60 protein-coding genes (1 of these 60 running past the window's edge) are annotated in these 57,671 nt (G+C 40.1%); 24 read left to right on the forward strand and 36 right to left on the reverse strand.

Going from position 1 to position 57,671, the window contains the following annotated elements; all coding sequences use genetic code 11:
* Positions 1 to 19: 19 nt before the first annotated feature.
* From IHV12_RS18505 to IHV12_RS18515, 3 genes are all read right to left on the reverse strand, one after another.
* Positions 20 to 667 (reverse strand): hypothetical protein, encoded by a 648-nt coding sequence (locus IHV12_RS18505; protein ID WP_197191834.1) that lies wholly within the window; start codon positions 665 to 667, stop codon positions 20 to 22.
* A 63-nt stretch (positions 668 to 730) separates the two neighbouring features.
* Positions 731 to 883: a hypothetical protein gene (locus tag IHV12_RS18510; RefSeq protein ID WP_191754565.1), complete on the reverse strand. Its 153-nt coding sequence runs from the start codon at positions 881 to 883 to the stop codon at positions 731 to 733.
* Between the two features lie 102 nt (positions 884 to 985).
* On the reverse strand, positions 986 to 1,429 hold the full coding sequence (locus IHV12_RS18515; protein WP_197191835.1) for a DUF6376 family protein: 444 nt from the start codon (positions 1,427 to 1,429) through the stop codon (positions 986 to 988).
* 143 nt (positions 1,430 to 1,572) lie between these two features.
* Between IHV12_RS18515 and IHV12_RS18520 the strand changes: the two genes are divergently transcribed.
* A complete protein-coding gene (locus tag IHV12_RS18520; RefSeq protein ID WP_197132670.1) occupies positions 1,573 to 1,755 on the forward strand; it encodes a hypothetical protein in 183 nt (60 codons plus the stop codon).
* Between the two features lie 27 nt (positions 1,756 to 1,782).
* Here the strand turns inward: IHV12_RS18520 and abc-f are convergent, their stop codons facing one another.
* The 7 genes from abc-f to IHV12_RS18555 all read right to left on the reverse strand — a co-directional run bounded on the left by abc-f (position 1,783) and on the right by IHV12_RS18555 (position 5,799).
* Entirely contained in the window at positions 1,783 to 3,420 is a 1,638-nt protein-coding gene (gene abc-f, locus IHV12_RS18525; RefSeq protein WP_197191836.1) for a ribosomal protection-like ABC-F family protein, read from the reverse strand.
* A gap of 268 nt (positions 3,421 to 3,688) precedes the next feature.
* The gene (locus IHV12_RS18530; RefSeq protein ID WP_197132664.1) at positions 3,689 to 4,135 is read right to left on the reverse strand and encodes an Hsp20/alpha crystallin family protein; all 447 of its coding nucleotides are present in this window, start codon (positions 4,133 to 4,135) and stop codon (positions 3,689 to 3,691) included.
* A gap of 12 nt (positions 4,136 to 4,147) precedes the next feature.
* Complete coding sequence (locus tag IHV12_RS18535) at positions 4,148 to 4,348, reverse strand: spore germination protein GerPB (protein ID WP_197132661.1); 201 nt, start codon at positions 4,346 to 4,348, stop codon at positions 4,148 to 4,150.
* Complete coding sequence (locus IHV12_RS18540) at positions 4,345 to 4,740, reverse strand: spore germination protein GerPE (RefSeq protein WP_197132658.1); 396 nt, start codon at positions 4,738 to 4,740, stop codon at positions 4,345 to 4,347. Before IHV12_RS18540 ends, IHV12_RS18535 begins: the two co-directional genes overlap by 4 nt.
* Before the next feature lie 10 nt (positions 4,741 to 4,750).
* Positions 4,751 to 4,921: a spore gernimation protein GerPD gene (locus tag IHV12_RS18545; protein ID WP_370568727.1), complete on the reverse strand. Its 171-nt coding sequence runs from the start codon at positions 4,919 to 4,921 to the stop codon at positions 4,751 to 4,753.
* Positions 4,896 to 5,522 carry a spore germination protein GerPC gene (gene gerPC, locus IHV12_RS18550; RefSeq protein ID WP_197132655.1) on the reverse strand — a complete coding sequence of 209 codons (627 nt, stop codon included), beginning with the start codon at positions 5,520 to 5,522 and terminating at the stop codon, positions 4,896 to 4,898. Before gerPC ends, IHV12_RS18545 begins: the two co-directional genes overlap by 26 nt.
* A 55-nt stretch (positions 5,523 to 5,577) precedes the next feature.
* Entirely contained in the window at positions 5,578 to 5,799 is a 222-nt protein-coding gene (locus IHV12_RS18555) for a spore germination protein (RefSeq protein WP_197191837.1), read from the reverse strand.
* Between the two features lie 161 nt (positions 5,800 to 5,960).
* Between IHV12_RS18555 and IHV12_RS18560 the strand changes: the two genes are divergently transcribed.
* Complete coding sequence (locus tag IHV12_RS18560) at positions 5,961 to 6,179, forward strand: spore germination protein (protein WP_066391061.1); 219 nt, start codon at positions 5,961 to 5,963, stop codon at positions 6,177 to 6,179.
* Positions 6,180 to 6,190: 11 nt separating this feature from the next.
* Positions 6,191 to 6,736: an Hsp20/alpha crystallin family protein gene (locus tag IHV12_RS18565; RefSeq protein ID WP_197191838.1), complete on the forward strand. Its 546-nt coding sequence runs from the start codon at positions 6,191 to 6,193 to the stop codon at positions 6,734 to 6,736.
* Positions 6,737 to 6,866: 130 nt separating this feature from the next.
* Here IHV12_RS18565 and IHV12_RS18570 read toward each other — a convergent pair whose 3' ends face one another.
* Positions 6,867 to 7,610, reverse strand: coding sequence for an AIM24 family protein (locus IHV12_RS18570; RefSeq protein ID WP_197191839.1), 744 nt, complete (start codon positions 7,608 to 7,610; stop codon positions 6,867 to 6,869).
* Positions 7,611 to 7,729: 119 nt separating this feature from the next.
* On the opposite strand from IHV12_RS18570, the gene IHV12_RS18575 reads away from it, so the two are divergent.
* Positions 7,730 to 8,071, forward strand: coding sequence for a DsrE family protein (locus tag IHV12_RS18575; protein WP_197132644.1), 342 nt, complete (start codon positions 7,730 to 7,732; stop codon positions 8,069 to 8,071).
* A 325-nt stretch (positions 8,072 to 8,396) separates the two neighbouring features.
* Here the strand turns inward: IHV12_RS18575 and IHV12_RS18580 are convergent, their stop codons facing one another.
* Together IHV12_RS18580 and IHV12_RS18585 are read right to left on the reverse strand one after the other, a co-directional pair.
* Positions 8,397 to 8,780 carry a YggT family protein gene (locus IHV12_RS18580; protein WP_197132642.1) on the reverse strand — a complete coding sequence of 128 codons (384 nt, stop codon included), beginning with the start codon at positions 8,778 to 8,780 and terminating at the stop codon, positions 8,397 to 8,399.
* A gap of 56 nt (positions 8,781 to 8,836) precedes the next feature.
* The gene (locus IHV12_RS18585; protein ID WP_197191840.1) at positions 8,837 to 9,700 is read right to left on the reverse strand and encodes an aminoglycoside N(3)-acetyltransferase; all 864 of its coding nucleotides are present in this window, start codon (positions 9,698 to 9,700) and stop codon (positions 8,837 to 8,839) included.
* 127 nt (positions 9,701 to 9,827) lie between these two features.
* On the opposite strand from IHV12_RS18585, the gene IHV12_RS18590 reads away from it, so the two are divergent.
* Genes IHV12_RS18590 through IHV12_RS18600 form a run of 3 tightly spaced genes read left to right on the forward strand, consistent with a single transcriptional unit; the run spans position 9,828 to position 13,411 of the window.
* Entirely contained in the window at positions 9,828 to 10,580 is a 753-nt protein-coding gene (locus tag IHV12_RS18590) for a DeoR/GlpR family DNA-binding transcription regulator (RefSeq protein WP_197191841.1), read from the forward strand.
* A complete protein-coding gene (pfkB, locus tag IHV12_RS18595; protein ID WP_197191842.1) occupies positions 10,577 to 11,494 on the forward strand; it encodes a 1-phosphofructokinase in 918 nt (305 codons plus the stop codon). Before IHV12_RS18590 ends, pfkB begins: the two co-directional genes overlap by 4 nt.
* Positions 11,495 to 11,509: 15 nt before the next feature.
* The gene (locus tag IHV12_RS18600) at positions 11,510 to 13,411 is read left to right on the forward strand and encodes a PTS fructose transporter subunit IIABC (RefSeq protein ID WP_197191843.1); all 1,902 of its coding nucleotides are present in this window, start codon (positions 11,510 to 11,512) and stop codon (positions 13,409 to 13,411) included.
* A 453-nt stretch (positions 13,412 to 13,864) separates the two neighbouring features.
* On the opposite strand, the gene IHV12_RS18605 is transcribed toward IHV12_RS18600, so the two are convergent.
* The 3 genes from IHV12_RS18605 to nhaC form a co-directional block, all read right to left on the reverse strand.
* Positions 13,865 to 14,650 (reverse strand): phosphatidylserine decarboxylase, encoded by a 786-nt coding sequence (locus IHV12_RS18605; protein ID WP_197191844.1) that lies wholly within the window; start codon positions 14,648 to 14,650, stop codon positions 13,865 to 13,867.
* 123 nt (positions 14,651 to 14,773) lie between these two features.
* Entirely contained in the window at positions 14,774 to 15,307 is a 534-nt protein-coding gene (locus IHV12_RS18610) for a helix-turn-helix domain-containing protein (protein WP_197191845.1), read from the reverse strand.
* A 108-nt stretch (positions 15,308 to 15,415) separates the two neighbouring features.
* Positions 15,416 to 16,816: a Na+/H+ antiporter NhaC gene (nhaC, locus tag IHV12_RS18615; protein ID WP_197191846.1), complete on the reverse strand. Its 1,401-nt coding sequence runs from the start codon at positions 16,814 to 16,816 to the stop codon at positions 15,416 to 15,418.
* 158 nt (positions 16,817 to 16,974) lie between these two features.
* On the opposite strand from nhaC, the gene IHV12_RS18620 reads away from it, so the two are divergent.
* Positions 16,975 to 17,445 carry an NUDIX domain-containing protein gene (locus IHV12_RS18620; RefSeq protein WP_197191847.1) on the forward strand — a complete coding sequence of 157 codons (471 nt, stop codon included), beginning with the start codon at positions 16,975 to 16,977 and terminating at the stop codon, positions 17,443 to 17,445.
* Positions 17,446 to 17,484: 39 nt separating this feature from the next.
* The gene (locus IHV12_RS18625) at positions 17,485 to 17,652 is read left to right on the forward strand and encodes a hypothetical protein (protein ID WP_197191848.1); all 168 of its coding nucleotides are present in this window, start codon (positions 17,485 to 17,487) and stop codon (positions 17,650 to 17,652) included.
* Between the two features lie 65 nt (positions 17,653 to 17,717).
* On the opposite strand, the gene treR is transcribed toward IHV12_RS18625, so the two are convergent.
* The 3 genes from treR to treP all read right to left on the reverse strand — a co-directional run bounded on the left by treR (position 17,718) and on the right by treP (position 21,635).
* A complete protein-coding gene (treR, locus tag IHV12_RS18630) occupies positions 17,718 to 18,434 on the reverse strand; it encodes a trehalose operon repressor (protein WP_197191849.1) in 717 nt (238 codons plus the stop codon).
* 26 nt (positions 18,435 to 18,460) lie between these two features.
* Positions 18,461 to 20,149, reverse strand: a complete 1,689-nt coding sequence (treC, locus tag IHV12_RS18635; protein ID WP_197191850.1) for an alpha,alpha-phosphotrehalase — start codon at positions 20,147 to 20,149, stop codon at positions 18,461 to 18,463.
* Between the two features lie 82 nt (positions 20,150 to 20,231).
* Complete coding sequence (gene treP, locus IHV12_RS18640) at positions 20,232 to 21,635, reverse strand: PTS system trehalose-specific EIIBC component (protein WP_197191851.1); 1,404 nt, start codon at positions 21,633 to 21,635, stop codon at positions 20,232 to 20,234.
* Between the two features lie 292 nt (positions 21,636 to 21,927).
* On the opposite strand from treP, the gene pdxK reads away from it, so the two are divergent.
* The 7 genes from pdxK (at position 21,928) to IHV12_RS18675 (ending at position 28,206) form a co-directional block, all read left to right on the forward strand.
* Positions 21,928 to 22,740 (forward strand): pyridoxine/pyridoxal/pyridoxamine kinase, encoded by an 813-nt coding sequence (gene pdxK, locus IHV12_RS18645; protein ID WP_197132718.1) that lies wholly within the window; start codon positions 21,928 to 21,930, stop codon positions 22,738 to 22,740.
* Between the two features lie 521 nt (positions 22,741 to 23,261).
* On the forward strand, positions 23,262 to 23,612 hold the full coding sequence (locus tag IHV12_RS18650) for a YojF family protein (protein ID WP_197132610.1): 351 nt from the start codon (positions 23,262 to 23,264) through the stop codon (positions 23,610 to 23,612).
* A 13-nt stretch (positions 23,613 to 23,625) separates the two neighbouring features.
* Positions 23,626 to 24,270, forward strand: a complete 645-nt coding sequence (bshB2, locus tag IHV12_RS18655; protein WP_197191852.1) for a bacillithiol biosynthesis deacetylase BshB2 — start codon at positions 23,626 to 23,628, stop codon at positions 24,268 to 24,270.
* Positions 24,271 to 24,473: 203 nt separating this feature from the next.
* Entirely contained in the window at positions 24,474 to 24,749 is a 276-nt protein-coding gene (locus IHV12_RS18660; protein ID WP_066243203.1) for a spore morphogenesis/germination protein YwcE, read from the forward strand.
* Positions 24,750 to 25,037: 288 nt separating this feature from the next.
* Positions 25,038 to 26,171 carry a glutamate 5-kinase gene (gene proB / locus IHV12_RS18665; RefSeq protein ID WP_197132604.1) on the forward strand — a complete coding sequence of 378 codons (1,134 nt, stop codon included), beginning with the start codon at positions 25,038 to 25,040 and terminating at the stop codon, positions 26,169 to 26,171.
* Between the two features lie 47 nt (positions 26,172 to 26,218).
* A complete protein-coding gene (locus IHV12_RS18670) occupies positions 26,219 to 27,490 on the forward strand; it encodes a glutamate-5-semialdehyde dehydrogenase (RefSeq protein WP_197191853.1) in 1,272 nt (423 codons plus the stop codon).
* Positions 27,491 to 27,600: 110 nt separating this feature from the next.
* On the forward strand, positions 27,601 to 28,206 hold the full coding sequence (locus IHV12_RS18675) for a nuclease-related domain-containing protein (protein WP_197191854.1): 606 nt from the start codon (positions 27,601 to 27,603) through the stop codon (positions 28,204 to 28,206).
* A gap of 690 nt (positions 28,207 to 28,896) precedes the next feature.
* Here IHV12_RS18675 and qoxD read toward each other — a convergent pair.
* From qoxD to IHV12_RS18700, 5 genes are all read right to left on the reverse strand, one after another.
* Entirely contained in the window at positions 28,897 to 29,334 is a 438-nt protein-coding gene (qoxD, locus tag IHV12_RS18680) for a cytochrome aa3 quinol oxidase subunit IV (protein ID WP_197191855.1), read from the reverse strand.
* Complete coding sequence (gene qoxC / locus IHV12_RS18685; RefSeq protein WP_144704062.1) at positions 29,327 to 29,947, reverse strand: cytochrome aa3 quinol oxidase subunit III; 621 nt, start codon at positions 29,945 to 29,947, stop codon at positions 29,327 to 29,329. The genes qoxD and qoxC overlap by 8 nt, the downstream gene beginning before the upstream one ends.
* A 14-nt stretch (positions 29,948 to 29,961) precedes the next feature.
* On the reverse strand, positions 29,962 to 31,902 hold the full coding sequence (gene qoxB, locus IHV12_RS18690) for a cytochrome aa3 quinol oxidase subunit I (RefSeq protein ID WP_197191856.1): 1,941 nt from the start codon (positions 31,900 to 31,902) through the stop codon (positions 29,962 to 29,964).
* An 18-nt stretch (positions 31,903 to 31,920) separates the two neighbouring features.
* Positions 31,921 to 32,901 carry a cytochrome aa3 quinol oxidase subunit II gene (gene qoxA / locus IHV12_RS18695; protein ID WP_370568846.1) on the reverse strand — a complete coding sequence of 327 codons (981 nt, stop codon included), beginning with the start codon at positions 32,899 to 32,901 and terminating at the stop codon, positions 31,921 to 31,923.
* Between the two features lie 408 nt (positions 32,902 to 33,309).
* Complete coding sequence (locus IHV12_RS18700; RefSeq protein ID WP_197191961.1) at positions 33,310 to 34,662, reverse strand: L-cystine transporter; 1,353 nt, start codon at positions 34,660 to 34,662, stop codon at positions 33,310 to 33,312.
* A 376-nt stretch (positions 34,663 to 35,038) separates the two neighbouring features.
* On the opposite strand from IHV12_RS18700, the gene IHV12_RS18705 reads away from it, so the two are divergent.
* Together IHV12_RS18705 and IHV12_RS18710 are read left to right on the forward strand one after the other, a co-directional pair.
* Positions 35,039 to 35,200 (forward strand): hypothetical protein, encoded by a 162-nt coding sequence (locus IHV12_RS18705; protein WP_186320646.1) that lies wholly within the window; start codon positions 35,039 to 35,041, stop codon positions 35,198 to 35,200.
* Between the two features lie 140 nt (positions 35,201 to 35,340).
* On the forward strand, positions 35,341 to 36,897 hold the full coding sequence (locus IHV12_RS18710) for an ABC-F family ATP-binding cassette domain-containing protein (protein WP_197191858.1): 1,557 nt from the start codon (positions 35,341 to 35,343) through the stop codon (positions 36,895 to 36,897).
* Between the two features lie 41 nt (positions 36,898 to 36,938).
* Here the strand turns inward: IHV12_RS18710 and IHV12_RS18715 are convergent, their stop codons facing one another.
* From IHV12_RS18715 to IHV12_RS18725, 3 genes are all read right to left on the reverse strand, one after another.
* Positions 36,939 to 37,916 (reverse strand): nuclease-related domain-containing protein, encoded by a 978-nt coding sequence (locus tag IHV12_RS18715; RefSeq protein ID WP_197191859.1) that lies wholly within the window; start codon positions 37,914 to 37,916, stop codon positions 36,939 to 36,941.
* 238 nt (positions 37,917 to 38,154) lie between these two features.
* Positions 38,155 to 40,065 carry an ABC-F family ATP-binding cassette domain-containing protein gene (locus tag IHV12_RS18720; protein ID WP_197191860.1) on the reverse strand — a complete coding sequence of 637 codons (1,911 nt, stop codon included), beginning with the start codon at positions 40,063 to 40,065 and terminating at the stop codon, positions 38,155 to 38,157.
* Positions 40,066 to 40,168: 103 nt separating this feature from the next.
* A complete protein-coding gene (locus IHV12_RS18725; RefSeq protein ID WP_197191861.1) occupies positions 40,169 to 40,414 on the reverse strand; it encodes a hypothetical protein in 246 nt (81 codons plus the stop codon).
* A gap of 70 nt (positions 40,415 to 40,484) precedes the next feature.
* Between IHV12_RS18725 and putP the strand changes: the two genes are divergently transcribed.
* Positions 40,485 to 41,960, forward strand: a complete 1,476-nt coding sequence (gene putP, locus IHV12_RS18730; protein WP_197191862.1) for a sodium/proline symporter PutP — start codon at positions 40,485 to 40,487, stop codon at positions 41,958 to 41,960.
* 40 nt (positions 41,961 to 42,000) lie between these two features.
* Here the strand turns inward: putP and fni are convergent, their stop codons facing one another.
* The 3 genes from fni to IHV12_RS18745 are packed head-to-tail and all read right to left on the reverse strand — an operon-like array spanning position 42,001 to position 44,653.
* On the reverse strand, positions 42,001 to 43,044 hold the full coding sequence (gene fni, locus IHV12_RS18735) for a type 2 isopentenyl-diphosphate Delta-isomerase (RefSeq protein WP_370568847.1): 1,044 nt from the start codon (positions 43,042 to 43,044) through the stop codon (positions 42,001 to 42,003).
* A complete protein-coding gene (locus IHV12_RS18740; RefSeq protein WP_197191864.1) occupies positions 43,004 to 43,549 on the reverse strand; it encodes a glycosyl-4,4'-diaponeurosporenoate acyltransferase in 546 nt (181 codons plus the stop codon). The genes fni and IHV12_RS18740 overlap by 41 nt, the downstream gene beginning before the upstream one ends.
* Complete coding sequence (locus tag IHV12_RS18745; protein WP_197191865.1) at positions 43,550 to 44,653, reverse strand: glycosyltransferase; 1,104 nt, start codon at positions 44,651 to 44,653, stop codon at positions 43,550 to 43,552.
* A gap of 259 nt (positions 44,654 to 44,912) precedes the next feature.
* On the opposite strand from IHV12_RS18745, the gene IHV12_RS18750 reads away from it, so the two are divergent.
* The 5 genes from IHV12_RS18750 (at position 44,913) to IHV12_RS18770 (ending at position 50,482) form a co-directional block, all read left to right on the forward strand.
* Entirely contained in the window at positions 44,913 to 46,418 is a 1,506-nt protein-coding gene (locus tag IHV12_RS18750) for a phytoene desaturase family protein (RefSeq protein WP_197132565.1), read from the forward strand.
* Between the two features lie 2 nt (positions 46,419 to 46,420).
* Positions 46,421 to 47,260 carry a carotenoid biosynthesis protein gene (locus tag IHV12_RS18755; RefSeq protein WP_197191866.1) on the forward strand — a complete coding sequence of 280 codons (840 nt, stop codon included), beginning with the start codon at positions 46,421 to 46,423 and terminating at the stop codon, positions 47,258 to 47,260.
* 2 nt (positions 47,261 to 47,262) lie between these two features.
* A complete protein-coding gene (locus IHV12_RS18760; RefSeq protein WP_370568849.1) occupies positions 47,263 to 48,372 on the forward strand; it encodes a glycosyltransferase in 1,110 nt (369 codons plus the stop codon).
* Positions 48,369 to 49,868 (forward strand): phytoene desaturase family protein, encoded by a 1,500-nt coding sequence (locus tag IHV12_RS18765; RefSeq protein WP_197191867.1) that lies wholly within the window; start codon positions 48,369 to 48,371, stop codon positions 49,866 to 49,868. The genes IHV12_RS18760 and IHV12_RS18765 overlap by 4 nt, the downstream gene beginning before the upstream one ends.
* Positions 49,869 to 49,978: 110 nt before the next feature.
* The gene (locus IHV12_RS18770) at positions 49,979 to 50,482 is read left to right on the forward strand and encodes a GNAT family N-acetyltransferase (RefSeq protein WP_197191868.1); all 504 of its coding nucleotides are present in this window, start codon (positions 49,979 to 49,981) and stop codon (positions 50,480 to 50,482) included.
* 153 nt (positions 50,483 to 50,635) lie between these two features.
* Here the strand turns inward: IHV12_RS18770 and IHV12_RS18775 are convergent, their stop codons facing one another.
* The 6 genes from IHV12_RS18775 to IHV12_RS18800 all read right to left on the reverse strand — a co-directional run.
* The gene (locus tag IHV12_RS18775) at positions 50,636 to 51,478 is read right to left on the reverse strand and encodes a phytoene/squalene synthase family protein (protein WP_197132553.1); all 843 of its coding nucleotides are present in this window, start codon (positions 51,476 to 51,478) and stop codon (positions 50,636 to 50,638) included.
* A gap of 5 nt (positions 51,479 to 51,483) precedes the next feature.
* A complete protein-coding gene (locus tag IHV12_RS18780) occupies positions 51,484 to 52,923 on the reverse strand; it encodes a phytoene desaturase family protein (RefSeq protein WP_197132550.1) in 1,440 nt (479 codons plus the stop codon).
* Entirely contained in the window at positions 52,920 to 54,416 is a 1,497-nt protein-coding gene (locus tag IHV12_RS18785) for a phytoene desaturase family protein (protein ID WP_197132547.1), read from the reverse strand. Before IHV12_RS18785 ends, IHV12_RS18780 begins: the two co-directional genes overlap by 4 nt.
* A 278-nt stretch (positions 54,417 to 54,694) precedes the next feature.
* A complete protein-coding gene (locus tag IHV12_RS18790; protein ID WP_186320649.1) occupies positions 54,695 to 54,865 on the reverse strand; it encodes a hypothetical protein in 171 nt (56 codons plus the stop codon).
* A gap of 43 nt (positions 54,866 to 54,908) precedes the next feature.
* Entirely contained in the window at positions 54,909 to 56,177 is a 1,269-nt protein-coding gene (locus tag IHV12_RS18795; RefSeq protein ID WP_197191869.1) for an ATP-binding protein, read from the reverse strand.
* 118 nt (positions 56,178 to 56,295) lie between these two features.
* Positions 56,296 to 57,671, reverse strand: partial view of an ABC transporter ATP-binding protein gene (locus IHV12_RS18800; protein WP_197191870.1) — the 3' portion only. Its footprint extends 424 nt past the window's final position; 1,376 of the gene's 1,800 nt are visible here — the last part of the coding sequence; the start codon falls outside the window, past its right edge; the stop codon is at positions 56,296 to 56,298.

Below are 57,671 nucleotides of genomic sequence, written 5' to 3' on the forward strand. Positions count from 1 at the left end.
CAAAAAGGCTTCTCTTTTCTTACGTCAGTATGTTTATCCATCTGTAGATCGTCCAGCATCCTATGCCTAGATTTACTGCATATAATGCCGCTAGCATGACTTTGTTACGATGAGTAACGAGCTGCACGAAATATAATGTCCCCCATAGGATGAGAATAAGCAATGCCCATATGAGGCTGCGATCATTTCCTTGCATGACTGCTCCATAGCTAAAGATCCATGTATACGGAAATAAGAGGCTTCCTGTAATAAAGTACATGCTATGAACACCGTGGGTTTGAAGTTTGTTAGCTAGAGGTGCTCCCTTAATCATTACACTATAAAGCAAACAAATCCCAATCACTACCCCGAGAAAAAAACCGATCTGAAAGATGTCAAAAAAGAAAACTGGCAGTACAGAAATGGCCTGCATCCAAAACAATCTGCTAAAAAACAGAATCGATAATCCGAACAACGTATAAGGAATGGAATAAAGCGTGCGAATCCCCTTCCAAACTGTATGACCTAATAAGAGTAAGCCATAAATAAAAAACAAAAAACCCAGCAGTTTGCTGGAAAAAAGCATCAGGAAACTGTATAAACAGAAAAGAACGGCAAACGCAATATGATAGAAGTAATCATATTTTGTATGCCTAGCTTTTTCGAACGTATTATTTATTAAAATCATGTTGCACCTGCCAAGACTAGTCGTGTTTATACATTTATCGTCAAAGACTGGTTATTTTTCAAGTTAGTCCTTTGGCACTTTAACCACGCCTCGAATGTGCCAAAGATGAATGAGCTCTAATCGTTTTCGATATTGTTTCGCCTGAAGCCTTCCTTTTTTGTATCTTTTCTTCAATAGCTGCATATAATCTTCAATCTTGATATGATAGTCATCCATTCTTTTACCCACCCTCACCAATTATCTCATTGTCATATTCCCGAATTTAGTCGAAATGTAACATGAAATTTTAAATAAATGAGAAAAAGTAAGAAAAAAGGATTACTCGCCTAATTGCTTAATATCGTTCAATAAGTCAGTGTACACTTTCACATCTTCTAGCAAACCACTCTTCTCCAAGAAATCAGGGGTTATTTCTCCGTTCTCTACCGCAGTTAAATATTTATCTATTCCATCTTGGAACGTTTGATTCTGTTCCATCACCTGATTATGAATATCTTCAAATACAGACGGTGGGGATAGTTCATTAAATTCTTCAATCGTCGTATTCATTTCTTGTAGTGCCTTCTCTAACTCAACACGTGCATTCTGATCTGAGACAGCTTTCTCAGCTAATGAAGGAATTTCTTTAGAAAATTGTTGAACGTCGTTAATGTATTCAGTTGCTTCTGGTACATAATTAATACCGTTCGTTACGTCTTCCACCGCTGAACAACCTGTAAGAACACTGAATGATAAAAGAACTGCCAATAGTGTTTTTTTCATATGATCTCCTCATTTCGATTGGGTTTACTATATTTGAATCTCTTGTATTCGATTTTTCACTTATTATTTTATACGAGTTTGCCGAAAATAAGTTTCGAAATAGGACAATCTAATACTAGTCCAAAAAAGAAAGGCTGATCAAAATGGCTAAAAAAGATAAAGAAAATGAAGGAAAAAAAGATTTATATTTAGACGTTGACCGGATGATGAATGAAGGAATGGCCGGTGGTACGGTGGCTGACAAAAAAGATTTGAATCAGATCGGCTATGATTCTGGAATAACTGAGCAAGAAGAACCACCAGTAAAAATAGATAAAAACAAGTAGAGCCGCTCATGTGAACGGCTCTTTTCTTTATGACCTTAACTTGTTAATCGTGCTTAAAACCTCTTTGTACCTCTGATCGAGATTTACTTTTTCCCTTACGTCTAAACATGTGGAAAGCTGACTGATCAGTTCCGTCATCTCAAACTGCAGCTTGAGCAACTTATCGGCATCCTCCTGGTTACCCTCGTTCTGATTTTCGTTTCGTTTATTATACTCTGCATAATTTCCTTCGAACCAAGATGCTTTCGGTTGCTCTAGCTCTAAAATGTGTGTAGCTGTCTTTTCCATTAGACGTCTATCGTGTGTGGCCAAGATGAACGTACCGGGATAGGCTACCAAGACTTCTTCTAACGCTTCTCTTGTAAACAAATCCAAATAATTGGAAGGTTCATCTAACAACAATACATTGTAGTCACTCAAGAAAAGTTTTGCTAAAGCTGTCTTCATCTTTTCGCCGCCACTTAACACTTCTACTCGTTTAAAAACATCCTCACGTTTAAACAACATTCTAGCTAAGACTGTTCTCACCCATGTTTCATCGTAAAGACTATGTTCCATCACGTTCTCCAGAATACTTTTTAGTGGATCTAAAATATTTAGATGCTGGTGGAAGTAGCCTACTTTGAGCTGATTGGACTTTACGATCGCTTCATTTCCGTTATAGATTTCTTGAAGCAAGGTGGATTTCCCGGTTCCGTTCTTGCCTGTCAAAACGATCTTCATCCCCGGTTTTACAGAGAACGTAAGATTTTTAATCAGCTGCTTCCCATTAAATCCTAAAGTGAGATCTTTAACGGCTAACACTTGCTTACCACGAACTCTAGAGAATCGCTGTATATCGAATTCAACATTTTGCTGTTTCTTTGGCTTTTCTTTTTTATCGAGCATTTCAATTCTTTTTTCGATTACTTTTGATTTTTTTTCAAGTTGGCGTTTTGCACCTTGAAGCTTTCCTTTCCCTAGCTTTGCTTCACTATAAGACATGCGTGATGGTTTATCTTTCATACTCTTGGCTTTCAATGCTTTATCTTTTGCCGTTTTCTCTAGCCTTGTTTTTTCTTTTACATATTGTTCATATTCAAAATGCTTTCTCTTTAGCTGCTGATCTTTTTGGATCAGATAATCTGAATAGTTGCCAGGGTACGTTGTGAATGCTTGTTGATCCAAATCAATTATCTTTGTACATACCATATCTAAAAATACCCGGTCATGAGAGACGAGTAATAGCGCTCCTTTAAAATGTTGAAGAACTTCTGCGAGCTGATCCATTCCTTCAACATCGAGATGAGAAGTAGGTTCATCTAAGATGAGGATATCTGGATTTTGTTCTAGGGCAGCAGCAATTTGAGTACGCGTTCTTTCACCACCACTCATCGTGTCATAACTTTTGCCCTGCAGATTCCATGCTGCCTCACTTTTTGAAGTAATACTTTGCTCTCCTTGTTCAAATTGACTCACGATCGCTAGGGTTCCGTAATGCTGGACGGTTCCAGCATCTCTTTCCTCCGTTTCTGCCAGTAATTTGAGAAACGTTGACTTTCCAGTACCGTTCAAACCAACTAAACCCACTCGGTCGTTAGCAAAAAGTTGTAGCGGTTCTGTTTGCTTTAAAATTAATTTTCCATCATACGATTTTTCTAGATGCTTTGCTTCTAATAAAAGCATAAAAAAACCTCCCCTATTAACTAGAGAGGTCTGCCCAAGCCAAAATAGATATCACAAAAAAACGTAGTAGTGTGTTTTTTTGCAAACAAAAAACAGGCCTGTAATGAAGTCCTAAAAATGGGCAGAGAAATCCTATCTAGCGTTCTACTTTTTATTTAAGTAAATGGCTAAAATCAGATTAATTGCGCATTGGACGTATACACCTGTTCCTTCCGTTGTTTTTCTAAATTGTAAGCGAGCTCATAGCTGTTCGTCAAGCTTACACTCACTACTCCTGCACCCAGTTCAGATTGACCTTTCGTTGATTAGCTCCAGGTCGTGTATCTTTTAATAACCGAATAAACAACAACCCTTTTCGATAAAAAGCTTGAACAGGCTCCTGAAGAACTTTTTCAGGTAAATGAATCTCTCGATTAAAAGTACCAAGTTGAAATTCCTCTGAACTTAAGTGATAGGAATCTAGCGTCAATGATAACTTGCCTTGTACGGTCAGCTTAAACGGGTCGACCATCACTTCAACATCCTCTGTGCGATTCAAACCGGGAAGTGCCAACACACAGCATATTTCCTGTGGTGTGTCATAGATGTTACAAAGCGGACTTTCGTTATTTTGATTAGCATTCGACCTTTGATTCTGATTCGGCGTAAAGAACTGATCACCAAAGTATTCTTCGGCCATCCTTTTCCAGTCCATCATTTGTTTCCAAGTGTCCAATTCAATCACCTCTTATGAAGGCGGCCCTAAAGGAACAGAAGGAGTATCTGGATCCGGAATCTGAGGGGCAGGACCTGTAAAACCGCCTGTGTTAAATAATTGCGATATCGGCTGTATAACCCCGGCGCTTCCTATTTGGAGCACAGATGAGTTTTGTATGCCATCCACTCTTATCTGCTGAATAACGATCGTCTGACTAACAAAAAGGTTCATGATTCCTCCTCCTCACTTTCCGGATTAGGATTAGTTAAGAAATTACGAACATGCTTAACACGAGATTGAAGCTTTATATCATGGACTGATCCGATATGAAGGATCGATGAACTGGACACCCCAAGAATATCTATTTTTCCAACTCTGATATATGGGTTCGCATGATACGTTTGTTTAATCTTATACACCGGACAAACTGGAACTAATACCGGCTGTGAAAAAACTTTGTATTTGCTGTATGGAACATTGAAGGTTCCAAACTTTGTACTTTCTCTCTGGATAGCAAGAGCTGCAGAAAAACTATTGATCTTGTCAGTATCTCCTGTTTGTAGGACACCTGAATTAGCAAGTGAATTTAGGATGACACAGTCTACGACAGATGTTCGATACATAGTGCACCTCTTATAGGGGAACGAGTGATGTACCTAAAACCAATGATTCAGGAGGTGTGTCAAAGGCAGAACCCAAGCTGATACAATCTGTATCTCCGATTAATACGACCGATGACAGCCCCACGCCGATGATGTTAATCTCTCCCACAAACAACTCATGATTGGTTACGCAAAATTTCACTTTCATCCCCTCCAGTAGACTTAGAATCTCTCAAATGCACGATAAAAGTTTCGATTCCACGATAGATGTCCTCTTTTGTTTTTTGAATGATATCTCTTCTTCCCCGCTCATCCTTAGGCTCATATTTAGTCAGATAGTGCTTGATTCTTCCTGGAACTTGTCGCTGAACATCTTCTAATATGAAGATTCGATAAGGTTCATCTAAAGGAATATTCATTTTACTTTCAAGTGATTTTAAATAGACAGGAGCTTCTTTCTCAAAAAAACCATCCATCACTTGAATCATCTCACGGTAGTTTGGATTTTCAATCGTACTTCGTTCCATCTTTCCTGGCATCTGAAGGGTATTCTGACCAATATTGAACTGTTCGATCAAGTCTTTGCTATCATCTGAATGCCCAAGTCCAATGTGCAGAGTGCCTTCGAGTTTTTCTATCTTTAACTGATCAAACTTATATTCTACATTTTGAGGTTGGGATGATAGATCGCTCACTTGTTTCTTTAATGCTTTTATCTGGTCTTCTAAGTCTCTTATCTTATCATTCTGATCGAGAATCATCTGTTGAAGCTTGCTCAAGTAATAGTTGCTCTCTTCATTCATACAATCAGCTCCTTAGTTAGATGTATGCCTTCTACCTAAGGAATTTGCTTGTTGTTTAAAAATTTGCTGCTGCGTTACTATCATTTACATCAGGGTCTTGCGTAAACGTAACATTATAACCGTTCTCCAGACGTAGATTATCCCCAGTATTGAAAGATCCTGCTCCTGCATACGTTTTTGCATAACTGACTGGACATATGGTCTGGACGTCTCCTACATGAAAAACGCTGCCGCTCGATACGGAGTTTACCGATACAGATCCCACAATTGCTGGCATATACGTTCATCCCCACCTTCAAGTACTTCTCACATAATATGCATCCGCCCAATCTTTTGTGCTTAAACGTTAACATTCACCTTTAGGCTTCTACCTACATAACTTATCTGTAAAGGACGACGTCACAATCGTTATTTCTTAGACAAAGGGAGGTGCTAAAAGTGCCCTGTTTAATTGTAGCTCCTATCAATATTAATGCGGCAGAAGGGGTTGTGAATTTTGGCGATACCCTCGTCATCAATCCCAAATCAACAGGCAAAGGATACAACGGCTCTGGCGGAGGAAACACAGGGAATTTTATACAAACAACCAATGTGGTTAACGCAACAAACACATTAGATCCTGATATCTTTGATTCAAATAATGCCGGCAATGCTTAGGGGGTATAAGGATGTTAGGCAAAGGTCCATTGATGCCTTTTTTTAATAACCGTTCTATGGATGACTGGCTAAAATCTTTTGACCAATATGTCAACAAAGGACTCACTCAGTTTGAGAAATTTGCAGACCAGATGTCTTTTGAAGTGGATACAGAAGAAACAGCGGACGACTACAAGATTCGTGCAAATCTAAAAGACTATAACCCAGAAGATCTTCAGATTGAAATCCTCAATCAAGGACTTCAAATAAAGGCACAACGAGAAGAAATCCGATCCACAAAAAATAAAAGAACAGGGCATTTTCAACAAAGAAAGTCCATGAAACGAACGGAGCGGTTCGTACAATTGCCTTTTATGTTTAGAAACGAAGATGTTAACGCTCAATATACGAATGGGATCTTAACCATTTCCGTTAACAAAAATGGCGGAGAAGTGATGAATCCGACCGTACCCATACAAGTAAATTCAAACGAGACCAGCGGTACAGTTGCTGAGAACAGCATGAACGCTAATAACACAACGAATCAAACAACTGACAACGGGCAGTTTGAAGAGTAGGTGCAGCTTTTAGATCTCATTTCAAGATGTACTTCTTGTGACTTGATGTGTGTTGAGGCTTTAGATCCCAACAAAAAAAATGCTGACACGAAAGGATGAGGCGTTCAACCTTTCATGTCAGCTTTTTCTTTTATCTTCCTAGTGTCGGTGCTATCCACACCTCGCCGGTTCCTTCAAAAACGTGCAGGTAACCCTCTCCACTTGTCGCCGATCCGATGATAGAAGAGGAAGCTCGTTTAACAGAAAAATCGATATCCCCTTTTCTTAAAAGTGCAAAGTTACCATCCACTTGAAGCTTTTCATCATGAAGCTCTACCTTCATAATCTGTTGAAGCGGAACAGGACTTTGAAGCACGCAAAAGCCAGAGCCTCTTAATCTCGTTTGAAACAGCCCGTCTTCTCCTTTTATAGAAGAAGTTAGTTTTTGTCTGGCTACACCTAATTGTACGGATGGTTCTGCCGCATAAAACATTCCGCGATCAGCAACTACTTCTTCGTCATTTAAGTTCAACAACAAATAGTGACCATACGACGGCTCTAAGTAGATTTCTCCCGTTCCTTCATACAATGGTTTAAACAAAGATTCTTCCGTTAAAATATTGGAAGCCATCTTCTTCATGAATCCTCCAACTCCACCTGCATTACTTTTCAGTCCTAGATCACCTTTCATAAACTGCAATGCTCCCGCCTCAGCTTGAACAGCTCCTTGGCGCAATGTGATACGAACTTGCTTTAACGATATCCCGGTTTCTTTGGCATAATATGAGGAACTTGAACCTGCACTTGTTACAGGCAACTGCTTATATTCAAGGACTTCAAATGTCGCTCGACGTCCTTCTTCTTTTTCAATAACGGTAAAAAGAGATTCATTCATAACCATCATCCTCCTCTTTCTAGCATAACAAACTCTGACTTTGTTTAAACAAAGCGTGGTATAATTCACACAAAGATATTGGCTATCGCCAAAAGAATATGAGAGAGGCGTGATTTGACGTGCAGAACAAAATCATTCTTGTAACAACTGACTCATTTGGTACTGGCAATGATCCTGCTCTTGGAGAAAATGTAATGGAAACGTATTTTACTGTTTTAAAACAGCAATCTGATCTTCCAGCTGCTATCTTTTTCATGAATCGCGGCGTATATTGTCTCACAGAACAGTCTCTATGTTCGCTGCATCTTAAGGAAATTGAAGAAAAAGGTGTTAAAGTATTCGCCTGCAAGACATGTGTTGACCACTATAACGTTGAAAATGAGCTTGCGGCTGGGGAAATTTCAGGAATGGCACACTTTGTAGAGCTTTCTGCTACATATGAAGTTATTACGATTGCATAATATATAAGTGATTTAAGGTAATTTTTCGCACTCGATGTTGGGATTGAATGTGGTTGATTTCCGCTCCAGGTTGCTCGCTTTCCGCGGGGCAGGCGGTGAGCCACTTGCCGCTTTGCGCCACTAAATGTCTCACCTGCCCACCTGTCCCGCAGGAGTCTCGCACCTTCCACTCCAATCAACTTGCAATGAAGTGAAGAAAAAAATTTAAGGGCAACAATCCTCGAACAAAAAAGAAGATTATCTACTTCCCATCTTCGTTTTTCTTCTAATTAATGTGACATAAAAAAAGCGTACACCTAATTTGCCGGTGTACGCTTTTTTAGTTCTATCTTTTTTCTTCTCGTATGATTCTCTTTTCTCTAGTCGTTGCCTCGTCTCGGATAACGGGTTCTTCTCTAATCACCGTTTCACGATGAACGTGATCTGCTTTTCTTACTGAGAAAAGCCTTTTTAGCAGCATGCCCACTACGCCATACACAATGATTGCAACAATCGTGGACAATTCGATCAGAAATCCATTGGCTAGTTCGACGTTTGGAAAAATCGCTGCAAATGGTAATAGAAGCGGTTGGCTCAGACCGTATATGAGCTGTGCGAAAGCTGCTCCTTCATTTGCATTAAACAGCTGGAAAATAAAACGTAAAATTAAGATAAGCTGAATGATACCGACTATGAATGAAATAATTGTGGCTGGAACGGAACGCCTCATCGCAATTCCCTCATTTCATTGGATTTGCTACTAAACATACCCTTCTTTTCACAACATTAAGCATGCTCAATCGGTTTATTACTTTGGTCATACTGACTTAGCCAATTCTCCGTAAAGTCTACGAGTTCTTTCTGTGGAATCAGTCGACAATCAGCCATCCCAACTTTTCCTTTCTTGACTGGATAACTATTTTGCTCGTAAACCTCTCCAATCTCTTCAAACAATTCTTCTCGATAAGAGATCTGAGTGAACGACTTCCAAACTCTTTTTCCATCGCTAAAAAACGGGCCTGCATTTTGTTCTGTTTTTGGTGACGGTACGCGATGTTCTGCTAAGTGCATGGAGGTATTCGAATCATAGTCTACACCTAATAAAAGAACATGACCTTGAAGTTCATAAACTCTTCCAAGAGGTGACTGTTCGCCTAAACCGAAATCCACTGAATGATCGTTTATGATCGTTTCTTTATTTTTTCCCCATGCAGCAAAAGATTCTGTTGGATGATTGCTTCTTAAGACACCCGGAAACGTGCGAAATGCTTCTACAATCGCTCCCATAAAATAGGTCGGTGTTACAGCTGGATCAAACGCAGGCATCTCTTCTATGATTGTTGGCCACCAATCCTTTGGAACTGGTGGATTCAGCCACCCTGCCGGATCAGAATAATGAGCCGTGTGTGTAGGCATAACCAATGTTCCTTCTTCTGTAATAACGTCCATTAACGCTTGCACAACTGCAACAGGTCCTCCTACAACCCAACCTAGCGACTTCAAGCTAGAGTGAACGATAACAGTCATTCCTTTTTTTAATCCTAATAATCTAAGATCCTCTGCTAAAGTCACCCTCGTTTTTGGATAATCTGTATGTAATTCTATACTACTCACACTTCTCACAACCTTCAGCTTTTTATGTACCCTCATTATACCAAAAGAAATGGAATACTTTGGCTATGGCTGATTTTGATTATTTTTGGTTGTTTATGATTGAAAAATGTAAGGGCTTACGTTAAAATGATGTCAAAGATAAAGAACATTTGGAGGTGTCAGAATGCTTACACCTGAAAGACATCGTAAGATTATTGAAGTTTTAGGCGAAAAGTCAGTAGTAACCATACAAGAACTCGTAGAAGCAACAGCGTCCTCTGAGTCTACGATACGCAGAGATTTAAGTCAGTTGCAGAAAGAAAAGAAATTAAAACGCGTACATGGCGGAGCATCACTTACTCACCAAAAAAGTGAGGAATTGAGCGTTTATGAAAAATCCGAGAGAAACGCTGTAGAAAAACAAAAAATTGCACAGTATGCATGCGACTTAGTTGAGACTGGAGATTGTATCTATCTCGATGCAGGTACGACAACACTAAAGATGATTCCTCATCTAAAGGATAGAGAGATTACGGTTGTAACGAATGCCATCTCACACCTCGATGCGTTAAGTGAGCTCGAGATTAAGACGTACTTGATAGGTGGACTCGTAAAGTCTAAAACGAAAGCACTTGTTGGCAGCAGTGCGATTAAGAGTTTGAGTTCCTACCGATTTGATAAGGTGTTTCTTGGGATGAACGGCATTCATATGGAGGCAGGCTTCACTACGCCAGATCCGGAAGAGGCCGCAGTAAAAGGTTTAGCGATCTCTCTTTCACAAAAAGCATTCATATTAGCTGATCATACGAAGTTTCATGAGACTTCGTTCTCAAAAGTAGCTGACTTAAGTGTGGCTATTATTATTACGAACGAAATTGATGATGACGTCATCTATGACTTTCAAGACAAGACAGAGATAAGGGTTGTGACACCATGATTTATACTTGCACACTCAATCCATCCATCGATTATATAGCTCGAGTGGAGGATTTTAAAGAAGGACATTTAAACCGCACATCAGACACCTTTGTATACCCCGGTGGAAAAGGCATCAACGTTTCACGCGTCCTAAAGCATCTTGGGATAGACAGTACTGCGCTTGGATACACCGGTGGCTTTACTGGTGCTTTTTTAAAAGACTTTTTAACAGAAGAGCAAATTCTTCATGATTTTATAAATGTTTCAGAAGTTACGAGAATTAATGTGAAGCTCAAGTCTCATAAGGAAACAGAGATTAATGGTCTTGGACCTTCTATCTCTATAGAAAAACAACATGATTTACTTCAAAAGATCGACCACATGAGCGAAGGTGATTTCCTCCTTCTTGCTGGAAGCATTCCACCATCGATCTCAGAGGATTTTTATGCAGAGATCGCAAAAAAGTGTAAAGACCTAGGCATTCACGCGGTCATTGATACGGCTGGAGAAGCACTGCGGAAGACGCTATCGTTTCAGCCCTTTTTAATCAAACCAAACCACCATGAACTGGGAGAACTTTTTCAAACAGACGTTAACAGTAAAGAGGATGCTATTTTTTACGGCAAAAAGCTGTTAGAAGCTGGTGTACAGAATGTCATCGTTTCTATGGCTGGAGATGGGGCAATCTTTCTTAACAAAGATACTGTCCTAATATCAAACGTACCCGTTGGAACCGTTAAAAATTCAGTAGGTGCTGGTGATTCGGTTGTAGCAGGATTCCTATCTCAGATCATCCAAGAGCGTGACCTCTCAACCGCGTTTCAATACGGAGTCGCTGCAGGAAGTGCCACTGCTTTTTCAGAAGACTTGTGCACGCTAGAACAGGTAGAATCGTTACGCAAACAGATCGTTATAGAAGAAGTAACACGATAACGAGGAGGAATGATGATGAAAATCACGGATTTATTAACAAAAGATACAATCTTATTAAACTTACAGTCTCAATACAAAGAAGCAGTAATCGATGAATTAATTGAGAAACTGCATACAGCTGGAAAACTAAGTGATAAAAAAGGATATAAAGAAGCAATCTTAGCCAGAGAAAGCCAAAGTACAACAGGTATTGGTGAAGGAATCGCCATACCTCATGCAAAAACAAATGCTGTAAGCGAGCCTGCTATCGCTTTCGGCCGTTCAACAGACGGCATCGATTATGAATCTTTGGATGGTCAAAACGCGCATCTGTTCTTTATGATCGCTGCATATGAAGGCGCTAACAATGACCATTTAGCAACACTCTCTAGACTCTCAAGCTTTTTGATGGACCCTAATTTCAGATCGAAACTCCAATCTGCTACAACAGAAAAAGAGATCTTAGATGCGATTGATGCTAAAGAAAAAGAGATGGAGAAAGAAGATGCTCCGACCTCTTCTTCATCAAAACAAAAAATACTAGCCGTTACAGCCTGTCCTACAGGAATTGCTCATACGTATATGGCCGCTGATGCGCTAAAAGCAAAAGCGAAGGAAATGGACGTCAACTTAAAAGTAGAAACAAATGGTTCGAGCGGAATTAAAAACGCACTTACGAAAGAAGATATTGATGAAGCTCATGCGATTATTGTCGCTGCAGACAAACAAGTTGAGATGGAGCGTTTCAACGGCAAGCACGTAATTCAAGTCCCAGTTGCTCAAGGAATTCGAAAGCCTCAACAGCTCATTCAGCAAGCGTTAGATCAAGATGCACCCGTTTATAAAAGTAACGGAGAAACCAAGGGTGTTGATAATAAGAAAGCTGCTTCACCAGGAGGAAGATCTGGTTTTTATAAACACTTGATGAGCGGTGTCTCCAACATGCTTCCCTTCGTTGTTGGTGGAGGAATCTTAATCGCTATCTCGTTTATTTTCGGCATTAACGCAGCTGATCCGAAAGATCCTTCTTATCATCCGATCGCTGAAGCACTGAGCACGATAGGTGGCGGTAACGCGTTTGCTTTAATGATTCCTGTATTAGCAGGTTTTATTGCGATGAGTATCGCAGATCGTCCAGGATTTGCGCCTGGTATGGTCGGAGGATTTATGGCCGCAACAGGCGGAGCTGGATTCCTTGGCGGGCTGATCGCTGGTTTCTTAGCAGGATATTTAGTTCTTGGATTAAAAAAGTTGTTTAGCAGCTTGCCTCAATCACTAGAAGGAATCAAACCTGTTCTTCTTTATCCTTTATTCGGTATCCTTCTCACCGGTCTGATCATGATGTTCATTGTGATTGAACCCGTGAAAGCATTGAACGACGCATTAACGTTGTGGTTAAAAGGGATGGGAACCGGAAATCTTGTATTCTTAGGTTTAATTCTAGGCGGAATGATGGCTGTCGATATGGGTGGACCTATCAATAAAGCCGCTTTCACATTCGGTATCGCGATGATCGATGCAGGTAACTTTGCCCCACATGCAGCCATTATGGCTGGTGGTATGGTGCCACCACTTGGTCTCGCACTATCAACAACATTGTTTAAAAAGAAATATACAAAAGCAGAGCGAGAAGCAGGGAAAACAAATTACATTATGGGAGCTTCTTTTATTACAGAAGGTGCTATACCATTCGCCGCTGCCGATCCTGGTCGTGTAATCCCGGCCGCCGTTATAGGATCCGCTGTAGCTGGTGCATTGTCTATGGTATTCGGCATCGGACTTCCCGCTCCACATGGAGGCGCGTTCGTTATCCCAATCGTAAACGGAAATCCGTCGTTATATGTATTAGCGATTCTAATCGGTTCAATCGTTACCGCTTTTATCGCGGGTATTCTAAAAAAAGAAGTTCAAGAAGACAAAAAAGAACTCGCAGCGTGATGTGAGGGGAAAAATTGAAACAGAAAAAGGATAAAACTAACTCGACATGACGAGTAGTTTTATCCTTTTTTCTTATGTGATGTTTTATTAACTAAATCAATATACTCATCCTAAAACCGTTCCGTTATCAAGTAGAGGTTTAGCAAAAGGTTGTTTTTATGTTTTTCTCTTCATATGCGAGTTGATTGTAGCGCAAGGTGCGAGACTCCTATGGGACGAGCGGTCAGACCGAAAAGTGGAAGTGGCTCGTTCAGCCCCGACAAGCAAAAGGTGAATGGGCTAGGAAGGCGCACTTTGCCTTCTTGACCGTTTAACTTTTGACCTCGAGGGGCTAGTCACTGCAACTAGGCAGGAGGCTCACCGGTCGCCCCATGGAAAGCGAGCAACCTGGAGCGGAAATCAACTACTATTGAGAGCTGCTAAGTAAATTGAAACAGCTTTTTAGTTTGATAATTAAACCTCTCTCGGAATCCATTCACCAAGAAGCTCACCCATCTTAACTTTTCCTTTTTTCCCTGTAAACTTCAAAGCACCTTGTGGAATACATAATACTACGGTAGAGCCGAATGAAAAGTACCCAAATGAATCTCCTCTTTTTACAGCAGGCTCATAATTCGTACGTTCAATCGTATTTACATTCAAAGCACCGACCATAACATGTGCAAGAGGTTGGCCACCTGCATTCATTCTAGTAACTAATCTGTAATTCCGTGTTAACGGTCGTAGTCCATGACGTAATCCAAGCTCGTTGACCGGGGCAGCTTCTCTTCCTAGTGTGTATACGGACTCAACTTCAGCATCCACAGGTACATGGACTTGATGGTAATCCGTAGGACTTAAATAGAAAACAAATACTTGTCCTCCACTGTATTTCTTTGCTTCTGATTCAGAACCTAATAACTCAGCCACCGTATATTCCTGTCCCTTTACAGTAAAACGGCTCTCTTCAGTAAGATGATCTACTACTGATAACACAGCATCACAAGGACTTACAAATGCATGAGCATCCGTTGGAACTGGACGAGCATCAGATTTTAAATCACGGATAAAAACATCATGAAGAGAATGATACTCTTTTAGCTCACGAGTGGCTTCGTTAATGTTTATTTTATATAGTTTCACGAATGAAGGAATGAAAGGTTTACTTGCTTTAGATTGTGCGAATTTTTTTAATGAACGTGCCACGACTGGGTGGCCATTCAGTTCAAATAAATTTCTGTAAAATCTAGTCATGTTCATGCTCTATCACCTAACTTTTAATTTTATGGAATGTTATCATTATTAATAACGGTATTCATTTGGTATTTTTTGATATGAATACAGTATAATGCATACTGCTAAATATATCAGCGTTTCATCTTCTTACATACTCTTTTTAGGCTCAGGTACCAACATCTGAACGAGCTTAACCCTTTTATTATGCTTCGAAGGTCTGTTTGGCACATATTTGCCGATTAGTTCCTGCATTCCCTGACTAAGTTCTTCCCACTCTTCATCATTTAAATAAAGATCCAACTGGTTATATCCAAAAATGTCTGTTTTAAGATTTGTATTGCCGTTTAAATAAGCTTCCACTTCGCCCGTAACATTTGATACAAACGTCATAAACATTTTCATATGTTCTTCTTTTGATAAGTTAGCAGCTTCTTCAGCAGATATATATGCTGAATTCTGGTCCAGAGCATACGTACGCTCGACCGCACCTCGTACTTTTCTTTCTTCAACAACATATATGATCTCATTTTTACTAAGTAGATTTAAATGTCTGTATAACGTCGCTTGAGGAACTTCAGACACCCATTCTTTTAATTCCATTACGGTAGCAGGACCTTTAGAAAGCTGCTGTATAATTTTCATTCGAACAGGATGTAAGATAAAATCTGCTTTGCTTTGCATGATACAGAATCATCCTTTTTTATTATTGTTATCGATAATGATAATAATAATAAACCTCTTTATTGTCAATGAAAAAGAAGCATCCCTCAAGATGCTTCTCATTATTTGTTATGCTGCTGTATGATCATTATCTATTTGATTAGTTTTTTTTTGCCCGATACTCCAACCTGTATAAGCGAGTAATAATGTAAACATTGGAGACAGCCATAAGAATAATGCATATGGAATGTATTCTATAACTGATACACCTAATGTTGATGCAAAGAATGCACCACTCACACTCCAAGGAACGAGTGGATTTACAAGTGTTCCTCCATCTTCTACCGTTCTAGATAAGTTTTTTAACGGGACGCCGGACTTAATGTATGCATCCTTTAATGCCTGTCCCGGTAACAGGATGGAAAGGTACATCTCTCCTGCAAGTAAATTGATTCCTACTGAAGAAGCTAGGGTAGTCGCGATTAACTTGCTTGCTTTTTGAGTCGTGTTTTTCACAGCTCCAAACAATAGATCAAACATTCCTAACGCTTGAATCACTCCACCTAAACCTAATGCAATTAGTACTAGCGAGATCGACCACATCATAGACATTAATCCACCTTTGTTTACGATGGTATCTACTGTTTCATTACCAGTCTGTGTTTGTAAACCATTCTGCATAACATTGATCACTTTTTGTAGCGTCAGGTCTGGTACTAAGAAAAATCCAACGATGATTGACACCGTTACCCCAGCTAAAAGAATAGGTATGATAGGCAATTTACGAAATGCCAAAACCAGTACAACGACTGGTGATATCAAAGTTAAAAGATGGATTGGGAATTCGCTCGAAAGTACAGATTGTATTTCTTTGATTTCTTGAAGATTCGCGTTGCCTCCACTTCCACCAAGTATGAAAAAGGCAATAGCAGTCAGAATGAATGCCGGAACCGTTGTCCACATCATGTGTCGAATGTGCTCAAACATATTTACGCCAACGACTCCTGGTGCAAAGTTTGTTGAATCAGACAGTGGTGACATTTTGTCTCCGAAACATGCTCCAGAGACAATAGCTCCTGCAGCTAATGCTGGGTTCACTCCAAGCACGTGACTGATACCCATTAAGGCTACACCAACCGTACCAACGGTTGTAAACGAACTTCCTGTAAAAGACGAAACAATAACAGTAATGATGAGGGCACTTACTGCAAACCATTCAGGCTGAATGATATCCATCCCATAAAACAGTAACGTAGGCACTGTTCCACTTAACATCCAACTTGCTATAACAAGTCCTACTGTTAACAGAATCATGATCGGCTGCAATCCGGCAATGATTCCGTTCAATATTCCTTTTTCTATCGTCTTCCATGGTGCGCCAAAGACAACGCCTACTGCTCCCAATAAGATCAAGCAGGCTAACAATGGTATATGTGGTTCAACTTTTATATACACGAGACTCGTGAACATCACAGCAAAAATCATTGTGAATAATCCAATAGCCACCGGTAGCTTCATTTGTTTTTTCATGAAAATCTCTCCGTTCATCTTCTTACGCTTATTTACTTAAACGCTTTTACGCGTTGAAGCGTGTTGGTAACTGTTATAATACTAACGAACTTTACAGAAGCTGTCAACATTACAGACATGGTAAATTAAAGAAGACATATTTACGGAGGCCTGACAATATGAAAAGAATTAGAAGTTCAGTGAAAGCATTAATCATTCATGATCATCATGTTTTAACGATTAAAAAAGGAAACGAATATGAAGCAAAATATGTTATACCAGGTGGTGGACAGGATTTTAATGAATCTTTATCAGACGCTGTGATTCGAGAATGCTTAGAAGAACTAGGTGTAAAAGTAGAAGTTGGTCCATTGTTGTGGGTTCGGGAATTCATTAGCAAAAATCACGTTGTGAATCAAAAAGAGGAGGACCGAATACATATTGTAGAACATATCTTTGAAGCTTTCTTAGAAAAGGTTCCATCACGTTTTCAGCCGCTTTCTCCAGATTCTACTCAATTAGCCATCAAGTGGCTGCCGATCGACCGGCTCTTAGAGTATAATTATTATCCCCATGAAATCATTCCATTGATTCAGGAAAAGAGCTTTTCAAAATACAACGGACCTACTTATGTTGGCGATATAAATTAATTCTAAGGTAAAATCACTTTAATAAAAGGGGGTATTACTTTGTGGTGGTTGCTACTATTCATCATCGGAATTTTAGCATTAGCATTTATCATAGATTATAGAAGAAAGAAAAGAAATGATAAACATACCACTAACGTTGATCCTCGTGTACGACAAGGTGAAGTTGGCAGTCATTGGAATAGTGGTGATGGTCCTAATGGATTTTAGTCACAAAAAAACCGCAGAGGATTTTAATTTCTCTGCGGTTTTTTGTGTGATTCTCCTGCTATCATTCATCTTCCCCGCCTCGCAAAATCGACAAATCGGAAGCGATCTAGGCGATGGCGAGATTCTGTGTATTGAAACAGACTCGCATCTTCCAGGTACACATAGTTTTTTACAACGACAATATGCTCGAAAGTACCAAGATCCAACAATTTCTTATCTTCTTCTGTACAATCTACGACGACAATTTCCTTTTTTGCAAAACTGATCTTCAGTCCCAACTCATGCTCTAAATAAGCGTAAATGGACTGTTCAGCAATTTCTTTCGTGAGCTTGGGTACGTATTTTTTCAAGAAGTAATCCTTGTCCAAAATGATGCGCTCTCCATCAAGCTGTCGTGATCGAATGACTTTCCATGTTAGCTCTTCAGACTCTGTTTGAAGCTGCTGCTGAAGAAACGCATCAGGCTCTATCAAGTCAAATTCATGAACAGTCGTTACACTGTTTTTCCCCATGGACTCTGACAACTCTTGAAAACTTACCAATCCCGAAACAGGAAAGCTAAACTTATTTGTTTCTAGAACGATTGATCCTCTACCACGGATTTTTTGTATAAAGCCATTTTGTGATAAAAGATTTAGTGCCTTTCTTACAGTTTCCCTCGATGTTTCATATTTGTCTGCTAAATCGTGTTCGGAGGGAAGCTGAGTATTGGCTTTTAAGACACCCTCTTGAATTTGATCAGATATTTCCTGATAGATTTCTTGAAATTTATTTTTTCTCATCATTATTCACCATAATTAGTGTAGCATTATTTTTTCAAGTGAAAAACGATAGATTCATACGGCCGTAATGAAAATGAAGAAAGATCTGTAGGTGTTCCCTCATAGTTACTGATCAACACTTCCGCAGATAGACCTGTAAGATCAATGGATTTTGGCAATTCAAAATCTGTGCTCTTACGATAGAAGTTATTCACGACAAGAAGTTTTTCACCATTCTCTGCGTTACGAACATACGCAAAAATATCAGGATGATTCTCTAGGATTAACTCATAATCCCCGTATGTTACTATATCTAGTTCTTTCCTTAAATGATTGAGCTTCTGATAATGATAGAAAATAGAGTTCTCATCATTTACAGCTGCTTCGGCATTGATTTCATTATAGTTAGACGCAACCGGTATCCAAGGTTCTCCTGTCGTGAACCCAGCATTTTCACTATCATTCCATTGAACAGGAGTACGAGAATTATCACGTGATTTATGTTTAAGAATCTCTAGTACTTCTTCTTCACTATTGCCTTCTTCTTTTAATAGGTTAAACATGTTTAACGACTCAACATCACGGTACTGATCGATCTTCGTGAATTTAGGGTTTGTCATCCCGAACTCTTCACCTTGATAGATATAAGGCGTTCCTTGCATCATATGAATCGCAGTCGCAAGCATCTTGGCTGATTGTACACGGTATTCACCATCATCACCGTAACGTGAAACGATTCGTGGCTGATCGTGGTTGCACCAGAATAACGCGTTCCACCCACCGCCTTTATGCATCTCAACTTGCCATGTCGAAAGAATTTCCTTTAATTTAAGAAAATCAAAATCAGCTATACTCCATTTCTCACCATTCGGATAATCGACCTTTAAATGATGAAAGTTGAATGTCATGCTTAATTCGTTTCGGCCAGGATTCGTATACTTGATGCAGTTATCTATCGTTGTGGATGACATCTCACCTACTGTGAGGACATCATATTTTGAGAACACTTCCTTGTTCATCTCTTGCATGTATTCATGCACGCGCGGGCCATCTGTGTAGAATCTCCGTCCATCTCCTGGTGCTATGGAGCCATCATCGTTAGGGAAATCTTGGTTTTTTGAAATAAGGTTGATTACATCTAAGCGGAAGCCATCCACGCCTTTTTCAAACCAATAGTTCATCATCTCATAAACTCTTTGACGAACTTCATTGTTTTCCCAGTTTAAATCCGCTTGTGTCACATCGAATAAATGGAGATAGTATTGACCTGTTTCCTCATCAAGCTTCCAAGCCGATCCACCAAATTTTGAAATCCAATTAGATGGTTCTCCACCTTCAACAGAATCTTTCCAAATATAAAAGTCACGGTAAGGATTGTCTTTTGATGAGCGTGATTGTTGAAACCATTCATGCTCTGTACTTGTATGGTTCACTACGATATCCATAATGATCTTCAAATCTCTTTGATGTGCCTCTTGAAGCAGACGATCAAAGTCTTCCATCGTCCCATAATCTTCAAAGATTTTATAATAGTCTCGAATGTCATAGCCGTTGTCTCGTTGAGGAGAGTCATAGATCGGAGTTAGCCATAATACGTCTACTCCTAATTTTTTTAGATAATCTAACTTCTCAATGATTCCGTCGATATCTCCTGTTCCGTTTCCTGTCGTATCGTTAAAGCTCTTTGGGTAGATCTGATACACAACAGATCGCTTCCACCATGGTTCCTTCTTCATACTTTCACCGCCATATATGTTTTAGTAATGAAAACAACCGGAAATAAAATGTTGCTATCCCGGTCGTTTTTGTTTAATTGTCTTACTTAGATTTTTTTACTTTTGCATAAAGGTACGTTAATACAAACGGTACGACAAGTGCGATTCCCATACCGAAAAAGAATGATCCCCAGCTTCCTGGTAAGATTGAAAGGAAACCAGGTATACCTCCAACGCCAATAGATGACGCACGAACGCCCGCAACTGTAATCACGATTCCAGCAATTGCAGAACCAATCATCGCGAAGATGAACGGATAACGGAAGCGTAAGTTCACTCCAAACATCGCTGGCTCAGTGATTCCCAGATATGCTGATAATGCTGACGTTCCAGCAAGCCCTTTAAGCTTTTCATCACGTGTTGCCATAAACATCGCAAGTGCTGCAGAACCTTGTGCAATGTTTGATAGTGCAAGCATCGGCCACAGAAAAGTACCACCTGTATTTGAAATAAGCTGCAGGTCGACTGCTAAGAACGTATGATGCATACCAGTAACAACAAGCAATGAGTAGAAACCACCATAGATCAACCCGCCTAGCCATGCAAAGTTATCAAAGATTGATACGAAAAAGTCCGTAATACTATTACCGATCGTAAACGTGATCGGTCCGATAGCGATAAACGCTAAAAATCCTGTTACTAATAATGTGATCGGTGCTACCAATAATAACTGCAAAGCATCAGGAATACGCTTTTTTAAGAAAAGTTCGATTTTCGCTAAAAAGTAAGACGCGATTAGAACGGGCAATACTTGACCTTGATAACCTACTTTTTCAATCGGTAGACCGAATAAATTCCATGTTGGGATATCCTTTGTCTTTCCATAATCCCATGCGTTTAAAAGATCTGGATGGACAAGCATCAGTCCAAGAACGATACCAAGTAATGGACTTCCTCCAAACTTTTTAACCGCGGACCAACCGATCAGACCTGGTAAGAACACGAAAGCAGTATTGGCGATCAAGTTAATCATTCCAGCAAGATCAGCCCAGTTCTGGTGAACATCAATGAATGATTTCTTATCATAAAAAATACCTGGACCAGTCAGAATATTGTTAATCCCCATCAATAGACCTGCCGTTACGATTGCAGGAAGAATCGGGATAAAAATATCTGCTAACGCTTTTATCGCGCGTTGAAGTGGATTAAGCTTCTTACTCGCTTCATCCTTAATGTCTTCTTTAGACGCGCGCCCTGTACCCGTAATATCAATGAACTCGTTGTACACTTTGTCTACTGTTCCTTGCCCAATGACGACTTGATATTGGCCGTTTGTTGAGAAAGAACCTTTAACGAGATCAATATTCTCCAGAGCTTTCTCGTCTACTTTTCCTTCATCCTTAAGAGCAAGACGAAGGCGCGTCACGCAGTGAGTAGCTGCTGATATATTTTCTTTACCGCCGAGAGCTTCGACGATTTGTTCAGCTGATTCGCGTATTTTACTCATTCTGTTCCCTCCTAGAAACCGTTTCCATTTCATTTTAAAAAAAGTGATATAACTCTATACCCTTAATTAGCATTCAATGAAAACTTGTTCACTTCTTTAATGTGTCTAAGCGTTTCATAAAAACTAAACTTGTATATACATCTCACAAAAATAATTTAACCTGTATATACAAATATGTCAATCACTTCGATTACTTGGTGGAATTTACCGTTGTAAGCTACTTTTTCTTTTCTCCTTATTTTTTGCTATAATCTGTTACATATAGAGAAACGAGAATAAAGGAGATTTTATGATGTCACCTAAAAAAGCACTTACGATTGCAGGATCCGATACAAGCGGTGGAGCTGGTATTCAAGCAGATTTAAAAACATTTCAAGAGCTAGGCGTATACGGAATGACTGCTCTAAATGTTGTGGTCGCACAAGACCCACATCGTGAATGGTTTCATGAAGTATTCTTGCTTCCTAACGATCTTTTTAAAGCACAATTAGAAACGGTTGTTTCCGGAATCGGTGTTGATGCACTTAAAACAGGCATGCTTGCTTCAATTGAAGCTATCGAGATAACTGCGGATCTGATCGAAAAACACGATCTTCAAAACGTTGTAGTGGACCCTGTTATGGTTTGTAAAGGTGCAGAACCCCTTCACCCTGAACTCGCTAGCACACTTCAAAATGTATTGGTACCTAAAGCGACCGTTGTAACGCCAAACCTATTTGAAGCTGCACAACTTGCTGGTATGGAACCAATCACAACTGTTGAACAGATGATGGAAGCTGCTCATAAGATTCAAGCAAATGGCGCAAAGTATGTAATCGTTAAAGGCGGCGCTAAATTAGAACACGAAAATGCCGTTGACGTTCTTTATGATGGACAAGAATTTGAAGTTTTAGAATCTGAAAGAATTGAAACAACGTGGACGCATGGCGCAGGATGCACATTCTCAGCAGCGATTACAGCAGAACTTGCTAAAGGAAAGCCAGTCCGAGAAGCTATCTTAACAGCAAAAGATTTCATTACAGAAGCCATCGCAGCAGGGTTCGAAATTAACCAATATGTAGGACCAACATGGCATGGTGCTTACCGTGATAAATTAAACAAATAATTTTTAGTGAAGACTGATCGTTTTAGATTGGTCTTTTTTTATTCTATAAATATTTTGGGACTGCTAATCGGATTCGACATCATGTGTGGACCCACTAACGTTGTTCAAGTCTTTAAAACAAACTAACTTAATGATTTATGTTTTTTGCTTCAATGCCAAAGTGATTGGAGCGCAAGGAGCGAGACTCCTGCGGGACGAGCGGTCAGACCGAAAAGTGGAAGTGGCTCGTTCAGCCCCGACAAGCAAAAGGTGAATGGGCTAGGAAGGCGCTTTTTGCCTTCATTACCATTTAACTTTTGACCTCGAGGGGCTAGCCACTGCAACTAGACAGGTGAGACCCCTTAGGGCGCAGAGCGGCAAGGGGGCTCACCGCACGCCCCGCGGAAAGCGAAGCACCTGGAGCGGAAATCAACTACCTTCCAAAAATCTTCGAGGTTTACAAAATGATAGGCATATCATACACGTTATTTAAGAATTTGAATTATAATAAGTACATCTATTCTGCACTGGAGTGTGAAGATATGCAGCTCATACAGACCAATGAAGTCCAGGAAACACTGGATCAGCTTATTGGAAAAGAACTTTATCTACATTTAGAAACAACCAATGGCGCATATGCCAATCATAATAACGAAAGTGTTCTAACCGTTAACGCATATATTCGAAACGGTAAAGTCACACCATTATCAGGAAAAATCATGGGGAGCGGTCCATACCGTGTTGGCTTGAAGATTGAGCTAGGTTGGATTTATGCAGAAGGGTTAACACATTGGGAAATCGACTCAGAGGGAAGATTACTAATGGCAGGTCACGATGCTGAAGGTCGACTTGCAGTAGCTCTTCAACTTAGTTCTTCCCCATTTGACGTATAAGGAGGTTATATAATTGGATGATCATTTACTCGTGATCTTCCCTCACCCAGATGATGAAGCATTCGGGGTGTCCGGGACGATTGCACAACATACAAAGAAAGGCTTACCCGTTACTTATATCTGCTTAACGCTCGGTCAGATGGGTAGAAATATGGGAAATCCACCATTCGCTACTCGTGAATCGCTTCCTCTTATCCGCCAAAAAGAGCTTGAGGATGCATGTGCCGCAGTAGGCATTCAAGATCTGCGACAATTCGGGTTCCGTGACAAAACAGTAGAATTTGAAGATGAGAAGTTTTTAGCTGATCAATTCTTAGCTGTCATTGACGAGGTAAAACCAACGCGTATCATCACATTTTATCCAGGATATAGCGTGCACCCTGACCATGAGGCTACAGCAAGAGCTGTTGTGCGTGCGGTAGGAAGCATGCCTGAGATGGATCGTCCGGAACTATTATGTGTCGCTTTTGCAAAAAACTCTGAGGCCGACCTAGGAGCTCCACATGTAGTGACTGATATCTCTGATGTTTTTGAAGAAAAAATGAACTGCATCAAAGCACATCGATCTCAAACACAATGGCTTGTTGATAGCGTTGATAAAGATCCTGCCATGCTGGCTTGGGTAAAAAATGAAAGATTCTGGCGTTATCCTTTTTAAATTCATAGACTAAGAACCCGCTGCCCTACCTAGGCTACGGGTTCTTTTTTTAGTATTAATACTTGAATTTTCAAAAAAATGTACAAATCCATGTAGCATTTTCCTGATATTGTGGTATACTAATTGTAACAAATCGTTCACAATTTAGACGCTAATTCGTCAAAATTGTAAGCGTAAACAATACTTCAAGGGGTTGATTAGTAATGGATGTTTTTATGGTTTACTTATTCGTAGCGACTGCCACGCCATTATTCTTATGGAATGATAGTCGTAAGTTAGCCTTATGGCAAACGCCGTTCATCGCCCTTTTATGGACTTACGTTGTGTTATTCATGGCTAATGATAGCTTAAGCTTATTCGTTCACAGTTTCTTCATCACCGTATTCATCGCAAACGTTGTTTTTGCTCATTATGCAGCATACATCGTATGGGGCCGTCCATATTTGGCGAAGCGCAAGATGGAAAAAGCTAAATATTAATTTAAATTTTAATCCCCTCTTTTTAGAGGGGTTTTTGCATTTATTGGTATTTTTTCTCATTCAAATATCCTGATATACTCTTTCCTACCACTGTCTAGTACCCCCTCATCTCCTATAACCTATATATCCCGTTTTTCTTCTGTTTTCTTCACTTTTTGCTTGTTTTCTACACTATCTCATCAATACCTGTTGTGTTTAAATCTCACCATGTTATACTCGTTACCGTTGAAATTTTGATCGGAAAATGAGTTGATATAACTTACAAAACAGGAGTGATTTTTAACACATATGATATTAAATGAATCAAAAAACAAACGAATTGTTATTAAAATTGGATCTAGTTCTTTAACGAGTAGACTTGGTGATATTAGTAGACATAAATTAGAGCGACTTGTTGATGAGGTCGTGAAATTGAAAGATGAAGGACACGAGGTGTTGCTCGTATCTTCAGGCGCAGTTGCCGCAGGGTATAGACGTTTAGGTTGTTTGAACCGTCCGACTTCCCTAGCCGAAAAACAAGCGGCTGCATCAATAGGACAAGGTTTATTAATGGAATCTTACTCTGAACGCTTTATCTCTCACGGTTATACCGCTTCACAGATCTTAATTACGAGAAGCGACTTTTCTGATCGTGATCGGTATCATAACGCTCGAAATACAATCAACGTTCTTTTAGATCGCGGAATCATACCAATCGTCAATGAAAATGACACAGTTACAGTAGAACGACTTAAGTTCGGTGACAACGACACCCTTTCTGCTAAAGTGGCAGGACTTGTGGATGCCGATCAGCTCATCATTCTCTCTGATATCGATGGCCTGTACACGGATGATCCTCGAAAAAATCCTGATGCAAAACTCCTAACAAAAGTTAGTGAAATCACACCAGAAATTGAGGAATCTGCAGGAGAACCCGGAAGTGCAGTGGGTACAGGCGGCATGCGTTCAAAGATCGATGCAGTTAAAATTGCGATGGCATCTGGCATTTCATCTTTCCTTGGGAATGCAACATCACCAGATATCATTCACAAAGCAGTCATCGGCAATGCTAGAGGAACATACTTTGTCCCTGGTAAAAATGAATTCAACCTGGATACGAAGCGTCAATGGATTGCTTTCCATTCTGGTCCAGAAGGTGAAATTGTGGTCTCAAATAAAGCTAAACAAGGCATTGATGAGCTCAAAAGCCTTTATCCTACAGGCATTCGCTACGTAAGTGGTCATTTTAAAAAAGGGTCTGTGGTTCGTATTAAAGATTTAGATGGAAATGAAGTTGGTCTTGGTGTTTCAAATTATTCTTCTAAACAGTTAATCAAGATTAAAGGTATCTCTCGAGACGAGCTAGCTGATGTAGGACCTGAAGAAGCCATCAATAACAACGATTTAGTCTGCCACACTCGTTTGGCAGTTCCCATTCACTAATATATCGTTACGAAAATGTGAGATTTAAAAATACAAGGAGGCGTTGGATGAGTACTTTTAATAGTACAACCAAAAATATCGATGTGAAAGACCAAGCAAAGTTAGCACAGGAAGCTTCAAAAAAGCTCGCACTGCTTAGTGAAAAAGAAAAGAACGAAGCATTATTGGTGATTGCAGATACGTTAGAAAGAGAAACAGATTACATCTTAGAAGAGAATGAGAAAGATTTAGTTAACGGGAAGGAAAATAATTTCTCAGAAGCCTTGATGGATCGCTTGCGTTTAACAGAAGATCGCGTTAAAGAGTTTGCAAACGGACTACGCGAGGTTGTGAAGTTAAAGGATCCTGTAGGTGAAATCTTGTCTGACTGGACACTAGAAAACGGATTAAACGTAGAGCAAGTTCGTGTACCTTTAGGTGTAATTGGTATGATTTATGAGGCACGACCAAATGTAACAGTTGATGCGACTGGACTTGCATTAAAGTCTGGAAACGCCATCGTACTAAAAGGCGGTTCAAACGCTATACACTCAAACTCAGCGATTGTATTCGTTATTCATAAAGCATTAACAGCAACAAAAATTCCAGAAGATGCTGTTCAATTTATCGCTTCTACAGATCGCGAAGCGGCGGGTCAATTGTTTACGATGAAGGAGCATATCGATGTTTTAATTCCTCGTGGTGGCGGTAATCTGATTAAAACAGTTGTCGAGAATGCTACGGTGCCCGTCTTAGAGACAGGTGTCGGCAATTGTCACATTTATATTGATCAGTTCGCTGATGTTAATAAAGCTCTCGCCATCATGGAGAATGCTAAAACAGATCGACCAGCAGTTTGTAACGCTGCAGAGACGTTTATTTTTCATGAAGCATGGCTGAATGAGCATGCGGAACAAGTTACTGCTCTTTTTGAAAAGTACGGTATTGAAGTGCATGGTGATGAAAAAGCTGCAGAGTTATTACCGGATGTGATACCTGCCAATGAAAAGGATTGGGCTGAAGAGTATTTAAGTTTGGCTGTAGCAGTTAAAGTAGTTAGTTCTGTCGAAGAAGCTGTCTCTCATATTGAACGTTATGGCACAAAGCATTCAGAAGCGATCGTGACAGAAAATGCAGAGAATGCCGTTGCTTTCTTAAACAGTGTTGACGCAGCTGCCGTTTACCATAACGCGTCTACCCGCTTCACTGATGGGTCAGCGCTTGGGTTCGGTGCTGAGATCGGTATTTCCACGCAAAAATTACATGCTCGTGGTCCAATGGGTCTACCAGCACTAACGACGATTAAATATCGTATGACTGGTGACGGGCAGGTTAGATAATTTTTATGTGAGCAGTCCCTTTTTGGGGGGCTGTTTTTTGTGTGTTTTTGTAGAAATAAAGAAGGTAAAGTTAGGGTGGTCAGAGAATGTTTTTAAAAAGGAGGTCTTATATGTTAGTTAAAGATCGCGGAAAGTCTATAAGGATAAGAAAGCTTGAAGTTATGCAACGAAGAGTGATTAAGCTTCATCCCAAATATTTAACCATGGAAGATGAATTAAGCGGTAGGTTAGCCGGACATTTTGGCGAGCAGTCAAATGACTACTTTTTAAAACCTTTCCGGGACTTTTCCGTTATGCACGGCCTGAGGCTTACAGCGCACGAAAGTTATTTTCAGATCGACACCCTGCTTCTCTCCCCTCGTTATCTCTTAAACCTCGAAGTGAAATTCATTACCGGAACCTTGGTTTTTGACCATCTCAACCAAGTCATCCGAATAAAAGATGATGGATCCGAAGAAGCTTTTCGAAACCCTATTTTCCAAGTAAAGCGCCAACAATCTCACCTTATTGAATGGATGACAAAGAACCGTATTCCTCCCATTCCCGTTCGCTCGCTAGTAGTCATGAGCAATCCGAGAACCATTATTAAAGCACCACCCTCAAATAAAGATGTACTTCATTATATTACCCATAGTCCCTATTTGCAGGAGAAAATTAAAGTGATTGATAAGATGTATACGGACGAGAAGCTGACGATAAAAGAAGTCACTAAATAAACTCTCCAATATGCTTGTTCGACATCATGTCCCTGAAAACCCTGATCTTTTAAAAAGGTATGGTATTGAAGACAAAGATATTATCAAGGGTGTTTATTGTACGGAGTGTTTTTATTTGCCTGTGGTGCGAAAAAAAGCTGTTTGGCTTTGTCCTAAATGTTTGAATAAAAGTAAAGACCTTCACCTTTCTTCACTTTCTGATTATGTACTTTTGTTTGGGAAAAGCATCACTAATAAAAAGTTATGTGAGTTTCTGTGTCTTTCATCCAGACATACAGGGAAGCGACTACTTAATGAAATGAACTTACCTCATACTGGTGGAAAGAAAGGGAGAGTTTACACACTACCTGATCCGTATTGAGATTATTCATGAGTCGATGACAAACTTTTTAAATCGCTCACAAACTTCTGGAATCGCTCATAAACTTCTGGAATCGCTCATAAACTTCTCGAATCGCTCATAAGCTTCTCGAATCGCTTATAAACTTCCTGAATCGCTCATAAACTTCTCGAATCGCTTATAAACTTCCTGAATCGCTCATAAACTTCTCGAATCGCTTACAAACTTCTCAAATCGCTCACAAATCGACAATTGACTTAATACAAACACGTGCAAGAGCCAATAAACACAAAAAACCTCTTGCTAAAAGATCAATCCCTTAGCAAGAGGCTTTAACATACTAATTCTTATTAATGACTCCCATGATCACCGTGATCACCAGAATCACTTTCACTTCCGCCACCATGAGAACCGTGATCTTCATGATTCTCAGTGTCCGGTGCGTGCTGATGCTTATCGTGCTTCGCGTGACCTGCTGTCATAACCCAAACAGAACCGATTACGATAACAATCGCAACGAATGCTGCAAAGAGGATGTTACCGATCTGTACGCGGCTCGTCAGGTTACTCTTCGTTGAGTTCTCTGTTACGTGCATGAACATCAAGAGCTGAAGAGCAGCTTGTAGAAACGCAAAACCGAAAATGATAATTAAAATCCAAGTCATCGAAAGATCTGTTTCAAGCGCAATCCAAAGTGCGAATAGTGTCAGCACGATGGATAACACAAAACCGATTAAATGTTTCCACGGAAAACCGTGGTGTTCATTAGCTGCAGTTTTACTAGCCATTATGCATCACCATCCCCATCAGATAAACGGCTGTGAAGATAAAGATCCACACTACGTCTAAGAAATGCCAGTATAGACTGGTGATGAAAACTTTTGCAGATGTAGCTGGCGTTAAACCGCGCTTCGCTACTTGAATCAAGACCATCGTTACCCAGAAGATACCGAACGTTACGTGGGCACCGTGAGTACCGACAAGAACGAAGAATCCTGACCATGCTGCACTTGTACCAATATTAGCACCTTCATGAATGAAGTGTAAGAACTCTTCAATCTCAAAGTAAAGGAATCCAAGACCTAGACCTAAAGTGATGGCCATCCACGTGATCAAACCTTTTACATTTTGACGGCGCATCTCATGAACCGCAAGTCCACAAGTGAAACTACTTGTTAAGAGCAAGAAAGTTTGGATCAACAAACTCTTTACTTCAAAAAGTTCACCTGGTGATGGACCATCAGCGATACGATGTTCTAAAACCATATAAGTTGCAAATAATGTTGCGAACAACGCAATTTCTGCCCCGAGGAAAATCCAGAAACCGAGTATATTTAAACGCCCAGTCTCCGAACGATACTCTAAAGGCGTGTTGGGGTCGTGTGTTTCTGCATGTGCCATTTTTTCACGCCTCCTTATTTAGATATCTTTTCTGTTTCGATTACTTCTTCAACACTTACATAATAACCATCATCATACTCAAATGAACGATAGAACAATGTTCCAAACACACCGATTATTCCAGCGATCGCCATCCACATCCAATCGAATACCATTCCGAATCCGGCAACAAAGAAGAAGGATGCCATAATGAATGGAACACCAGAGTTACTTGGCATATGAATCGGTTTAATATCTTCAGCTTTTAACTTCTCAACTTTTCCAGCTTGCTTCTGTCTCCAGAAGTGATCAAGACCCGTTACTTCAGGAATCTTAGCAAAGTTATAGAATGGAGGCATTGCTGAAGGAGTAGACCATTCTAAAGTACGGCCATCCCAAGCATCTCCAGTTGTTTCACGCTTCGCGTAACGGAAGCTGTAGTACATGTTGTAAACAAGGATTAAGAACGCAATCCCCATCATGAATCCACCGATCGTAGATACAAAGTTCAATGGACCCCAGCCAGACTCTTCGCTGTACGTGTAAACACGACGTGGCATACCATCTAGACCAAGAAAGTATTGTGGGAAGAAACAAACGTTAAATCCGATTGTGAATACCCAGAATACCCATTTACCGATACGTTCGTTCAGTTTGTAACCAAACATCTTCGGATACCAGTAGATTAAACCAGCGAAACAAGCAAATACTGTACCTGCGATCAACACATAGTGAAAGTGAGATACTAGGAAGTATGTGTTGTGATACTGATAGTCAGCAGCTGCCATGGCTAGCATGACACCCGTAACCCCACCGATTACAAAGTTCACGATAAACCCAAGTGACCAAAGCATCGGGGTAGTAAATTGAATCTTACCCTTATACATCGTGAACAGCCAGTTGAAAATCTTAACCCCTGTAGGAATACCTATTACCATCGTTGTAACAGAGAATACCGAGTTGACTAATGCTCCTGAACCCATCGTAAAGAAGTGATGGACCCATACCAAGAAACTGTATCCTGCGATTAAAAGCATTGACCAGATCATGGCTTTGTAACCAAATAGCGTTTTTCTAGAGAACGTAGAGATGATCTCTGAGAACATACCGAATGCCGGTAGGATTACAATATATACCTCTGGGTGACCCCATAGCCAGAAAAGGTTCGCCCAAAGCATATCCATTCCAGCACCTTGCAGAGTAAAGAAATGGCTGCCGAATAAACGGTCAAACGTCATAAGTGCTAGTGCAACTGTAAGAATCGGGAAAGCGAAAATAATGATTACCATTGTTACTAGTGAAGACCAAGTGAACATCGGCATACGGAACAATGTCATTCCCGGTGCACGCATCTTAAGAATCGTAACTAAGAAGTTAATACCCGTTAAAAGCGTACCAATACCTGCGATCTGCAGACCGAGCAGATAGTAGTTCTGTCCAGGTCCTGGACTGAGCTCGTTACTCGCAAGCGGCATGTAACTCGTCCAACCTGCTGATGGAGATCCACCAATAACGAATGAGATGTTGAACAACATCGCACCAATAAAGAACGTCCAGAAACTAACTGCGTTTAAATATGGATAAGCTACGTCACGCGCTCCGATTTGCAATGGAACAACGACGTTAATCAAACCGATCAAGAACGGCATCGCCATGAAGATAATCATGATCGTACCGTGTGTTGTAAAGATTTCGTTATAATGCTGTGAGTCGAGGAACTTAGCCTCTGGAACCGCTAGCTGTGTACGCATTAAGAGGGCATCTACCCCACCGCGGAACAGCATCAATACAGCAGCAACAATATACATGATACCAAGCTTTTTATGGTCAACCGTTGTAAGCCATTCGTCCCACAACCATTTCCACTTTTTATATTTAGTAAGATAGAACAGGATACCCACCATCGTTAATACGATGGATGCGTCAGCACCATATATCATCGGGTCGCCTGTTACGAAAAATTCATCCCATTTCATATTGAAATGCCTCCTCTGTTAATGGGCATGAGAATCCCCATGAGACTCTGATTCTGATTCTTCCAGCTTCTTCATCTCTTCTTCACGCTTTTTCTTTTCTTCCTTCGCTGCTCTTGAGTGTGGAATCTTCTCTTCATAACCTAAGCGGTCGCGAGCATCTAACGCGTATTCAGCGTTTGTAGCATGGTCTACCCAATCTAAGTGAGTAGAAGAGAATGTCATTTCTTTCACGTGACCAGGAAGCATTAGCTTGTCATACTGCCCCTTTGTAAGTTCTGGAGCATCAGCCTTGGTTTCACTCGCCCATTTTTCAAACTCTGCATTAGACATAGCCATCACATCGAACGTATGATTAGTGAATCCTTCACCTGTGAAGTTGGAGTTACGTCCTTCATACGTGCCTTGCTCGTCAGCTTGCAGATAAAGCTCTGTCTCCATGCCAGCCATCGCATATTTCTGACCGCCTAACTGAGGTACCCAGAACGATGCCATCGAATCGGCAGAAGTAAGCTTGAACAAAACAGGACGATCTTCAGGAATGTGAAGATAGTTAACTGTTTCAATATTTTGCTCTGGATAAGAAAACATCCATTTCCAGTTTACAGATGTAGCATGGATCACCAATGGTTTTTGATCTTTAGACTCCTCTGGAGGCCCTTCTAAATAGTAAATACTCTTAACCGTTGGGATCGATAATGCAATAACAATGATAATAGGAATGATTACCCAAATCGCTTCAAGAAGATGACTTCCTTCATTATCTGGATCATAGCCTTTATGGTTTTTGCGATCACGATATTTATAAACAATAAAAGCAGTAAGTGCGTAAACAACTAGTAGGATAAATAACATAAACCAGATGGAATACATGATCAGATCCCTCTGTTCTGCTCCTACAGGTCCTTTTGGATCTAAAACAATCATATCGCTGCAGCCGCTAAGCATAAATACGGCCATCAATAACCCGAATGTAAAAAACGGCTTCAACCGTCGCATCACCAGGTCCACCTTCCTTTCTCTATTTACAAGCATTTACTTTTGCCTAATAAAAAACGAACCAAGAGTGATTATAGAGCATTGTGAATTAAATCACAATGTAAAACATAGGCAAAAATTTAAATGACAAAAACCTTTGCTTTCATAGTACCAGAATCCTAATAAATGTGACTCTATCCACAACAAATGTCACGATTACTTCAAATAAAGCTCACAACTTTATCACAGTTTTGACATAGAATGTTCACGATTTTGGAAGAGACTTCTTTCATTGGTAAAGAATCATGAGCTTTTTAAAAGTTCAGTTTTTACTTTTTACCCTAAATCCCACCAACGTACACCTGCCTATGTAAATTTTTCAAATAAAAAACGACCTTGCCCATATAGACAAGATCGCTCATTTTTTATATCTTATGCACTTACTTCAACTTGATTTTCGGTGTCATTGTAAACATTTGTATCAAGCTGATTTTGCACCTTACTTGTTAATAACCCTGATGTCATCGAACCACTTACGTTAACAGCGGTACGACCCATGTCGATTAATGGCTCAACTGAGATCAATAATCCTGCTAAAGCGATAGGAAGATCCATTGCGGAAAGTACAAGTATGGCCGCGAACGTTGCTCCACCACCAACACCTGCTACACCGAACGAACTTAGTGCTACGACTACTACAAGCGTCAACAAGAACGATGGAGACAACGGATCGATTCCAACTGTCGGAGCGATCATAACGGCTAGCATCGCTGGATAAATTCCAGCACATCCGTTTTGTCCGATCGAAAGACCGAATGAACCTGAGAAGTTTGCGATTCCGTCAGGCACACCCATGCTCTTTTGCGTACGAATATTTAACGGAAGTGCTCCTGCACTCGTACGAGAAGTGAAAGCAAAGGATAGTACCGGGAAAGATTTTTTCATATAAGTAATCGGATTTAATCCTGCAAATGTTAAAAGCAATAAGTGAATGCCGAACATGATTAACAAAGCTACATATGAAGCAATAACGAACTTACCTAGCTTTGCGATTGCATCCATATCACTCAGTGCAACTGTTTTTGTCATGAGCGCGAGAACCCCATACGGAGTTAGACGCAGAATCAACGTTACTACTCGCATGATAACCGCATAAAACGCATCAACAATCTTAGCAAAAAGCTCTGCATGCTCCTCTTGCTTACGTTTTACCCCTAAATAAGCAACGCCCAGGAATGCAGCAAAGATAACTACAGCGATTGTCGAAGTCGGACGAGCTCCTGTGAAATCTAAGAATGGGTTAGCAGGTAATAATGAAAGAACCTGTTGTGGAAGCGTCAGATCTTTTACCTCTGCAAACGTACCTTCCATCTGCTCACCACGAGCCGTTTCTGCATCTCCTTGCTCGATTTGCACCGCCTCGAGATCAAAAATCGTTGAAGTTGCAATTCCGACAACAGCTGCAATTGCAGTTGTACCTATTAATATACCGATAATCAATCCACTAAGTTTTCCGATATTTCCTTTTAAGTTCAGACGCGTAAACGCTGAAAGGATTGAAATAAATACAAGTGGTACAACGATCATTTTTAAGAACGTTACATAACCGCCACCGACTAGATTGAACCAGTCAGTCGATTTAGCAGCAACCTCAGAGTCTGCTCCATATCCGTACTGAAGTCCAAGTCCGAACAAAATCCCTAGACCGAGCCCCGTAAAAACACGCTTAGAGAAAGAAACGTGCTTTTTTTGCATGTAATACAAAACACCCAATAGTATAAGCATAATTGCAATATTCGATAAAACTAAACCAGTAGTCACCTACAAGCCCCCCTTTAGTTAACTAAATTAAATTAATACAATAAAACCTATCTGTCAAGTAGGGATTACGAGCAGGATATTTTTAGCAGCCACCTCCTCAAACAAAAAATGACAAGCTTTAATAAAAGTAAGCGAGTCATTAGTGTGTTTATGCTTTAGTCACAGGTGAAATATTTAGTTGTGATTCAGATATATTCAACTTAAAACTAAGATATGCTTGTTTTTGTAACAAATTCTTATGACTTGGTGCTAAATGTAATATCTTCGCGTGCTTTATTTCATTCATAAACACACCTCTTCATGGGCAAAATATTCTCTAAAGAGATGAGGAGTGAAAAATATGGCACGCGGAAAATCGTTTGAACATAAAAAGCAAGGTCATCCAGGAAGGTTTCCTGATAACACCCTTCAAAATCGCCTGGTTGAAAAGTCTGATGAAACAGATTCAGTGAACCTTGCAACAAAAGAAGCATTCAAGAACCGAACTGGTGAACAAGAATAGATCGTATCATGGCACTCTTGGAAAATCTTCCATGGGTGCTTTTTCTTTTATAAGATTACGTATGCACCTATTGAGTTCCTTCCCCATTCAATACTATAATCAAGAGGGTACAAATTACTGACAGAAAAGGTGTTATATAGATGAGTATTTTAACGGTGCAAGGCTTAAGCCATGGTTTCGGCGATCGTGCCATATTTAATGATGTTTCCTTCCGCCTGCTTAAAGGTGAGCACATCGGATTGATCGGTGCGAACGGTGAAGGTAAATCAACGTTTATGAATATTATTACAGGTAAATTAAAGCCTGATGAAGGTAAAGTAGAGTGGGCAAAAAAAGTTCGTGTCGGCTATCTTGATCAGCACACGGTCCTTCAAAAAGGCATGTCTATTCGCGATGTATTGAAAAGTGCATTCCAATACTTGCTCGACATGGAAAACGAAATGAACAGCATGTACGAAAAAATGGGTGAAGCAACACCTGAAGAGCTTGAAAAGATGCTTGAAGACGTTGGTGTCATTCAAGATACATTAACAAACAACGACTTTTACGTGATCGATGCAAAAGTTGAAGAAATCGCGCGCGGACTTGGTCTTGATGATATCGGTCTAGATCGTGACGTACATGATTTAAGTGGTGGACAGCGTACGAAAGTATTGCTTGCTAAGCTTTTATTAGAAAAGCCAGAGATTCTATTGCTGGATGAGCCAACAAACTATCTGGATGAACAGCATATCGAGTGGCTGAAGCGTTATTTGCAGGAGTACGAAAATGCGTTCATCTTAATTTCGCATGATATTCCTTTCTTAAACAGCGTAATCAACTTGATCTATCACATGGAAAATCAAGAGTTGAACCGTTATGTAGGAGATTACGATCACTTCAAATCCGTTCATGAGATGAAAAAATCTCAATTGGAAGCTGCGTTTAAGCGTCAACAGCAAGAGATTGCCGGATTGAAGGATTTCGTTGCACGTAATAAAGCACGTGTTTCCACTCGAAACATGGCAATGTCTCGACAGAAGAAACTCGATAAAATGGATGTTATTGAACTAGCCAAAGAAAAGCCAAAGCCAGAGTTCAACTTTAAAGAAGCTCGCACGCCAAGCAAACTGATCTTTGAAACGAAAGATCTTGTTATCGGATATGACGAGCCACTTTCTAAACCGTTGAACCTGCGTATGGAACGTGGTCAAAAAATTGCTTTAGTCGGTGCGAACGGTATCGGTAAAACGACATTGCTAAAAAGTATTCTTGGTGAGATCACGCCTGTTTCAGGTTCCGTTGAGCGCGGTGAAAACCTAGAGATCGGTTACTTCGAGCAAGAAGTAAAGTCAGCGAACTATAATACATGTATCGATGAACTCTGGAGCGAGTTTCCTGGTTTCTCTCATCATGAAGTTCGTGCTGCTCTTGCGAAGTGTGGTCTAACAACTAAACATATCGAGAGTAAAGTTGAAGTGCTTAGTGGTGGAGAAAAGGCAAAGGTTCGTCTTTGTAAACTTATCAATCACGAAAACAATGTTCTTGTTCTTGATGAGCCGACAAACCATTTAGACGTAGAAGCAAAAGACGAGTTAATGCGTGCACTGAAGACTTTCAAAGGCAGTGTGCTGTTGATCTCCCATGAACCCGAATTTTATAAAGAAGTGGCAAATGACGTCTGGAACTGTGAAAGCTGGACTACTAAAGTGTTTTAATTCTGAGACCCTCACATTGGTGGGGGTTTTTATTATGTAGATTATTTGGGCAGAGGGATGGTATAGGTTGCTGCTTTTCTTGAGCCGGTCGGTTTTAAATCCATAGCACGGAGAATTTTATACATGCTAGTCGAGGAATTAAGATGCAAAAAACTTCGTAATTCTTCATTTTTAATCTGAGGATTTATCAAGAGTGCATAATCATAAATTGCTTTTATATGCGCATCAGCATTCTTGTTGGAACATGTTAAACAAATCCAGTGTCTAATTGCTCTTTTCATAGGTAAGTTACCACAATTAGGGCAAATAACTCCTGTAGCTAAATCCTCTTTTTTTATCTCATATTGTTTTAAAACATCTATATTTATCTTTTTATGATTCGTTATCAAAATTTTACTCAATTTTTTTATATCTTTTTGAGATAAATAATGTCGTGTATTATTTTCCGTTAAACGCTGAACCGTCCGAATCAAGTCTTTGCCTCTAACAATTTTATTATGACTTTTCTTATATGAAGGAGAAATTTTTATAACTGAGTGAATGTTTGTTATTACAACCAAATAAAAGATAGGGATATCAGCAAACTTATGAGAGGAAAGCCACTCCTTAAAACATGAAGCTTGAAATTCAACTTGTATAATCGGATCAGGAAAAGCTTCTTCAATTCCGTTTCTGGTGCGAATTACTTGGTTGAATTGATGGTCAAAATACAGGTTTCCTATTAAGTTCTTCACTTCAATTATTAAACAATAGTGTGGAGTTATGATGAGAGAATCAAGCTGGAAGTAAAGTGTCTTCGTTTTATCTCTGGGGAGCCTTAAATCGTGGAAAATATAATAGTTTTCTTGAGGTAAATCAGTTAAATGATAATCAAGAGACTTCTCTCCATTAAACCCAGCATTAAATTTCGCCCTATCACTTAGAATATCTGGTTTTTTGGGGAGATTAAGAGGCATTCTTTCTAATAATGAATCTAGTTTGAAAAGTGTTAATGGTTTTGTTCTTTCTTTTACTATCAAATCATCACCTCACGCTTAATTTCCTTATAAAAATTCAACAATTGCCACTAATTTCCCTCTCATGACAAGGAGAATTTTTTTTATAAGTCCTCATCATGATTTATAAGTCTTCAAAAAAATTTATAAGTCCTCAAAGGATTTTATAAGTCCTCAAAAATTTTTATAAGTCTTCATCCCAATTCTCCGCTTTTACAGTGTAAAAAACACCTCCTGCTAACAGCAAGAGGTGCCCACCCAATCAACTATCCAACTCTTCCACTAACAGAGAAAGCTCTTCCCATCGTTCCATCGCAGCTTCAAGCTCGCTCTCCACTTTCTTCTGCTCAGCCATAAGCTCGCTGATCTTGCCAAAATCGCTGCCAGCAGCGACGATCTCAGATTCAATCTGCTCTTTTTTCTCTTCTAAGTTCATGATTCGTTCTTCAATCGTATCCCAATCTTGTTGATCTTTGTACGACAGCTTTTTCTTCTTTTCCTTACGGTGTGGTGTAGCGGGTTCAGTAACCTCTACAGAAGAGGCTTCTTTCTTCACCGCAGCAGCCATTTCATCACGCTCTTTTTTCTCATCCATGTAGTCCGTATAGCTGCCTTGAAACCTTACAACCTCTGCGTTCCCTTCGAATGCGAGAAGATGATCGACAACCCGGTCTAAAAAGTAGCGGTCATGAGAAACCGTCAACACTACACCAGGAAAATTTTCTAAATACTCTTCTAAGATCCCTAAAGTTTGAATGTCCAAATCGTTTGTTGGTTCATCCAAAAACAGAACGTTCGGCTCTTCCATTAACACTTTTAGCATGTACAAGCGGCGTTTCTCTCCACCTGATAACTTCCGAATATACGTATATTGCATATAGCGAGGAAACAGGAAACGTTCGAGCATCTGTTCAGCTGTAATCGACAGGCCATCTACTGTCGTGATGACCTGTGCCGTTTCTTTGATATAATCGACAACCCGCAAGTTGCCGTCGAGTTCTTCGTGATCTTGTGTGTAGTAGCCAATCTTAACCGTTTCCCCTACTTCAACAGAACCAAAATCAGGAGTCATTCTACCTGCTAACATATTTAACAAAGTAGTTTTCCCGCTTCCGTTCGGTCCGATAATTCCAAGTCGTTCACCCGGAACGATCAGATAGTCGAGGTTTTTAACTAGCTCTTTTCCATCAAAACTTTTACTCAACCCTTCAACTTCAATCACTTTTTTACCAAGTCGTTGAGACCCGATCGCAAATTCAACAGAGCCCTTAACTGCTGGACCAGTTTCTTCCTGCAAACTCTCTACACGTTGAATTCTAGCTTTTTGTTTTGTCGTTCGTGCTTTTGCACCACGGCGCAACCAGGCTAACTCGCGGCGTAGAGTATTTTGCCGCTTATCTTCGTTCTGCAGAGCGATTTCTTCTCGTTCAGCTTTTTTCTCCAAGTATGTTTCGTAATTTCCCTCATATACATAAAGTTTTCCATTATCGAGCTCGAAGATATTGTTAGTTACACGGTTTAAAAAATACCGGTCATGGGTAACCATCAGTAAGGCGCCTTTATAGTTTCCTAAGAATGTTTCTAGCCATTCAACTGTTTCATTATCAAGATGATTTGTTGGCTCGTCCAAAATGAGCAAATCAGCAGGTTGAATGAGTGCTTTTGCAATCGCTACTCGCTTCTTTTGTCCACCGCTTAAATGCTTCAATTGACGAGAAAAATCACGAAGACCAAGCTTAGTAAGCACTGTTTTCGCGATGGTGTTTGCTTCCCATGCCTCATTTTCATCCATCTTTTGCTGACTGTTCATCAAACGCTTCAGCTTCTTTTCGTTGGACGGATCCGATTCCAGATCGAGTAAGGCTTGCTCATATTCACGCATCGTCTTCATGATGAGAGAATCTCCATAATAAATCTGGTCTAAAACGGATAACTCTTCATCAAGTTCTGGCTCTTGGGCCACATATTCGATCTGAAATGAATTCGCATGTGACAGCGTACCTCGCTCAGCTGGTTCGAATCCTGCTATTGCTTTCAATAATGAAGACTTACCGGTTCCGTTCGGGCCGATGAGGCCAATTCTTTGCTTGTCGCTGATTGAAAAAGTGATATTGTCAAACAGCGTTTTTTCACCATATGTTTTATATAAATTTTCAACTAATAAAATACTCAAAACCATATCATTCCTTAGGCTAATGTCTTTGTTTTCTATTGTATCTTAACCGTGTCAGAATAGCATCTCTCGGTTATGATTTGCATTCTTTTTGGAATTTTTGTTATAGTGATAAACATGTTCTGAAAAGAAGTGGGCACGTTTTTTGCTCAAAACGGATGCCACCTATTTTCAATTCACACATCGGCTTTGCTTTTTTCTTGTAGTTGATGCTGGGTTTATTTAATCCAGCAAGTTTTTTAAATGCGTTTTTCGACCGCGCTTTTGACTTCAAGTTTTTTTCTGCTATTCCCCGCAAGCTCTTTTTGCAAATAAAAAGCTCTAAGAAACAACCTGCCAACTTTTTCATAAACAAGTCATCCGTTGAGCAAACTAACATGACCCATTTCATGAAAAAAGAAAAGGAGAGAAATTTTTACATGCAAACAGGAGTTATTATTTCTTTAGTTATTTACATGGCCGGTATGCTTTATATCGGGTACTGGGCTTACAAAAAAACATCTGATTTAAATGACTACATGTTAGGTGGACGAGGACTAGGTCCTGCTGTTACTGCACTTTCAGCTGGCGCATCTGATATGAGTGGTTGGATGATGATGGGTATTCCGGGTGCGATGTTCACTGACGGAATAAGCAGTATTTGGATCGCTGTTGGACTCACGATTGGTGCATATTTAAACTATCTTCTAGTAGCACCCCGTCTTCGTACGTATACAGAAGTTGCGGATGATTCCATTACGATTCCTGATTATCTTGAGAATCGCTTTAATGATACACAGAAAATTCTACGTATCGTTTCAGGGCTCGTTATCATTATCTTCTTTACACTTTATGCATCTGCTGGACTTGTTTCTGGTGGTAAGCTGTTTGAAAGTGCATTCGGTACAACTTATCTAACTGGTATGTTGATTACGGTTGGGGTAGTTGTAGCTTATACACTATTTGGTGGATTCCTTGCAGTAAGTTGGACGGATTTCGTTCAAGGCTGTATCATGTTCATCGCTTTAATCTTAGTGCCAATCGTTGCATTTACAGACATTGGTGACTCACAAACAGTAATTGACACAATTCGCGGTGTTGATCCATCCCTTCTTCAAGTATCAAAAGGATTGACCACTCTTGGATTAATCTCTTTACTAGCTTGGGGATTAGGTTACTTCGGTCAACCACATATTATTGTTCGTTTTATGGCTATCACATCTGTTAAAGACATTAAAACAGCAAGAAGAATCGGTATGAGCTGGATGATCATCTCTCTTATCGGTGCTTCTCTTACAGGATTGATTGGTGTAGCTTGGTTTGCTAGAGAAGGAAGAGAACTTGCTGATCCTGAAACAGTATTTATCGAATTTGCGAATCTGTTATTCCATCCGCTGATTACTGGTTTCTTATTAGCTGCCATACTAGCTGCAATCATGAGTACCATCTCATCTCAGCTGTTAGTAACTTCGTCTTCTGTGACAGAAGACTTTTACAAGCAATTCTTAAAGAAGGATGCTTCTCAGAAAGAACTTGTTATGATCGGACGTATTGCGGTACTAATTGTAGCTGTAATTGCAGTATTGTTGTCCTTGAACCCTAGTGATACTATTCTTAGCCTTGTAGGCTATGCATGGGCTGGATTTGGTTCAGCATTTGGACCACTCGTCCTATTAAGCCTGTTCTGGAAGAAGATGACGAAGTGGGGAGCTCTAGCAGGTATCATCGTTGGTGCTGTAACAGTTCTTACTTGGGTTCAGTTCCCTGATTTAAAAGAACAAGTGTATGAAATGATCCCTGGATTCTTCTTAAGCTTAATCGCCATTATTATTGTAAGCTTATTAACGAAAAATCCATCTAAAAAGGTTCAAAACCAATTTGATGATATGGAAGAAACACTTGATGAATTAAAATAAATACAAACAAAAGCGTTCCTGACTACTCAGGAGCGCTTTTTTAAATTTTCTTTATGAGTCGATCTGAATGTGCAAGTTCTTCTATACGACTAGCACCTATACCAAACATAGCTGCACGCATCTCAAATTCGATTCGTTCCATCTGTATGAGCAACGCTTCAACATCATTTTCTACAGCTGATGGCAGTAGCAGCCTTCCAAAACCAGCAAGATTAGCACCTAGAGCAATCGTTTTTGCAGCATCAACACCGTTTTTTAGTCCTCCACTTGCGATCAAGGGAATATCAAAATTGTTCTTTCTCACAGCAAGAATACTTTCAGCAGTCGGCAGTCCCCAATCTAGAAAAGCTTCAGCAGCTTCTTTTCGAATGCTGTCGTTTGAACGATAACTTTCTACTTGTATCCATGACGTTCCACCTGCTCCAGCTACATCAATGAACTGAATACCTGCGGATGTAAGGCGATCTGCCGTTTTTTCGTCGATACCCATTCCTACTTCTTTCACACCGACTGGCACATGAAGAGAATTTGCGATTCCTTCAATTTTAGATAGTAAATGAGAGAAGTTCGTATCGCCTTCTGGCTGAAACACTTCCTGTAACGTGTTTAAGTGCAGTACAAGCATATCTGCTTCAGCCATCTCCACTGCTTTTTTACATTGAACTGCCCCAAAGTCATAATTCAGCTGAACCGCTCCGATGTTCGCGATAATCGGAATATTAGGAGCATACTTTCGAATCTGAAACGTATAGGCAAGATCCTCGTTCTCTACCGCTGCTCTCATTGAACCGAGGCCGATCGCCCATCCCTTTTCTTCGGCAGCCATAGCTAAATGTTGATTGATTTGATAGGCGGTATCTGTTCCACCAGTCATGGAAGAAATCAAAAAAGGCGTCCTCATCGTTTTATTTAAAAATGTAGTTGAAAGCGTAATTTCATCGAATGATAATTCAGGCAGTGCGTTGGGTACGAACCGATAGCTTTCAAGCCCTGTCGTGATGTTCTTACCTTCCACATCTTCATTCAAGCTAATTCTAATATGTTCAGTTTTCCGCTTTTCCGTAAGGTCCTTCGAAATATCCAACAACTTTCCTCCTCTTTCGTTCAAGCGTCTTGTTCTTAAGGTTCAGGATTCGAATCAGTCTGAACCTGTTATATCTCTGGATAAATATAAAAGGAAGATTGAACAGAACGGCATACAGAATCATGATGTTGCCGATCCAAACAGGGTTCCATAAGAAAAACAACAAAGCTGGTGGCATGGAAAGCCAATGCGTTAGTTCTGCACGACGTGTTTCTGCTAAAAAACGGGCTAGATACTCTAGGGAATCACCCTCCAGTGTTTTCTTAGCGAAACCTCCCCGATAAAAATCTCCACCATCAGGCAGTATCGTTTTCCATTTGCGTATTCCTATTTTTTCATACCATACTCCACTGTTTTCCCAGCCAAAAGCCGTATCCCATCTACTCTCTTTCGTGAAGGAAGAAAAAGGAATTCGATGAATGATATAAGCTACAGTTAAATGAAAGATGAGCCAGGCAAGAATATTGATCGTTACCGTCCAAAACGGAGAAAGTTCAATCAGCATTTACGCATCTCCTTTTTCAGAAACCGAGATTTCTCTACCTTTCCACTTTACTTCTTTTTTGATCATACTCAAAATAAAAGACCAGATGTACACTAAAGAAAAAAACAAGAAGTGAAACGGGTGTGATAGAGCTGAAAGTATTGAATTCGTTCCTATTTTCTTCATTAAGGTCTTAATCTGAATCGCAAAAAGCAGATAGAAGATTCCCCACATCAAAACTTCGTTGATTTCTTGAACCAACAAGAAAGGAAGCTGAATGGCTAGACTTATTCCGCCTGTTATCCATGCTACTGTCAGCACTAAGGGCAGGAGAGGCGTTTTGGCTGAACCAAGTGCAAAACTTTTACACCATCCGAAAAATAATGCTGTTAGACCTTCTGAATACATTCTGAAATAAACCGCCTTGTATCCTGAGAAACAAGTAACGTTTACATCTTGATTCATAGCCACTCTTCCCATTTCCATATGTTCAAGAACTTGGTGCTTAATCCCTTCATGGCCACCAATCTCTGTATAGGTTTTTCTATCGATCATTAAGCACGGACCAAACGCACCAGCAGGTTTTTTACGAAAGAGTGTAAAACATTGCATGGCCGCCATTACGATAATGTTAAATAGAGAAGATAATTTTTCTCGTGCACTCTTCATCTGATGAAAAGGCTGGACACTGATCAATCCCCTGTTTCTTTCCCATTCACCACATAAGCGTTCAATTCCGTCTCTCTCAATTTCTAAATCTGCATCTAAAAATAACAATAGAGAACCTGTTGCATATTTTGCTCCATTCCAGCATGCCCATGGTTTTCCAAGCCAACCGATCGGAAGACGCTCTGGTTTCACAACAGTTACACCAAACTGGTGAGCGACTTCTTCTGTTCGATCATCAGAATCATCGTTAACAACAATTACTTCATGAAGTTTCATACTTTGGTTACTCAACGTCGGTAATAAATTTTTTAAGTTTGCTTCCTCATTCCTTGCGGGAATAATAACTGAAACAGAGTGTGGTTCATAAGGAGTTTTATCACTTAGAGCGCGAATATTCCATAGCATGAACCATCCACAAAGCCACATGATTGATAGATACAAAATGGTAGAAAGCATGTCGACTGTCTCCTTTAGAAAATAAGTTGTAGTTACAGCTTGGGCTTTGTATTCTTTTTTCAAACAATTCTTAAAAAAAGAGGAGTTTTTATATTCAGTCAAGAACTGAAAATAAAGAATGACTTTCTGAATATGTTGAAAAAGCGTTCAATAATTTTACAATGGTTGTACATAAACTATACAATACAGAGGAACAGTCGTACAGCAACAGCTAAGAAACAACCTTAACCTTTCATTCCCAATACCGAGGAGGATTTTGATGAAGAAAAAAGTGTTAGTTGTAGGCGGCGGACTTGGAGGACTATCAGCAGCTCTTCGATTAGCAGCTGATGGACACGAGGTAACTGTACTCGAAAAAAATGAACGAATTGGCGGCAAATTGAATCAGCGTTCTGGAAAAGGCTATACCTTTGATACAGGGCCTTCCATCTTAACCATGCCATGGGTGCTTGAACAGCTATTTGAATCTGCTGGAAAGAACATCCACGATTACATAAACATCCAGCGTATCGAGCCACAGTGGAGAACGTTCTTTGAAGATGGCACGGTTATTGATGTGACGAGCGACCTGCCAGAGATGCTGAAAGAAATCAGTAAAGTAAATCCGCAAGATGCTGCTTCGTTCTTTAAATATCTGGATTATTGCAGCCAAATGTACGAACTTAGCATGAAGAGTTTTTATAAGAAAAGTTTAACTGGATTAAACGATCTGCGCACTCTTCACAGCTTTAAAGAGCTTCTTGCGATGGATCCTGTAAAATCAATGGACCAAGCAACGAAAAAGTTCATTAAAGACAAACACCTTCAACAACTATTTAATTTCTTCATCATGTATATCGGTTCCTCCCCTTATCAGGCACCAGCTGTTCTTTCTCAGTTGATACACGTTCAGCTCGGCCTTGGTATTTATTATGTGGAAGGCGGAATGTACAAAATTGCTGAATCGATCTTAAGTGTTTTAAACGAATATAACGTTGATGTTCGAACGAATCAAAAAGTAGTAGGTATCTTAACAGAAGGCACTACGGCTAAAGGAGTAAAGCTTGAGAACGGCGAAGAGATGTATGCAGATATTGTTGTTTCTAACTTAGAAGCGATACCAGCATACAAGACACTTCTCTCAAATCATCCGCAAGCTAAAAAAGCAGCAGAAGATCTAAGTAAATACGAACCTACTGTTTCTGGTCTCGTCTTATTGCTTGGAGTCGATAAAAAGTATGATGAATTTGCGCATCACAACTTCTTCTTCTCTCAAAGTGGGGAAAGAGAATTTGATCAAATCTTTAATACTGGTATTCTTGCAGATGACCCTACAGTCTATGTGGGAATCTCATCAAAAACGGATCCGACTCAAGCACCTGAAGGTAAAGATAACTGGTTCGTCCTAACGCATGTACCACCTCTTAAAGAAGGCGAAACGTGGGAAAGCAACCTTGAAAGCTATCGTGAGCTTGTCTTGAACAAACTTGAGCGCATGGGAGCTAAAGACCTACGCCAGCACGTGGAGTGGGAATACACTTTTACACCTGACACTTTAAAAGAACTGTACGGACCGAACGGAGGATCTATCTACGGCATTCGAACAGACCGTAAGATGAACGGCGGATTTAAGATTCCGAGCAGAAGCAATCAGTTTACAAATCTATATTTCGTAGGCGGTTCTACACACCCTGGCGGAGGCGTTCCAATGGTAACACTATCTGGACAGCTGACAGCTGATTTAATAGGGGAAGATTTAAAAAATGTTTCAAAGGAGATCGGGTAATATTGCAACCAGCACAGCAGCATGGCACCATCGATAAAGTACTTTTTCGGTTCTTTATCTTTTGGTACAGCGTAGGATTAATACTTCTTGTTTTTGATATTCTTCCTCCTTCTCTGGAGTGGGCAAACAGCGTGTTTCTAATCGCATGCGGTGTTCTTGGAGGATTTTACTTTTATCGAACTTACGGTAACTTTGGCGTTGTTTTTACATTATTTGTTCTGTTTGGAAGTATCGTAGCTGAAAGTATCGGCGTCAAAACCGGCCTGATTTTCGGCCACTATAATTATAGCGATCAGCTCGGTTTACAATGGTTGGGTGTTCCTGTTGCCATCGGATTCGCGTGGGTGATGATTATCGCTGTCTCACACGCGATCGCTGGTGGAATCGTTAATCCATATAAAGGTCAAACAGCGATAAAACTTCCACTCTATGTCGTTACAGGTGGTCTGATCGCTGTTGTCATGGATGGGATTATCGATCCTGTCGCTTACCTTGTTAAAGGTTACTGGTTCTGGGATGGCTCAGGGATGTATTACGGAATACCGTTGCAGAATTTTGTTGGCTGGTTTCTTTTGGCTAGCTTCTTTCATATCGTTTTAGTTACAGGATTGAACATTACAAAAAAAACAGCAACCACTCCGCATCCTTATTGGCATTCTCGTACGGTCGCTGTGTTTTTAATGGTCACGAGCATGTTTGTGGTACTAGGATTAACATCAGAGCTGTATCTAGCTTCAATCGGTGTGACTCTCGCTAGTATCGTCTTGTTGAGTTTATATCGCATTAACAATAAACCACTTTCTCTAAATCGCAGTATAGCTTACAGCCCGGGGAAAAGGTGATAATGATGATTCTCTTATTTATTGCAGCTGCCATTCTCTTTTTAGCGGCAACCCTATTAAATAGTCTCTTTTTACCCTCTCTAAAAAAGCCCTCTTTACGGGCTACTCATTCAGAGAGGGTTGCTGTTTTTGTACCGATGCGTAATGAAGAGAATAACGTAGCTGGTCTTGTTAGCACTTTAAAAGGACTGACTCATCGTCCTATATCTTTTACCATATTGGATGATCATTCAGATGATGAAACCTATAACTTGCTGTTGAAGCACATTGATAACGATAGCCGTTTTACTGTTCTTCAAGGAAAGAAGCTTCCTGCCGGTTGGGCTGGTAAAGTTCATGCCTGTCACCAGCTTAGTCAAAGTGCCACAGGTGATTACCTTTTGTTTATCGATGCGGACGTTCGCCTCCATCCTCATACGATCGAGACTTCACTAACACTATTAAAAAAGCGGAAAGCTAGTCTATTGTCTGGATTTCCAAAGTTTCCTGTAACTTTGTTTTTTGAGAAGCTGATTGTTCCTCTACAGCATTTTGTTATCCTTTTTCATCTTCCGCTTCTTTTTGCGAACTTTACAAAATGGCCACCCGCAACAGCTGCACATGGTGCGTTCATGTTGTTTAAGAGTAAGGATTATCATGCTATAGGTGGTCATGCTAGCATTAAGGATTCTTTAGTTGATGATGTAGATTTGGCTAAAGCTATGAAGCGAGGGCGTCATGAAGTTGTACTCGCGAACGTAACGAAATATGTATCGTGTTTCATGTATCACAGTAATAAAGAAGTGTGGAACGGCTTTACAAAAAACCTGTTTCCTGGATTAGGTCGTTCCATCTTTCTTGTAATTTTTTTATCTGTTTTTTACACCGTATTTTACATAGCACCTTTGTTTTTCTTCATATACGGTATACTCACTGAGCAATTTTTATGGCTGCTGCCTTATTTGATCACGGTCATCCAAAAAGCTTATGTCGACCTCTTCACGGGACAAAAAGCTTACCTTGCCTTCACCATGCCGTTATCTGCATTAGGGTTGGTCGTGCTTGTGAATGCATCGATGTGGAAAGCACTGAAAAAGCAAGGCTACGAATGGAAAGGACGTTCTTATCAATGAGAAAAATCGCAATTGTCGGCGGCGGCCTTGGCGGATTATCTGCAAGTATCTCTCTTGCTAGTAACGGTTGTGAGGTTCATGTATATGAAAAAAACGAGCATTTTGGCGGGAAGCTGATGCCCGTATCTTTAGGTACTCACACGTTTGATTTCGGACCGAACACCATCACGATGCCTCAAATATTTGACGAAGTGTTTCAGGATGCCGGTGAAGATCCTAGAAACTATTTTGAGTGGATTAAATTAGATACGCATACTCGAAATATTAGCAGCCACGGTGAAATTTTTGAGATGTCGACTGATGTGGATCATGTGATGAATCAATTAAAAGAACTTGATCCCTATGCGGCACAACGATATTCAGATTACCTTGCAGAAGTGACTCGTTTGTATCATCTAGCAGAGAAAGAGTTTTTCCCTAGGACTTTTACGAGTATGAAAGATTATCTTTCCCCCTCACTTTTTAATGCTTTTACAAAAGTGAGACCACTGCAATCTATGGACAGCTTTCATCGTAAATATTTTAATCATCCGCTATTGCTGCAAACCTTTAACCGGTATGCCACTTACATAGGTTCATCCCCCTTTCAGGCACCTGCTACATTCTCTCTAATTGCTTATCTAGAGATGATTCAAGGTGTTTATTACGTAAAAGGTGGCAACGTAAAAATCGCAGAAAGTATGGTGCGCCTAGCAGAAAAGCTTGGGGTTCATTTACATGCAGGGGTAGAAGTTACAAAAATAAGCGTTATGGATGCTGAAGCAAAATCTCTGGTCCTTTCAAACGGAGAAGAAGTTACGTTCGATGCTGTCGTAATGAACGGAGATCTGCTCGAAGCGTATCCTAAGCTCGTAGAAGAACGCTACAGACCTTCTATGAAAAATAAAAAAGTCGAGAGCTACTCTCCTTCCATTTCTGCGTTTGTTCTCTTAGTCGGCTTAAACAAACGGTTAGATAACCTATTGCATCATCAAGTGTATTTCTCAAATGATTATAAACGTGAGTTCGAAATGTTATTCAACGGAGAATACCCTGATGACCCAACCATCTATATTTCAAATTCATCTGTAACCGATCCATCCGTCTCCCCTGATGGAGATAACCTGTTTATATTGGTTAACGCACCACCTATAAAAGCTGCTGCTTCTAAAAGTCTTGATACGTACGAGCGATACAGAGATTTAGTATATGACCGTCTAGAGACGTTCGGTCTACAGATCAGGCCGCATATCATGCTTGAGAAGATGATAACCCCACACGACATACAAGCTAAGTTTGGAGCTTTTAAAGGGGCATTATATGGTATATCAGCGAATGAACGTAAGAATACGTTCTTACGCCCTTCTAACCGCTCTAAAGACATCAGCAATTTGTATTTCGCTGGAGGTACAACCCATCCTGGTGGCGGCTCCCCAATGGTCATCATGAGCGGGCGTAACGTCGCCCGCGAACTGCTGAAGGGACTAAAGGGGTCAGTCCCCAAACAATTATCATAAATCAATAAAAACGAGCAAACACCCTAGGCGTTTGCTCGTTTTTAAATTCATCTTTCATATTACTTCCATTTTGTGGTACACTAATTTTTAAAAATATTGGGGGATATCATATGGAAGTCCGACTCTTAAAACCTGATGACGCAAAAGCATATTGGGAGCTTCGACTAGAGGCATTGAAATCAAACCCCGAAGCGTTCGCTTCGAGTTATGAAGAAGCAATCCAAAGAAAAGAGCCTATCAAAGAAGTAGCGAGCAGATTACAAGAAGAAGGCAGTTATACGTTCGGTATGTTTAATGAAGGGAACCTGATCGGCAACGTTACTTTAGTACAAGAAAAAGTGTTAAAGATGCAGCACCGCGGCAACATTTATGCCATGTATGTGAGCGCTGAGAACAGAAAAGCTGGCGTTGGCCGCTCCCTCATGGAAGCAGTTATCCAACACGCAAAAAATATATCTGTTCTCGAGAAACTGAACTTAACAGTAGAAGCTAACAATGAAAAAGCAAAGAACCTTTACACTTCACTCGGCTTTAAAACATACGGTTATGAAGAAAAAGCACTTAAAGTAGATGGTCATTTTCACGATGAGGAGCACATGGTATTGTTTTTATAATCATTGGTAAAGATTTTTTTCTGTTATTTTTCTCTCTGTTTAGTACTTAACAAGCACTCGCTACATTGGTTTGATTAAAATCTGATAAATATACAAAAGAGCTGATAACACAGGCATAACCTGGTTTTCAGCTCTTTTCCTAATAACGGGTATTTATTTCACAGCAATCTGCTTCAACAGATCCCCTTTTTCAGCACTTGATACAAACACTCTTCCGCTAAACACTTTATAATTCTGCTTACGAACCTTGTTTAGAATCTCGCGATAATAGATCGCTGCTAGCTGCACAGGCATTCTTGATTCAATCGGATAGTGTTCTAGTGTTTCATTAAATTTTGCATAAAAGACTTCCGCACGAATCGCTATACTCTCCCATGCCGCAATAAAGCGATCATCAACGATTTCCTTTTTCAGATCTTCTTCTGTATAGCTGTGTTCAGCCATCACTTTCGCTGGAACATATACTCTGTCACGATCTAAGTCTTCTGCGATATCCCGCAGTACATTCGTAAACTGCATACCGATGCCTAGTGAAATCGCTCCTTCGCGAAGCAGATCTTTTTGTTCAGGAGCTAATATCGGCAACAACATCAAGCCAACTGTACTAGCAACATGATACGAGTAGTATTCTAGCTCTTCCACCGTATCATAATGGGTCTTATATAGATCCATTTCCTGACCTTTAATCATATCTAAAAAGGCTTGATGATCCATCTCAAAGTTTTGAAAAACATCCTGCAGTGCGATCCACATTGGCTCGGCTGCAGGAATCACGCCGTTAAGAAACTGGTTGAACTCTGCCTTAAAGACAGCTAGCTCTTCCTTTGGGCTATCTCCCTCATCTACAATGTCATCTACCGTTCTGCAAAATGAGTACACGGCCCAAACGGCACGTCGCTTGTCTTCCGGTAAAAATGAAAATGCTTTATAAAAGGTTTTAGAATGAACTTTAATGATACTTTCACAATAAGAATAAGATTCCTGAACCGTTACCAACTGTTTCACGCCCTTTCAAGATATTTGGCTAGATGTTTTGCACTCTGCATAACGATGGGAACGCCACCACCTGGATGGATGGATGCACCGACCGCGTACAGATTTTCGTATGGAAGAGGTTTGATCTGAGGCCGGAAGACGCCAGATTGTTTGAGAGTCGGCGCGATACCAAAACTGCCACCTTGGTACAACCCATCAGTGAGTGCATCATTAGGTGTGCGGATTTCGCTCCACACGATAGACTGCTTCAGACCTGGATATCCTCTTTTTTCCAAAGAATCAATAATAAAATCAGCATAAGCTTGTTTTTCAGACTCCCAATCTACTGTGTCTCCTGATGGAACTGGAACAAGTACGTACAAAACGCTTTTCCCTTCTGGTGCGAGTGTCTGATCTATTTTTGAAGGATAGAACGTATAAATAGCTGGATCCTGAGGCAACTTCTTTTGTAAAAACACTTCTCGCATATGTTCATCGAAGTGATCAGTCATAAAGAACTGATGAACATCCGCCTCATCAAACATTCTGTCTAGACCAAGATATAAAAGGAAACAGCCAGAAGAAGATTCGTAGTTTTTCTTGACCGGCTTTGGTCCTGGAATGAGATGGTGAATACCAGGAAAGTCACCATTATAAATGACCATGTCATGCAGGTGAGTGCCTTCTTCTGTCACCACCCCGTTACAGAAATTGCCTTGTAACGATAATGCTTCTACTGGGGTACTCAATCGAATCTCCACCCCTTGCTCGACTAACTTTCTTTGCAGCAAGTCTACAACACTTCCATACCCACCTTTTACATACCAGATCCCGTGAGCATGTTCACTAAAAGGCACTAGCGAATACATGGCTGGGGAGTTTTCGGGTGATCCTCCGATATATAAGGTTTGAAACGAAAAAGCTTCCTGCATTCTAGGATGGCTGAAATATGCTTCTGCTAATCTTTTTACAGATTGATAAGCTTTTAGTTTTGTAAGTGTGTGCAGATTTTTCGGTGTCCAGAAATCCCTTCGGTTTACGAAAGAACGATCTAAGAATGCTGTTTTCCCCTGGTGAAAACGCTCGTACATATCCGTAACGTACCGTAAGAATCCTTGCTCTTCACCTGGAAACATTCTCGTGATCTCGTTCAACTGTCCAGGCAGGTCACTCGTTTTATAAAAATGAGATCCGTCTGGATAATTCAGCTTATACATTGGACTGCATAAGATCAGCTCTAGCTCATCGCGCTCAATGCCAACCTCACTTAAAATTTCATAGATCATTTCAGGCAGCAGCACGATTGTAGGTCCGCTATCAATTTTGTATCCTTCTTTTTCAAAAAAGTTCAGCCTGCCGCCAAGTCTGGAACTTTTCTCGTAGATTGTAACCTCTTTACCTTGTTTTCTTAAGTAGAGTGCTGTAATTAAGCCACCTATACCTCCGCCAACAATTCCAGCATTCATACGGATCGAACCTCCATCGAGCTATGTTTCTCTGCCATCATCGTAGTTGTGATGCGGGCAGATTCCATAATCGTAGGAAGGCCGCTGCCCGGATGGGTACCTCCGCCTACGAGCCACAACCCTTCGATCTCTTTTTGCTTATTATGGGGTCTAAAGTACATCATCTGGGTTAATTGATGCCCCAGGTTAAACGTTGCACCTTTGTATACAGAGAGTTCGTTTTCCCAATCAAGCGGTGTAAACATATATTCTGTTTCGATATGCTGTTCCAAGTCTTTAAAATCCGTCCGTTCTTGAAGCTGCTCTAGAACAAGCTTTTTAAAAGCATGCTTATGATGTTCCCAATCGATCAAACTAAAATTGTTAGGAACAGGGGCTAAGATGTAAAGAGCAGACTTTCCTTCAGGTGCAAGGGTCGGATCAGTTACAGAAGGATTATGAATATAGATAGAAGGGTCTTGAGACAAAATCTTCTTCTTCGTAATCTCTTCAACATTCTTACGATAATCTTCAGAAAAAACGATCGTATGATGCGGAAGGTCGTATTTCTTATCCACACCCACGTATAGCATAAAAGCAGAACAAGAATAGCTCTTCTTCAGCAATTTATCGCTCGTATACTTTTTAGTAGATCCTTTAGGCATCAACTTTTCCATCGCATGAGCGAAGTCCGCATTAATCACTACTTCATCCGCAAGTACCTTTTCGCCTGAATCCAGTTGAAGGCCCTTCACTTTTCCTTTTTCGATAATAAGTTCCTTTACTCCTGATGAGGTTGCTACTTCACCACCATATTCTTTAATCACTTTAACCATTGCTTCTGTAATTTTGTTAACACCACCTACAGGATGGTACACCCCGTAAGCATGTTCCATATAAGAAAGAATCGTAAACGCACCAGGGCATTCCCAAGGAGACATTCCTAAGTATTTTGCTTGGAACGTAAACGCGAGTCGCAGCCTTTCATCAGAAAAATACGTTGAGAGTTGATCGTGCAATGAATCGGTTATCGTTAACTTTGGCAGTGCTTTAATAAACTTAAACTGCAAATAATCCAACAGAGAGTCATGCTTATTTTGTAGAATGGGCATGAGCGCTTCAAATTTTTCTTTTTCTTTCTTCATAAAACGTCTATAGCCTTCGCCGTTTCCAGGAAAGACTGTCTCAATATTCTTATACATCTCGGATTGATCTGTTGTTGAATCAATCGTTGCATCTTTAAATTTCAGTTGATACATTGGTTCAAGTTTTTTTAACTCGATATAATCTTCTAAGCGTCGATCCGCAAGCTGAAACATTTCTTCCAAGATGTGAGGCATATTTAAAAAGGTCGGACCCCGATCAAACGTATAACCATCTTGATGAAAAGCAGAAGTACGCCCGCCGATAAACGGTTGTTTTTCGTATACTGTCACTTGATATCCCTTACTGGCTAATAGCATGCCCGCTGTTAGACCACCAGGACCCGCACCAATTACAGCTACAGATTTCATACATACATACCTACCTTCTACTTTTACAAACTTTATACAAAATATTATACAAAAATTATACGATGCGTGTTCTATGATTGGCAAATTTAAAAGATATAAAAAAGCACACTCAAAAAAGTTTCGTTGATGTGTGCTTCTTCACATATGATGTGTATGTAACTTCGACGTAAGAAATAGAAAACCTTCCCAAAAGTTTAAATAAAATAAACTTTAAACATAAAACATAAAATATGACAAATTACCAAAAAAGCCTGTAGGTTCTACAGGCTTTCTGAACATCATTCTTTTGAATGTTTTTCTTTGTGATTAAGATAGTCTTCTTCTTCATTTTTTGGTTTTTTCTTTCTAGCTTGGCGCACGATTAATATAACAATAATGACAACTAACAATAAGCTGACATTTAAGAAGCCTCCAAAAAACTTAAAGAGTTCAGACATAAAGTTATCCATGCTGCTTCACCTCTTCTCAGCATTTTCCCCCTTTTTACGGTTTTTAAACCGTTTCTCTACTAAGAAGGTGAGTGAGAGGCAGTGTAACACTAACTTTCGTCCCTTTTCCCAACTTACTCGTATAATCTACTCTTCCACCCATTGATTCAATGATTCGCGTAGATACCATCGTTCCTAAACCGGTTCCTTGCTCTTTCGTGGAAAAGAAAAGTGAACCCACCCGTGCAAGCTGTTCTTTCGTCATTCCTTTACCTGTATCCCTCACAATAATCTTTACGCTGTCATCCTCTTCTATTAATTTTATAGTCACGCGTCCTTCTTTCGGTGTTGCCTCTACAGCATTTTTCAAAATATTTATAAGTGCTTGTTTTAACTGATTGCGGTCCGTAGTTATGACAGCGTCTGATTCAATAGTGTGTGTGAGCGAAATTCCTTCCTTTAACGCATAAGGGTTTAATAGAATGCTTAATTCCATTACTAATAAGGGAAGAGGGAATGTCTCGATCTTTTTAAATTCAGGTTTTGCAAAATTCAAGTAATCGCTAATAATATTTTCAGCTCTTCCTAGTTCACTAAGGATGAGTGGATAGTAATGCTTATGCCTCTCATCTTCCCCTTCCATCAACTGAAGAAACCCTTTTACAACAGTTAGCGGATTACGAACTTCATGTGCGATGGATGCTGCGAGCTCTCCAAGCGTATGCTGCTTCTCAGAACGACGGATCTCATCTTTCATCAAGTTTCTTTCAATGACAGATTCATTAAGAACAGCTGCGAAAACAACTGCTAAGATCTGAATGGTGCCAAACACACCTATGTATAGTACTAATTTTTGATCAAACACTAAAAAATCCTGATTAAAAGACAGATAAATCAACAGGATGATCAACTGAACAAGCGCTGGCCATGACCCTATTATAATTGAGAGATGAACCCTCTTCTTCGGGGTGGATTTCCAGAAGTATTTATAGATGAAAAAAGGGACTGAGCAAGCAATTACTGCTACGATATACGCTAAGAACAGGGTTTCGCCACCCATAGCTGTTCTAGTCAGCATAAGAGCAGCTATCGTTATGATTCCAGAAATCGGACCACCATAAAAAATAGACAGAACGACCGGAACATACCTTAGATCCCAGTACAGTGAAGAATCATAATAGGCAAAATACATACAAAGCGATGCGGCCGAACCATATAATAAGCCTAAGAAATATGGTGACCTGCCTATTTTCCGATGTTCGAACAAAAAGCTATAGCTTAATACGGGCGCAAGAACAATTAAAACATGTAAAAGCAGCTTCTCAACGATCATTCTATACTCCTTAGTCCGAGTGTCTTATGTTTTATCAATACGACAAAAAAAGGGCAATTCCTTCAAGAATCGCCCTTTTGTTATGACTAAAGTCTCATTCACCAATCATATTCACTTATCATGCATCTTGTTTTAATTGACTGTGATAGAGAGAATAATAGAATTTCTTGTTTTTTAACAGCTCTCCGTGTGTCCCTTTTTCTAGGATACCACCATCGTGAAGGACTAAAATTTGATCAGCCTGTTGAATCGTGTTCAATCGATGTGCGATCACAAAGCTCGTTCTACCCTGCATAAGACGCTGCAGAGCTTCTTGTATCTTCATCTCAGTAATCGTATCAATGGAGCTAGTCGCTTCATCTAAAATCAGTAAAGACGGATCTGCCAATATCGCTCTTGCGATAGATAAAAGCTGCTTTTGTCCCTGACTAATGCCGCTGCCTTCTTGGTTCAGTATCGTTTGATATCCTCTAGGCAGCTTCTGAACGAAAGAATGAGCATTCGCTAGTTTTGCAGCATTCATCACTTCTTCATCCGTCGCATTCAACCGTCCATACCGAATATTCTCAAGGATTGTTCCCTCAAACAAAAAAGAATCTTGAAGAACAAACCCCATATGACTACGGAGCGAGCTTCTTTTCACTTTTTTAATGTCATGTCCATCGATTAAGATCTGACCACTATCGCTTTCATAAAACCTAGAAAGCAGATTTACGATGGTAGTTTTTCCTGCACCAGTCGGCCCCACCAAGGCAACCGTCTCTCCCTCTTTCACAGAAAAACTCAATCCACTCACGGTTTTTTCATCCTTTTCATAAGAGAACGAAACATCTTTAAATTCTACTTTTCCTTTTACAGAAGGCAGTTCAGCAGCCCCGGTCTCATCCTTCTCTTCTTGTGATTCATCAAGGATTTCAAAGACTCTCTCTGCTCCAGCAACCGCAGAAAGTAACGTATTAAATTGGTTGGCTAAATCATTGAGTGGTCTCGTAAATTGTCTCGAATACTCAACAAATATAACGATTACACCGATTGAAACTTTTCCCTCTAGAGCAAGCATGCCACCGATTCCAGCAATTAATGCAAAGCTTCCATTGTTGAGCACGTTCATCAATTTCGGTATAAAACCGGAGAAGGTCTGCGCCCAATAACCAGACTCTCTCAACCGCTCATTCTTAGCCATAAATTCTTCCATTACTCTTTTTTCCTGTGAGAACGATTTTACGATACGCTGACCAGAAGTGATCTCTTCGATATATCCATTGATCTCACCCAGATTTCTTTGCTGCTCTTTAAACCGCGCACCTGTTCTTTTTGTAATCCACTTTAGACCAAAGAACATGAGTGGAACGATAGATAAAGAGATCAGCGTTAGTATGGGACTTAAATAGATCATGACACCGACTGTTCCAACAAGGGTGAGTATGCTTGAGAATACTTGAATAAATGAACTGTTCAACGTGGAGCTGACATTTTCTATATCATTCGTCACCC

Origin of the sequence: Fictibacillus sp. 7GRE50 (assembly GCF_015903875.1) — a bacterium.
GTDB classification, from domain to species: domain Bacteria; phylum Bacillota; class Bacilli; order Bacillales; family Fictibacillaceae; genus Fictibacillus; species Fictibacillus phosphorivorans.

What these genes read in the sequence shown, in the direction of transcription:
- IHV12_RS18505 (WP_197191834.1), bottom strand. Translation starts at nt 667, where the DNA reads ATGATTTTAATAAATAATACGTTCGAAAAAGCTAGGCATACAAAATAT.
- IHV12_RS18510 (WP_191754565.1), bottom strand. Translation starts at nt 883, where the DNA reads ATGGATGACTATCATATCAAGATTGAAGATTATATGCAGCTATTGAAG.
- IHV12_RS18515 (WP_197191835.1), bottom strand. Translation starts at nt 1,429, where the DNA reads ATGAAAAAAACACTATTGGCAGTTCTTTTATCATTCAGTGTTCTTACA.
- IHV12_RS18520 (WP_197132670.1), top strand. Translation starts at nt 1,573, where the DNA reads ATGGCTAAAAAAGATAAAGAAAATGAAGGAAAAAAAGATTTATATTTA.
- abc-f (WP_197191836.1), bottom strand. Translation starts at nt 3,420, where the DNA reads ATGCTTTTATTAGAAGCAAAGCATCTAGAAAAATCGTATGATGGAAAA.
- IHV12_RS18535 (WP_197132661.1), bottom strand. Translation starts at nt 4,348, where the DNA reads ATGAACCTTTTTGTTAGTCAGACGATCGTTATTCAGCAGATAAGAGTG.
- IHV12_RS18540 (WP_197132658.1), bottom strand. Translation starts at nt 4,740, where the DNA reads ATGTATCGAACATCTGTCGTAGACTGTGTCATCCTAAATTCACTTGCT.
- gerPC (WP_197132655.1), bottom strand. Translation starts at nt 5,522, where the DNA reads ATGAATGAAGAGAGCAACTATTACTTGAGCAAGCTTCAACAGATGATT.
- IHV12_RS18555 (WP_197191837.1), bottom strand. Translation starts at nt 5,799, where the DNA reads ATGCCAGCAATTGTGGGATCTGTATCGGTAAACTCCGTATCGAGCGGC.
- IHV12_RS18565 (WP_197191838.1), top strand. Translation starts at nt 6,191, where the DNA reads ATGTTAGGCAAAGGTCCATTGATGCCTTTTTTTAATAACCGTTCTATG.
- IHV12_RS18570 (WP_197191839.1), bottom strand. Translation starts at nt 7,610, where the DNA reads ATGAATGAATCTCTTTTTACCGTTATTGAAAAAGAAGAAGGACGTCGA.
- IHV12_RS18580 (WP_197132642.1), bottom strand. Translation starts at nt 8,780, where the DNA reads ATGAGGCGTTCCGTTCCAGCCACAATTATTTCATTCATAGTCGGTATC.
- IHV12_RS18585 (WP_197191840.1), bottom strand. Translation starts at nt 9,700, where the DNA reads ATGAGGGTACATAAAAAGCTGAAGGTTGTGAGAAGTGTGAGTAGTATA.
- IHV12_RS18590 (WP_197191841.1), top strand. Translation starts at nt 9,828, where the DNA reads ATGCTTACACCTGAAAGACATCGTAAGATTATTGAAGTTTTAGGCGAA.
- pfkB (WP_197191842.1), top strand. Translation starts at nt 10,577, where the DNA reads ATGATTTATACTTGCACACTCAATCCATCCATCGATTATATAGCTCGA.
- IHV12_RS18600 (WP_197191843.1), top strand. Translation starts at nt 11,510, where the DNA reads ATGAAAATCACGGATTTATTAACAAAAGATACAATCTTATTAAACTTA.
- IHV12_RS18605 (WP_197191844.1), bottom strand. Translation starts at nt 14,650, where the DNA reads ATGAACATGACTAGATTTTACAGAAATTTATTTGAACTGAATGGCCAC.
- IHV12_RS18610 (WP_197191845.1), bottom strand. Translation starts at nt 15,307, where the DNA reads ATGCAAAGCAAAGCAGATTTTATCTTACATCCTGTTCGAATGAAAATT.
- nhaC (WP_197191846.1), bottom strand. Translation starts at nt 16,816, where the DNA reads ATGAAAAAACAAATGAAGCTACCGGTGGCTATTGGATTATTCACAATG.
- IHV12_RS18620 (WP_197191847.1), top strand. Translation starts at nt 16,975, where the DNA reads ATGAAAAGAATTAGAAGTTCAGTGAAAGCATTAATCATTCATGATCAT.
- treR (WP_197191849.1), bottom strand. Translation starts at nt 18,434, where the DNA reads ATGAGAAAAAATAAATTTCAAGAAATCTATCAGGAAATATCTGATCAA.
- treC (WP_197191850.1), bottom strand. Translation starts at nt 20,149, where the DNA reads ATGAAGAAGGAACCATGGTGGAAGCGATCTGTTGTGTATCAGATCTAC.
- treP (WP_197191851.1), bottom strand. Translation starts at nt 21,635, where the DNA reads ATGAGTAAAATACGCGAATCAGCTGAACAAATCGTCGAAGCTCTCGGC.
- pdxK (WP_197132718.1), top strand. Translation starts at nt 21,928, where the DNA reads ATGTCACCTAAAAAAGCACTTACGATTGCAGGATCCGATACAAGCGGT.
- IHV12_RS18650 (WP_197132610.1), top strand. Translation starts at nt 23,262, where the DNA reads ATGCAGCTCATACAGACCAATGAAGTCCAGGAAACACTGGATCAGCTT.
- IHV12_RS18660 (WP_066243203.1), top strand. Translation starts at nt 24,474, where the DNA reads ATGGATGTTTTTATGGTTTACTTATTCGTAGCGACTGCCACGCCATTA.
- proB (WP_197132604.1), top strand. Translation starts at nt 25,038, where the DNA reads ATGATATTAAATGAATCAAAAAACAAACGAATTGTTATTAAAATTGGA.
- IHV12_RS18670 (WP_197191853.1), top strand. Translation starts at nt 26,219, where the DNA reads ATGAGTACTTTTAATAGTACAACCAAAAATATCGATGTGAAAGACCAA.
- IHV12_RS18675 (WP_197191854.1), top strand. Translation starts at nt 27,601, where the DNA reads ATGTTAGTTAAAGATCGCGGAAAGTCTATAAGGATAAGAAAGCTTGAA.
- qoxD (WP_197191855.1), bottom strand. Translation starts at nt 29,334, where the DNA reads ATGGCTAGTAAAACTGCAGCTAATGAACACCACGGTTTTCCGTGGAAA.
- qoxC (WP_144704062.1), bottom strand. Translation starts at nt 29,947, where the DNA reads ATGGCACATGCAGAAACACACGACCCCAACACGCCTTTAGAGTATCGT.
- qoxB (WP_197191856.1), bottom strand. Translation starts at nt 31,902, where the DNA reads ATGAAATGGGATGAATTTTTCGTAACAGGCGACCCGATGATATATGGT.
- IHV12_RS18700 (WP_197191961.1), bottom strand. Translation starts at nt 34,662, where the DNA reads ATGCTTATACTATTGGGTGTTTTGTATTACATGCAAAAAAAGCACGTT.
- IHV12_RS18705 (WP_186320646.1), top strand. Translation starts at nt 35,039, where the DNA reads ATGGCACGCGGAAAATCGTTTGAACATAAAAAGCAAGGTCATCCAGGA.
- IHV12_RS18710 (WP_197191858.1), top strand. Translation starts at nt 35,341, where the DNA reads ATGAGTATTTTAACGGTGCAAGGCTTAAGCCATGGTTTCGGCGATCGT.
- IHV12_RS18725 (WP_197191861.1), bottom strand. Translation starts at nt 40,414, where the DNA reads ATGAAAAAGTTGGCAGGTTGTTTCTTAGAGCTTTTTATTTGCAAAAAG.
- putP (WP_197191862.1), top strand. Translation starts at nt 40,485, where the DNA reads ATGCAAACAGGAGTTATTATTTCTTTAGTTATTTACATGGCCGGTATG.
- IHV12_RS18740 (WP_197191864.1), bottom strand. Translation starts at nt 43,549, where the DNA reads ATGCTGATTGAACTTTCTCCGTTTTGGACGGTAACGATCAATATTCTT.
- IHV12_RS18745 (WP_197191865.1), bottom strand. Translation starts at nt 44,653, where the DNA reads ATGCTTTCTACCATTTTGTATCTATCAATCATGTGGCTTTGTGGATGG.
- IHV12_RS18750 (WP_197132565.1), top strand. Translation starts at nt 44,913, where the DNA reads ATGAAGAAAAAAGTGTTAGTTGTAGGCGGCGGACTTGGAGGACTATCA.
- IHV12_RS18760 (WP_370568849.1), top strand. Translation starts at nt 47,263, where the DNA reads ATGATGATTCTCTTATTTATTGCAGCTGCCATTCTCTTTTTAGCGGCA.
- IHV12_RS18765 (WP_197191867.1), top strand. Translation starts at nt 48,369, where the DNA reads ATGAGAAAAATCGCAATTGTCGGCGGCGGCCTTGGCGGATTATCTGCA.
- IHV12_RS18770 (WP_197191868.1), top strand. Translation starts at nt 49,979, where the DNA reads ATGGAAGTCCGACTCTTAAAACCTGATGACGCAAAAGCATATTGGGAG.
- IHV12_RS18780 (WP_197132550.1), bottom strand. Translation starts at nt 52,923, where the DNA reads ATGAATGCTGGAATTGTTGGCGGAGGTATAGGTGGCTTAATTACAGCA.
- IHV12_RS18785 (WP_197132547.1), bottom strand. Translation starts at nt 54,416, where the DNA reads ATGAAATCTGTAGCTGTAATTGGTGCGGGTCCTGGTGGTCTAACAGCG.
- IHV12_RS18790 (WP_186320649.1), bottom strand. Translation starts at nt 54,865, where the DNA reads ATGGATAACTTTATGTCTGAACTCTTTAAGTTTTTTGGAGGCTTCTTA.
- IHV12_RS18795 (WP_197191869.1), bottom strand. Translation starts at nt 56,177, where the DNA reads ATGATCGTTGAGAAGCTGCTTTTACATGTTTTAATTGTTCTTGCGCCC.